The organism is Sphingopyxis indica (assembly GCF_900188185.1).
Lineage (GTDB): Bacteria > Pseudomonadota > Alphaproteobacteria > Sphingomonadales > Sphingomonadaceae > Sphingopyxis > Sphingopyxis indica.
The window spans coordinates 1-56,835 of record NZ_FZPA01000020.1 but is presented as its reverse complement, the minus strand read 5'-3'; the positions used below and the strand labels follow the sequence as shown (position 1 = coordinate 56,835).

Below are 56,835 nucleotides of genomic sequence, written 5' to 3'. Positions count from 1 at the left end.
CCCAGAAAATGCCTCGGCTTCCAAACCCCAGCCGAAGTCTTCATACCGTTGCACTTCAAATGTGAATCCACACCCGGATCAAGTCCGGGGTGACGAAAGAGAGCAGGCGAACGTCCGCGTCCCACCCCATTGCCACCACAATACAACCGCCACCGAACGCATTTGCTTCGCCTGTATTGCAAGTGTAATACGGCCGCCGGCATGACCGCGTTCGACCATCCGCTTTTCACCTCGCCGCCGCCGCCGGCCGAGGAAGTGCCCCTCGTCCCGCCGGGCGAGGGGGCGTCGGGCCCCGAGTCGCGGTGGCGGCGGCGGTTGCGATGGGCCGGGCGCGGTTTTGCGGGGCTGGCGCTGCTGTTCGTGCTGCTCGTCGCATGGCTCGCGATCACCGCGCCGCTGTCGAAATCGCTCGAGCCGATCGCGCCGCCCGAGATCACCCTGCTCGCGTCCGACGGCACGCCGATCGCGCGCACGGGGGCGATCGTCGAGAAACCGGTCGAGGTCGCGAAATTGCCGAAGCATGTCAGCGGCGCCTTCCTCGCGATCGAGGATCGCCGCTTTTACAGCCATTGGGGCATCGACCCGCGCAGCATCGGCCGCGCGCTGTGGACGAACATCACCTCGGGCCGCACCGAAGGCGGCAGCACGATCACCCAGCAGCTCGCCAAATTCACCTTCCTCTCGCCCAAGCGCACGCTGGGGCGCAAGGCGCGCGAGGCGCTGATCGCCTTCTGGCTCGAGGCGTGGCTGAGCAAGGACGAGATCCTCGAACGCTATCTGTCGAACGCCTATTTCGGCGACAACGCCTATGGCCTGCGCGCCGCCTCGCTCCATTATTTCAACCGCCAGCCCGAAAAGCTGACCCCGGCGCAGGCGGCGATGCTCGCGGGGCTGGTCAAGGCGCCCTCGCGCCTCGCGCCGACGCGCAATCCCGACCTCGCCGCAAAGCGGATGCACCTCGTCCTCGATGCGATGGCCGAAGAGGGCTATATCACGCCGGGGCAGGCGAAGACGCTGCGCGCGCCGCGGATCGACCCGCGCTCGCGCGCCGACCTGCCGACCGGCACCTATTTCGCCGACTGGGCGCTGCCCGAAGCACGCAAGCTGAGCGACGTCGGCTATGCGCGCCAGACGATCCGCACGACGCTCGATTCGCGGCTCCAGGCCGCTGCGCGCCGCGCGGTGGCGCGCGCGCCGCTCGGCAAGGCGCAGATCGCGCTCGTCGCGATGCGCCCGAACGGCGAGGTCGTCGCGATGATCGGCGGCAAGGATTATGCGGACAGCCCCTTCAACCGCGCGACGCAGGCGCGGCGCCAGCCCGGATCGACCTTCAAGCTGTTCGTCTATCTCGCCGCGCTGCGCGCCGGATGGAAACCGGACGACATGATCGACAACCGGCCGATCGAGGCGGGCAGCTACCGGCCCAAAAATTCGGGGGGCCATTATTCGCCGGCGATCACGCTCGAACGCGCCTTTGCGACGTCGAGCAACGTCGCCGCGGTGCGGCTGTTCCAACAGGTCGGTGACGACCGGGTGATCGCGATGGCGCGCGCACTCGGCGTCACCGCGCCGCTCGCGCGCGGCGATTCGAGCCTCGCGCTCGGCACGTCGAGCATGTCGCTGCTCGAACTCACCTCGGCCTATGCGGCGGTCGCCGCGGACAGCTATCCGGTCGAGCCGCGCGCCTTCGCGGCCGAGGAGCCGGGCTGGTTCGCGCGCATCTTTTCGGGGCCCGACAGCTTTTCCTCGCGCGTTCATGGCGACATGGAACGGATGCTGCGCGCCGCGGTGAACAGCGGCACCGGGCGCGCCGCGATGCTGGGCGTCCCCAATTACGGCAAGACCGGGACGAGCCAGGACAATCGCGACGCGCTGTTCGTCGGCTATGCCGGCGGGCTCGTCGTCGGGGTGTGGATCGGCAACGACGACAATAGGCCGCTGAAGGGCATTTCGGGCGGCGGGCTGCCCGCGCGCGTCTGGCGCGATTTCATGACGCAGGCGCTGGGGCAGAAGAGCGCGCCGAAGCGGCCCGAGCGCGCGGTCGACCCCGAAGGCCCCGTGCAGCCGCTCGACGTCCCTGACATCGGCGCCATTCCGGTCGGCGAGAAGACGACGGTGGGGGTGCAGGACGGGCAGGCGGTGGTGCGGACCGAGATCAACGGCACGCCGATCGACCTCCGCCTGCCGCTCGGCGACCGGCCAGCGGTGCCTCCGCCCGAAGCGGGGCCGGCGCCTGAATCCGGGCAGGCGCCGCCGCCGTAGGACTAACGTCTCTGGAATGCAGCGCCTGTGAAATTCTGTGTGTCCCCGCGAAGGCGGGGACCCATCTCCCGGACGGTGCTATTTTGAACCCTTCGGAGATGGGCTCCCGCCTTCGCGGGAGCACACATGTTGGCCTGTCGACCGGGAGCGCGGCTGCAACCGAACGCGAGTGTCTGCAATTTCCGCTGTCCTGCATCGGCCCGGCGCGGTAGCGTCCGATATATGACACCCGCCTTTCCTCATCCGGTGCCGACCATGCGATTCCACAGTGAAGTTGCGCAGATTTCGGCCATTTTCGTTCAGAGCCCGCACCCATGCTGACCGTCGAAACGCATCAGGCCGCGCCGTGGCCGAGCCGGCTCGACTGGGACGCGCGCGCGTCCGAAGCGGTCGCGGCGGCGCTGGGGCTCACCCCCTTCGCCGAACTCGTCGACGCGGCGCCGCTCGTCGAGGTGGCGGTGCGGCTGACCGACGATGCCGAGGTGCAGACGCTCAACCGCGATTTTCGCGGGCGTGACAAGCCGACCAATGTGCTGTCCTTTCCGCAGGTGCAGCCCGACCTGCTCGAAAGCCTCGACAACAGCGACGACGGCGAAATATTGCTCGGCGACATCGTGCTGGCGCGCGAGACCTGCGCGCGCGAGGCCGGGGAGAAGGGGATCAGCGTCGAAGACCATGCGACGCACCTGATCGTCCACGGCGCGCTGCACCTCGTCGGCTATGACCATATGGACGATGTCGCGGCGAGCGCGATGGAGGCGCTCGAAGCGAAAGCCCTTGCATCGCTGGGCATCGCCAATCCATATGACGATCAGGATTGAACAAGGACAAACGCGCCATCATGCCCGACGACCAGGGGTCTTCGAACCGATCGGAAGAGGACAGTAGATCCGGCCTGCTGGCCGGCCTCAAGACATTATTGTTCGGCGGCAATGGCGAGCCGAGCCTGCGCGAGCAGATCGAGGACGCGATCGACGAGGCCGAGGAGGACGGCCCCGAACGCCGCGGCAGCAGCATCGTCGGCGACCTGTCGCCGATCGAGCGCAAGATGCTGCGCAACCTGCTCCACTTCGGCGAACAGACGGTCGACGACGTCGCGGTGCCGCGCGCCGACATCGTCGCGATCGACGAAAGCGCGCGCTTCGAGGAGGTCGTCGCACTCTTCGCCGAGGCGGGGCACAGCCGTTTGCCGGTCTATCGCGAAAATCTCGACGAGGTCGTCGGGATGATCCACGTCAAGGATGTGTTCGCGGTGCTCGCCGAAGGGCGCGACCCGCCGCCGCTCATCGACCTCATTCGCCAGCCGCTCTACGTGCCGCAGTCGATGGGGGTGCTCGACCTGCTCGCCGACATGCGCGCGCAGCGCACCCACCTGGCGATCGTCATCGACGAATATTCGGGCACCGAGGGGCTGGTGACGATCGAGGATCTGGTCGAGGAGATCGTCGGCGAGATCGAGGACGAGCATGACGACGAGCCGGTGCTGCTGTTTTCGCAGGGCGAGGACGGCTGCTGGGATGCCGATGCGCGCGCCGAACTCGACGACATCGGCGAGACGATCGACCCGCGGCTCGCCGAGGTCGAGGAAGATGTCGACACTTTGGGCGGGCTCGCCGCGGTGCTGGCGAACCATGTGCCAGAGGTCGGCGAGATATTGCTCCACCCGAGCGGCTGGCGGATCGAGGTGACCGAGGCCGACGAGAAGCGCGTCCACCGGCTGCGGCTGCACCCGCCGGTCGAGGCCGACCTCGAGGCGCCGTCGACGCGCGGCGAGGATTTCTGACGGCGGGCGCCCCCCGATTGCCTTTGCCGCGCGATGCGACTAGCGGGCGGGAAATGGACATTTCCGATCTGCGCATCGCGCTGTTCAGCGGCAACTACAATATGACGGTCGACGGCGCGAACAAGGCGCTCAACCGGCTCGTCGGCTATCTGCTCAGCCAGGGGGCGGCGGTGCGCGTCTATTCGCCGACCGTGGAGAATCCCGATTTCGAGCCCACCGGCGATCTGGTCAGCGTGCCGTCGATGGCGATTCCGGGACGCAGCGAATATCGCATCCCCCTGTCCTTCTCGTCGCGCGTCCGTCAGGACATTGCGCGCTTTGCGCCGAACGTCCTTCACATTTCCAGCCCCGACCGCGTCTCGCGGCAGGCCGCGGCCTGGGCGCGGCGGCGCCATATTCCCGTCGCCTGTTCGGTCCACACGCGCTTCGAAACCTATTTTCGCTATTACAACCTGTCCTTCCTCGAGCCGGTGTGCGTCGCCTGGCTCCGCCGCCTCTACCGCCGCTGCGACGCGCTGATCGCGCCGTCGGAGAGCTTTGCGCAGGTGCTGCGCGAGCAGCGGATGAACTATGACATCGGCATCTGGACGCGCGGCGTCGAGCGCGACATTTTTCATTCGGGGCGCCGCGACATGGGCTGGCGCCGCGATCTCGGCATCGCCGACGATGTGCCGGTGATCGCCTTCCTCGGCCGGCTGGTGATGGAAAAGGGGCTCGACGTCTTCGCCGACACGATCGACGTGCTGCGCCGCCGCGGCGTCCCGCACGAGGTCGTGGTGATCGGCGAGGGGCCGGCGGGCGACTGGTTCGAATCGCGCCTGCCGCGCGCGCATTTCGTCGGATTCCAGGGCGGTGCGAATCTGGCGCGCGCGCTCGCCTCGTGCGACATGTTCTTCAACCCGTCGGTCACCGAAACCTTCGGCAATGTCACGCTCGAGGCGATGGCGTGCGGCCTGCCGGTCGTCGCGGCGCGCGCGACGGGCAGCGCGAGCATCGTCAAGCACGGCCAGACCGGCTATCTCGTCGCACCCGGCGCGATCAGCCTCTTTGCCGACGACCTCGAACATTATTGCCGCGATGCCGAGCTGCGCGCGGCGCACGGCGCGGCGGCGGAGCAGGAAAGCGGCGCTTATCAATGGGACACGATCAACCAGTCGGTCGCCGACACCTATCTGCGCCTCATTCGCCAGAAACAGCGCGTGGGCTGACGCAATGGCGGCGGACCTGTTCGGCGACGACGCGCCCGCGCAGCCCGAAGGCGCTCCCGCCGGCGCGGTGCCGCTCGCCGAGCGGCTGCGGCCGAAGAGCCTTGCCGACGTCGTCGGGCAGGAGCATCTGACCGGCCCCGAAGGCGCGATCGGCCGTATGGTCGCGGCGGGGCAACTCGCGTCGATCATCCTCTGGGGGCCGCCGGGCACCGGCAAGACGACGATCGCGCGGCTGCTCGCCGAGGCGGTGGGAATGCGCTTCGCGCCTTTGTCGGCGGTGTTTTCGGGGGTCGCCGACCTCAAGAAAGCCTTTGCCGACGCCGAAAAGATGGCCGCGGCGGGCAAGCGCACCCTGCTCTTCGTCGACGAGATCCACCGCTTCAATCGCGCCCAGCAGGACGGCTTCCTGCCCTTCGTCGAACGCGGCACGGTGGTGCTCGTCGGCGCGACCACCGAAAACCCCAGCTTCGCGCTCAACGCGGCGCTGCTCAGCCGCGCGCAGGTGCTGGTGCTGCACCGGCTCGACGAGGCGGCGCTCGTAACGCTGCTCGCGCGTGCCGAGGCCGAGGTCGGGCGCGCGCTGCCGGTCACCGGCGAAGCGCGCACCGCGCTGATCGCGAGCGCCGACGGCGACGGGCGCTTCTTGCTCAACCAGGTCGAAACGCTGTTCGCCGCGGCGATCGACGCGCCGCTCGATGCGGCCGGACTCGCGGCCTTCCTCCATCGCCGGATGCCCGTCTATGACAAGGATCGCGACGGGCACTATAATCTGATCTCGGCGCTGCACAAATCGCTGCGCGGGTCGGACCCGCAGGCCGCGCTCTATTGGCTCGCGCGGATGCTCGTCGCGGGCGAGGAGCCGCTCTATGTGCTCCGCCGCCTGACCCGCTTCGCGAGCGAGGACATCGGCCTCGCCGACCCGCAGGCGCTCGTGCAATGTCTCGCGGCGAAGGACGCCTATCAGTTCCTCGGCTCGCCCGAGGGCGAACTCGCGATCGTGCAGGCGTGCCTCTACCTCGCGACCGCGCCCAAGTCGAACGCCGCCTATGCCGCGCAGAAGGCGGCGTGGGCGGCGGCGCGCGAAACGGGCAGCCTCGCGCCGCCCGCGAACATTCTCAATGCGCCGACGAAGCTGATGAAGGATCTGGGTTATGGCGCGGGCTACAGCTATGACCATGATGCGCCCGAGGGCTTTTCGGGCGACAATTACTGGCCCGACGACATGATGCCCGCGACCTTCTATCGCCCCGTCGACCGCGGCTTCGAAGCGCGCATCGCCGAACGCCTCGCCTGGTGGGACGCGCGGCGGAAAGAGCGCGGGGAAGGGGAATGACGCCGCGCTTCGACAGCTGGGACGATGTCGTCGCTTTCGCCTGCGCGCTCCCCGATGTCGAAATGCTGCCCTTCTATGGCACGCCCTGCCCAAAGCTCAACGGCAAGGCGCTGGCGTCGCCGGGGCGCGAGGCGGGCAGTTTCGCGGTGATGTGCAGACCCGACGAAAAGCTGTTGCTCATCGAAACCGACCCCGGCACTTTCTGGCAGACGCCGCATTATGAAGGCTGGCACGCGCTGCTCGTCCGCTATGGTTCCGACGATCCCGAGCGGGTCGCCGACGTCATCCGCCGCGGCTGGTGGGACCGCGCGAAAAAGGCGCAGCGCGCCGCGTTCGGCCCGCGACCCTAGTCGACAAGGCTAGCCCGGATAGCGCTCGAAGCTCGGCATCTGGTCGAGCTTTTCCATCCAGCCGATGCGCTCGGCCGTCTGGATCTGTACCTGCGCCGGGATCAGGTCGGGATCGTCGAGCGTCGCGGTCTGGACGTCGATCTGGCCGGGGAAAATCGCCTCGTTGGTGTAAAAGAGCCCAGTGCCGCAGTCGCCGCAGAAGTGGCGCCGGCCATGCTCCGACGAGGCATAGATTTTGGGCGTGCCGCTCACCTCGAGCGCGTCGCGGCTCACGAGGCCCCAGCCGACCATCGGCGCGCCGGCGTGGCGGCGGCAGTCGCTGCAATGACAAAGGGCGTGATGTTCGACCGCGGTCGGCATCGAATAGCGAATGGCGCCGCAATGGCACTGGCCGGAGGCGCGAGGGGAAACGTCGGACATGATGGATATCCTTTCAGTGGCCTTTGGAACATATCATGAACTTATGCCGCTCGGCCAGATCAATTTGACGGCAACGGCAAATTCGGTTCTCAATGCTGCCTCGACCTCAATCCCCCAAATCAACCCCGTTCGCTTTCGCCCACGCCCGATATTGGCCGCGCGGGTCGGACGACGGGCGGGCGAGGATGGCGGGCATGTCGGTGCGCAGCGCGGCGAGGTCGAGCGAGCGGATCATCGCTTTTACGGGGGCGACGCCGGCCGGGGTGATCGACAGCCGTTCGATCCCGACGCCGAGCAGCGCCATGGCTTCGAGCGGACGCCCGCCCATTTCGCCGCACACGCCGAGCGCGACCTTGGTGCCCGACACCAGCTTCACGACGCGCGCGATGTAGCGCATCACGATCGGCGACAGCCAGTCGTAGCGCTCGGCGAGCCGCGGATGCGCGCGGTCGGCGGCGAAGAGGAATTGCGTGAGGTCGTTGGTGCCGATCGACAGGAAATCGAGGTGCGGCAGCATCAGGTCGAGCGTCTCGACCAGTCCCGGCACCTCGAGCATCGCGCCATAGCGGATCGCCGCGGGCAATTTCTTGCCGCGGCTCGCGAGCCACGCCCGCTGGCCGACGAACAGCTGGCGCGCCGCTTCATATTCCCACGGCTCGGAAACCATCGGGAACATGACGTTGAGCGTGCGCCCCGCCGCAGCCTCGATCAGCGCGCGCGCCTGCACTTTCAGCAGGCCCTCGCGTTCGAGCGCAAGGCGCAGCGCGCGCCAGCCCATCGCGGGATTTTCCTCGAGCGCCTCGTCGTCGACGGTCATATAGGGCAGCGCCTTGTCGCCGCCGATGTCGACCGTGCGAAAGATCACCGGCCGGTCGCCCGCCGCGTCGAGCACGTCGCGATAGAGCCGCTGCTGGCGCTCGCGCTGCGGCAGCGTCGCCGAGACGAGGAACTGGAATTCGGTGCGGAAGAGGCCGATGCCGCGCGCGCCGGTCAGGTCGAGCGCCGCGACGTCTTCGCGAAGGCCCGCATTGATCATCAGCTCGATCGGCACGCCGTCCTTCGTCACCGCGGGCAGGTCGCGCAGCACGGCGAGGTTGGCGCGCCGTTTTTGCGAGAGTTCGAGCTTGGCGTCGAACGCCTCCTGCACCGCCGGGGTCGGCCGGACGTGGAGCGCGCCCGCGCTCGCGTCGAGGAGCAGCAGATCGCCTTCGCGGATCGAAGTGCGCACGTCGCGGACGCGGCCGAGCACGGGCACGCCCATCGCGCGCGCGACGATGATGACGTGCGCGGTCAGCGACCCTTCCTCGAGCACCACGCCCTTCAGGCGGCGGCGGTCATATTCGAGCAGTTCGGCGGGGCCGAGGTTGCGCGCGATCAGGATCGAATCGTGGCGCAGGCCAAGCTGCGCCGCGGTGCCCATCTGCCCCGACACGATGCGGATCAGCCGGTTCGACAGATCCTCGAGATCGTGCATCCGGTCGCGCAGCAGCGGGTCGTCGATCTGGCGCATCCGCATCCGGGTGCGCTGCTGGACGCGCTCGATCGCCGCCTCGGCGGTCAGCCCGCTGTCGATCGCCTCGTTGATCCGCCGCGACCAGCCTTCGTCATAGGCGAACATCTTGTAGGTTTCGAGCACCTCTTCATGCTCGCCGCCGATGCCGAATTCGGCCTGGCTCGCCATGCGGTCGATCTGCTCGCGCATCTTGTCGAACGCGGCATAGACGCGGTGGCGCTCGGCCTCGATGTCCTCGGCCATCGTATGTTCGATGGTGACGCGCGGCTGGTGAAAGACCGCGACGCCCTCGCCCATGCCATCGACGAGCTTTTGCCCGGTCAGCCGCTGCGAGGTCTGATCGGCCTCAGCGGCGTGCGCGCGCGCCGCGGTGTCGATCAGGTCGGCGTTGGCGATGAGCTCCGACAGGACCATCGCCACCGTTTGCAGCGTCTCGATCTCGATTTCCTCATAGCGGCGCGGGTCCGAATGCTGGACGCAGAGCACCCCCACCGCCTGTTCGCGGCGGATGATCGGGACGCCGGCGAAGCTGTGGAACAGCTCCTCGCCCGTTTCGGGGCGATAGGAGAAGTCGGGGTGCGCCGCGGCTTCATCGAGGTTCAGCGTCTCGATCTGCTGCGCGATCGTGCCGACGAGGCCCTCGCCGAGCGCGAGACGGGTGACGTGAACGGCTTCCTGTTTCAGCCCGCGCGTCGCATAGAGTTCGAGCGCGCCGTCGCGCAGCAGATAGATCGAGCAGACCTCGCTGTGCAGGCATTCGCCGATGATTCCGACGACCTGGTTGAGCTTGCCCTGCGCGTTGGTGCGCGACGCCATCACCTCGTGCAGCCGGGTGAGGATGGTGCGGGCCGACTGCGCGGCGGTGGTCGGCGGAGGAGGCGCGTTGGTCATCGCCACCCTGCTAACAGAAGCCGGGGACGAGCGCTATTGCTCCCGCGCGTCCTTTGCCTCTTCTCCCGTCGCGCGGGCGGCCGGGAGGGAAAGGGCTTGCCGGATCAGCTTCCGGTCGCCGGCGGATTCACGCCTGCGGTGGTGGCCGTATCGGCCGGACCCGCCGGAGCGGCGGGCACTGCCGTCGAAGGGGCGTAGATCGCGGGGCTCGCCGCATATTGGGCGTCCCATGCCGCGACGTCGGCCTGATATTTGGCATAGGCCTCGTAGAAATCGAGGAAGGGCTGATCGAGCCTGGCGAGATTGGCGGGCGCCTGTTCGATCACTTGCGCGGTCGGCGTCGACGACACGATCTGCGCGACCTCGTTGGCGCGCGCGCAGAAGTCGCGCTGCGCGGGGGGCTGCGCGAAATAGTTGAACAGCTGGGTCGACAATTTGTCGCGCGCGGCGATGCCGTTCGTGCCATTTTCCTTGCCGAGCTGGGCGATCACCGTCTTTTCGGTCGACCGGATCGGCTTGGCGTGGTTCTTGATGATATTGTTATAGGCAGCGACGAGCGTCGGCTCTTCGGTCCCGCGGCAACCGATCGCCGCAACGTTCAGCGCGATCTTGAGCTGCCAGAAGGCACGGTCGCCGCTGACATTGCTGTTCAGCGTCTGGAAACGCCCGTCGAGCCCGCGCATCGGCAGGATCTGCGTCAGCGAAGCATAATTGGGCGGCGTCGGCCGCGGCGGGATGACGACCGCAACCGGTTCGGGCGGCGGCGGCGGCGGTGCGACCGGCTTGGGCGCGCAGGCAGCGACGCTTGCCAAGAGCCCTATGGCGACGATCTTGCGCGACAAATTCATGATGCTCTCCCCGACCGCAAATGTCATGCGGCCTCAACCCCGATTGTTCAAGGCCGCTTCGGCCTGTTGCACCAGCGATGCGACGATTTCCGCGACCGTCTCTTCGCCTGTTACCATACCGACCGATTGCCCGGCCATTAACGAACCATTTTCGACGTCGCCGTCGATCACCGCGCGGCGCAGCGCGCCCGCCCAATAATGTTCGATCTGGAGCTGCGCCTCGGCCATGTCGACATCGCCCGCGTCGAGGCTGTTCGCGACCTCGCGTTGCTTCATCGTAAAGGCTTCGGTGCCGGCGTTCTTGAGCGCGCGCACCGGGATCACCGGCAGGCGCGGGTCGATCTGGACGCTGGCGATCGCGTCGCGCGCCGAGGCGCGGATGAACGCCTTTTTGAAATTGGGATGCGCGATGCTCTCCTTCGCGCAGACGAAGCGCGTGCCGAGCTGGACGCCCGACGCGCCCATCTCCAGATAGCCGGCGATCGCCTCGCCGCGGCCGATGCCGCCGGCGACGAAGATCGGCAGTTCGGCTGCGAGCGCGGGGAGGATTTCCTGCGCGAGCACGCTCGTCGAGACGGGGCCGATGTGGCCGCCCGCTTCCATCCCCTCGATCACCAGCGCATCGACGCCCGAACGCATCAGCTTCTTCGCAAGCGCGAGCGTCGGGGCGAAGCAGATGACCTTCGCGCCCGACGCCTTGATCGCCTCGAGGCTGCCCTTCGGCGGCAGGCCGCCCGCGAGCACGACATGGCCGACGCCATGCTTCGCGCACACGTCGATCAGCTCGAACAGCTGCGGGTGCATGGTGATCAGGTTGACGCCGAAATTGCGCGTCGCGAGCGCCTTCGTCGCGGCGATCTCGGTGTCCAGAAGCTCGGGCGTCATCGCCCCGCACGCGATCACGCCAAAGCCGCCGGCGTTGCTGATCGCGCTCACGAGATGGCGTTCCGAGACCCAGCTCATCGCCCCGCACAGGATGGCGTGGTCGCTGCCGAGCAACTCGGTCCCGCGCGCCATCAGATCATGTAATTTGCTCATTGATGCGCCTTTGCCAGCACCGGGCGGCGGGCGCAATCGGGTCTCGGCAAAGCGAGAGGGGCGCGGTCAATTTTTTTGCCGCCCGTTTCATTGCGGCAACACGGTCGGCGGGTTCGATCAAGGCGCGCTTCGGATCGCGCGCACGAAAAAGGGGCCGTCCCGGCGCGGGGCGGCCCCTTTTTCGATGCAGCCCTGTCAGCGCTGCTGGTCGCGGTCGCGGTCGGGCTGATCGCGGCGGGGCTGTTCGCCCTGCTGGCGGTTCTGGCCGCCCTGCTGTTGCTGCTGGCGGTCCGGATTGCGGTCCGTCTTCCGGGGGTTCTGGCCTTGCTGATTCTGATTGGCCATTTTTCCGTCTCCTGCAAAGTGCCGCGGCCATGCCATCACGATCGCGACGCCTGGGAAACCCGCGAGAGCAGGGCGATGTTTCCGGCAATGCGGCAAGGCGTTGCGCGTGCGCGCCGGCCGTTGCCGCCGCTGCCCGACTAATCGGCCCGGTCAATCACTCAATCCATCTTATTCGGTTTTGGCGAAACGCACCCGCGCGCCTATCCTGCCCGGGCCAAAGCGAAAGGATGCGCGCCATCGACTCACGCTTTTCCATGACGGTTCCAGCCAGAGACGCCGGCATTCGCGCGCTCGTCATGCACCCGTCATCCCTGCGCGCCACGCAAATCAGCCGGATCAAGAGAGGAGAGACAGCATGAACGACCCGACCCCCATCGACCCCGAAAAGGGATGTCCGATCCACCAGCCCGGCGGCGTCCGCGCGCTGCTCGGCCGCACCAACAAGGATTGGTGGCCCGACATGCTGGCGACCGAAATCCTGACCCCCAATGGATCGTCGAATCCGATGGGCGAGGATTTCGATTATGCCAAGGCGTTCAAGTCGCTCGACTATCAGGCGCTGAAGGACGACCTCAAGGCGCTGATGACCGACAGCCAGCCCTGGTGGCCGGCCGACTATGGGCATTATGGTCCCTTCTTCATCCGCATGGCGTGGCACGCCGCGGGCACCTATCGCACCGCCGACGGCCGCGGCGGCGCCAACAGCGGGCAGCAGCGTTTCGCGCCGCTCGACAGCTGGCCCGACAATGGCAATCTCGACAAGGCGCGCCGCCTGCTTTGGCCGATCAAGCAGAAATATGGCAACAGGATCAGCTGGGCCGACCTGTTGATCCTCGCCGGCAATGTCGCGATCGAGAGCATGGGCGGACCGATCTTCGGCTTCGGCGGCGGCCGCGTCGACGTTTACGAGCCCGAGCGCGACATTTATTGGGGCAGCGAGGACAAGTGGGTCAACGAGGGCGTCCAGACGCGCATCGACCCCGCCAAGGGAATGGAGACGATCGAAGGGCCGCTCGCCGCGATCCAGATGGGCCTCATCTACGTCAATCCCGAAGGGCCGCAGGGCAACCCCCACGATGACGCGGGCATGGCGCGCGACATGAAGGAAACCTTCAAGCGCATGGCGATGAACGATGAGGAAACCGTCGCGCTCACCGCCGGCGGCCACACTTTCGGCAAGGCGCACGGCAATGGCGATGCCGCGCTGCTCGGTCCGGCGCCCGCGGGCGGCGACCTCGCCGCGCTGGGCTTCGGCTGGGTCAGCAGCCACGAGAGCGGCGGCATCGGCGAACATGCCGTCACCAGCGGCATCGAGGGCGCGTGGACCAACACGCCGCGCGAGTGGTCCGAGAATTATTTCCGCCTGCTGCTCGACTATGACTATGAACTGGTGAAGTCGCCTGCCGGTGCCTACCAGTGGCAGCCGATCGACCAGAAAGAGGAGGATATGGCTCCCGCGGCGTGGGACCCGAGCATCAAGGTTCCGACGATGATGACCACCGCCGACATGGCACTTAAGCGCGATCCCGCCTATCGCGCGATCAGCGAGCGGTTCCGCAACGACCATGAAGCGTTCAAGGACGCCTTCGCGCGCGCCTGGTTCAAGCTGACCCACCGCGACATGGGGCCGAAGGTCCGTTATCTCGGTCCCGAAGTTCCGGCCGAAGACCTGATCTGGCAGGACCCGATCCCCGCCGGCACCATGCCGTCGGACGCCGAGGTGAAGGCGGTGAAGGACAGGATCGCGAATAGCGGTCTTACGGTCAGCCAGCTGATCAAGACTGCCTGGGCGTCGGCCAGCACCTTCCGCAAGTCCGACTTCCGTGGCGGCGCCAACGGCGCGCGCGTGCGTCTCGCGCCGCAGAAGGATTGGGAAGTCAACGAACCCGCGATGCTGGCCAAGGTGCTCGATACGCTCGACGGGCTGCGCGGCAGCCTGTCGATGGCCGATGCGATTGTGCTCGGCGGCGTCGTGGGTCTGGAGAAAGCGATTCTGGATGCGGGCTTCAACGTCGCGGTGCCCTTCACCGGCGGCCGCGGCGATGCGACCCAGGAGCAGACCGACGTCGAAAGCTTCGAGGTGATGGAGCCCGAGGCCGATGCGTTCCGCAACTATCTGGGCAAGAAGAAGCTGGCGGTGAAGGTCGAGGAAATGATGCTCGATCGCGCCTCGCTGCTCGGCCTGTCGGTGCCCGAAATGACGGTGCTGATCGGCGGATTGCGCGTGCTCGGCGCCAATCATGGCGAGCGCGGGCATGGCCATTTCACCAAACGGTCGGGGCAACTCACCAACGACTTCTTCGTCAACCTGCTCGACATGACCAATGTGTGGAAGGCGGTCGAGGGATCGGACGATCAGGAATATGTCGCCACCGACCGTGCGGGCGGCAGCGAGACCTGGCGCGCGACCCGCGCCGACCTGGTCTTCGGCTCCAATTCCGAATTGCGCGCGGTCGCCGAAGTCTATGCCGAGAACGGCAATGAGGAAAAGTTCGTGCGCGACTTCGTCAAGGCGTGGACCAAGGTGATGAACGCCGACCGTTTCGACCTCGCTTGACGGAGCGGGCGCGCCGGCCGCGTAGCGGCGGCGCTCCCGCCCGGCCAGACGACGGGTCGCGACCCGCCTCCGGGGACATGGGCCCGGGGGCGGGTCTTCTTTTTGCCTGGTGTGTGTCGGCCGCTTCGGGTGGTGAGCGGACGTTCCTCCCCCTTGGGGGAGGGGGAGCGAGCGGGATAACGGAACGCGCGGGGCGCGTTGCTTCCCGCGAGGCCGAAGGGTGGTGGAGAGGCACAGGCGGTTTGCCTTTCCCTCTTTGAACGCAGCGTAAACCGAGGGTGCCCCTCCACCATGCTTCGCATGGTCCCCCTCCCCGTGCCGGGGAGGACCCTTATGACCGCCTATCGGCCGATTCCGGCCGTTCGGCAGCAAAAGCGGAATGAGGCTTATTCCGCGTCGAGCCCATAGGCGGTATGCAGCACGCGCACCGCGAGTTCGGTTTCGTCCTCGTCGATCAGCACGCTGACCTTGATCTCGCTGGTCGAGATCGCCTGGATGTTGATGCCGCGGTCGGCAAGCGCGCGGAACATCGTGCTCGCGACCCCGGCGTGGCTTTTCATGCCGACGCCGACGACGCTGATCTTTGCGACCTTGTCGTCGCTGAGGATGCGGTTGAAACCGATCTTTTCCTTTTCGGATTCGAGCAGGTCGATCGAGCGCAGCAGATCGGCGGCGGGGACGGTGAAGGTCACGTCGGTCTCGCCCTTGTCGCGCCCGACGTTCTGGATGATCATGTCGACGTTGATCCCCGCCGCGGCGAGCGGACCGAAGATGTTGGCGACGCCGCCCGGCCGGTCGGGCACGCGCGTGACGATGACCTTCGCTTCATTCTTGTCGTGGGCGATGCCGGTGATCAGCTGCCGTTCCATCTGGACTTCCTCTATTTCCTCGTCGCTGACGATCATCGTGCCCTGCTTCGGCGCCTCGTCGCCCTCGACGAAGCTCGAAAGCACCTGCACGCGCACGCCCTCTTTCATCGCGAGCCCGACCGAGCGCGTCTGGAGGACCTTGGCGCCGACGCTCGCGAGCTCGAGCATTTCCTCATAGGTGACATAGTCGAGCTTGCGCGCCCGCGCGACGATGCGCGGGTCGGTGGTATAGACGCCGTCGACGTCGGTGTAGATGTCGCAGCGGTCGGCCTTGACCGCCGCCGCAACCGCGACCGCGCTGGTGTCCGACCCGCCGCGGCCGAGCGTCGAGACGCGGCCGTCGTCCATCATACCCTGGAAGCCCGGGATCACCGCAACCTCGCCGCGCCCCATCGCCGCGAGCAGCGCGCCGGTTTCGATATCGGCGATGCGCGCGCGGGCGTGGGCTTCCTCGGTGCGGATCGGCATCTGCCAGCCCAGCCAGCTGCGCGCCGGAACGCCCATCGCCTGCAAGGTCAGGGCGAGCAGGCCCGACGTCACCTGTTCGCCGCTCGCGACCACCACGTCATATTCGGCCGGGTCGTAGCGTGGGTTCGCCTCGCGGCAGAAATTCACCAGCCGGTCGGTTTCGCCCGCCATCGCCGACACGACGACGGCGACCTCGTTACCCTGCGCGACTTCGCGCGCGACGAGCTTTGCGACGGTGCGAATCCGCTCGGTGCCCGCCATCGACGTGCCCCCGAATTTCATCACGATCCGCGCCATCTCGCCTGCCTTCTTTCCCTGGTTTCAGCGGCAACTTTTTCGGAGTTTTCCGCGAGCTTCGCGCTGTTAGGGAAGGGGGCGGGCGAAGGCAAGGCGGCGAATGATGCGCGGCGATATATTTTCTTCGCGCGGGGCAATCCAAAGCGGTGTTTCGCCCGATCGGTGGCCGCCGTCGGGCAATTATCTTGCGTCGGCGCGCGCGCGGTGCCAATTCTAGCGCATGACGACAGCCACGATCCATCCGCACGAAGCCGCACATTTCGGGGCGCTTGCCGCCGACTGGTGGGACCCGCACGGCTCGTCGGCGATGCTCCACCGGCTCAATCCGGTGCGCCTCCGATATATTCGCGAGCAGCTCGACGCGCATTGGCACGTCGATGCCCGCGAGCGCCATCCGCTCGCCGGCAAGCGCGCGCTCGACGTCGGCTGCGGTGCGGGCCTGCTCGCCGAACCGCTCGCGCGGCTGGGAGCCGCGGTGACGGGAGTCGATGCGGCGCCCGAAAATATCGCCGCTGCAAAGGATCATGCGGCGGGGCAGGGGTTGGCGATCGCCTATCATGCCGGGGAACTGTCGGCGCTGCCGCCCGCGACCTTCGACCTCGTCACCTCGATGGAGGTGGTCGAGCATGTCGCCGATCCGGCGGCCTTCATCGGTGAGCTCGCCACGCGGCTTGCGTCGGGGGGATTGATGATCCTTTCGACGCCGAACCGCACCACGCTGTCGAAGCTGCTGCTCGTCGAAGCGGCGGAGCGGATCGGCGCGGTGCCGCGCGGCACGCACGACTGGGACCGGTTCCTGAAACCCGCCGAACTCGAAACCCTGCTCGATGACGCCGGGCTCGAAGTCGTCGACCGCACCGGCCTCGCGCCCTCGCCGGCGCGCGGCTTCAAGCTCGGCGGCAGCGAGGCGCTCAACTATCTGATCGCGGCGCGGCGTAAAAAATAGGGACTGTCCCTATTTAACAAGACGTCGCCCCGCGAAGGCGGGGGCCACTGTCGGGCTATTCCGAGATGGCGGCATCGGGCCGCAGGCGACCCCCGCCTTTGCGGGGGTTGACGCTTCGGAACGCTTCGCATTCCGTGGCGCGTCAAAAATCGACATCCTCATAATATTTCGGCGGCGACACGATCTCCATCCGCTCGGCGAGCAGCGGGCGGAAGCTCGGGCGCGACTTGAGGCCCGAATACCAGCCCTTCGTCTGTTCGTGCCCGGTCCAGTCGATGCCGCCCAGATAATCGGCGACGGAGATATGCGCCGCGGCGGCCAGGTCGGCGAGGCTCATCGTCGCACCGGCAAGCCAGGTGCGGTGGTCGATCAGATAGTCGATATAGTCGAGATGGTTGTTCGCGGCCTTCATCGCCTCGCGCAGCGCGCCGCCGTCGGGGGGCTGGCGGTGGACGATGCGCTTCTGCATCCGCTCGAACAGCAGCGGCCCGGTCACTTCGAAATAGAAATCCTGATCGAACCAGGCGACGAGGCGGCGGATCTCGGCGCGGTTCGCCGCGGTGCCGTTGATCATCGCCTTGCCTTCGACGGTTTCCTCGAAATATTCGGCGATGGCGGTGCTGTCGATCAGCACCTGGCCGCGATCCTGATCGACCATGACCGGGGTGCGACCGGCGGGATTGAGGTCGATGAACTCGTCGCGCCGCTCCCACGGCGACTCGCGCAGCAATTCATAGCCGACGCCCTTTTCGCCCAGCAAAAGCCGGATCTTGCGCGAAAAGGGACATAGCGGGAATTGATAAAGCTGCCACATGCTCACCCATTAGCGGCAGCGGGGCGCGGGGTGCAACGGCTATAGTGGGGACGGTTATCGCCGCGCGGAGGCGCGCTCGCGTTCCCACTGCGCCGCCATGTCGCGCGCCATATCCTTGAGGACCGGCGCATAGGCCGCGAGCGCGGCGGCCATGCTGCCCGCCATGCGGGTGCCGGCGCGCACATCGTCGCCCAGCCGCTCGCCATAGTCGGGGTCGCTCCCCGCGATCTCGCCGAGCGTGGCGTCGGGCGGGATATAGGCAGCGTCGGATTCGGGGTCGATGCGTGCGACCGCTTCTGCGAGCGGGCCGACGGGCATCTGCATCAATGCCCCGACGAGCGCGGCGACGGTGTCGGCCATCCGGTCCTGCGCCGCCGGATCGCTGAGCGTGGCGGCGGCGTCGCCGAGCGAGCCCTCGCCCGCCGACGCGGGCAGCGGCGCAGCGAGCGCGAGCAGGGGAAGGGCGATCAGGGGCAGGCGGCACATGGCGTCATTCCTTTCGGGCGCGGACGCGGAGTTTTGGCGCGCGTCTTTTAGCCGACCGACGCTTTCGCTGCGCTGAACGCTGCGGGCGATACGGCGAACCGCATCGCTCGCGCGACAATCGGTCCTCCCCGTCGCGCAGCGATGGGGAGGTGGCAGCCCGCAGGGCTGACGGAGGGGCCGCGAGCGTAGCGAGCGCGACGCGCTCGGCCCCTCCACCGCTTCGCGGTCCCCCCTCCCCATGCCTTCGGCACGGAGAGGATCCTGCACTATTCGGCCGCGACCACCTCGGGCGCTTCGGCGTCGCTCAGCGGGTGCATCAGGCGGCCGACCATCTCCTTGGGGCAAACCTGCCAGAATTCGCCCTTGCGGCGATCCCAGTCGGACAGGATTTCCTCCGACCATTTGCTTCCCGTTGCCTGCGCATGGTCGGCGATCAATTCCTTGAGCACACCTTCCCAATGCGCGCTGGCGAGGCGCTGCCACTGGATCGATTCGCCGTTGGCGCGGCGCTCGAAAGCGCCGTCGACGTCGAGCACGAAGGCCATGCCGCCGGTCATGCCGGCGCCGAAGTTCGAGCCGACGGGCCCCAGGATCACCGCGGTGCCGCCGGTCATATATTCGCAGCCATTGGCGCCGCAGCCCTCGACGACGACATTCGCGCCCGAGTTGCGCACCGCGAAGCGCTCGCCCGCCTGACCCGCGGCGAGCAGCGTGCCCGCCGTCGCGCCATAGAGGACGGTGTTGCCGACGATGCTGTTGTGCTGGCTGACCAGCGGGCTCGACACGGTCGGCCGCACGATGATGCGGCCGCCCGACAGGCCCTTGCCGACATAGTCGTTCGCGTCGCCGAACACCTCCAATGTGATGCCCTGACAGAGGAAGGCGCCGAGCGATTGCCCCGCCGTGCCGCGCAGCCGGATCTCGACGTGGCGGTCGGCGAGGCCCTTCATGCCGAAGCGCTTCGTCACTTCGGCCGACAGGCGGGTGCCCACCGCGCGGTGCGTGTTGCGGACATTATAGGTCAGCTGCATCCGCTCGCCGCGTTCGAACAGCGGCTTCGCGTCGTTCAAAATCTGCGCGTCGAGGCTGTCGGGAACCGGATTGCGGAAATGCGGGCCCTTCGAGCGGCGCTGGTCGTCGGGCGCGTCGACCTTCGCGAGGATCGGGTTGAGGTCGAGGTCGTCGAGATGCTCGGCGCCGCGGCTGACCTGCCGCAGCAGCTCGGTGCGGCCGATCACCTCGTCGAGGCTGCGACACCCCAGCTTGGCGAGGATTTCGCGCACTTCCTCGGCGATGAAGGTCATCAGGTTGATCACCTTCTCGGGGCTGCCCGTGAACTTCGCGCGCAGCTTCTCGTCCTGCGTGCAGACGCCGACCGGGCAGGTGTTCGAATGGCACTGGCGCACCATGATGCAGCCCATCGCGACGAGGCTCAGCGTGCCGATGCCATATTCCTCGGCGCCGAGGATCGCGGCGATCACGATGTCGCGCCCGGTCTTGAGCCCGCCGTCGGTGCGCAGGCGGATACGGTGGCGGAGGCCGTTCAGCGTCAGCACCTGATTGACTTCGGACAGGCCCATTTCCCACGGCGTCCCGGCATATTTGATGCTCGTCTGGGGGCTGGCGCCGGTGCCGCCGGTGTTGCCCGAGACGAGGATCACGTCGGCATGGGCTTTCGCGACGCCCGCGGCGACGGTGCCGATGCCCGCCGAGCTGACCAGCTTCACGCAGACGCGCGCCTTGGGGTTGATCTGCTTCAGGTCATAGATGAGCTGCGCCAGATCCTCGATCGAATAGATGTCGTGGTGCGGCGGCGGGCTGATCAGCATCACGCCGGGCGTCGAATGGCGCAGGCGGGCGATGAACTCGGTGACCTTGAAGCCGGGAAGCTGACCGCCCTCGCCGGGCTTGGCGCCCTGCGCAACCTTGATCTCGATCTCGTCGCACGCGCCGAGATATTCGGCGGTGACGCCGAAGCGGCCGCTCGCGATCTGCTTGATATTGCTGTTGGCATTGTCGCCATGGGCATAGGGCCGATAGCGCGAGCTGTCCTCGCCGCCTTCGCCCGACACCGCCTTGGCGCCGATGCGGTTCATCGCGATCGCCAGCGTCTCGTGCGCCTCGGGCGACAGCGCGCCGAGCGACATGCCGGGGGTGACGAAGCGCTTGCGGATTTCGGTGATCGCCTCGACGCTGTCGAGCGGCACGCCCTGCGCCGGATAGTTGAACTCCATCAGGTCGCGCAGATAGACGGGCGGCAGGTCGGCGACCCCGCGCGCGAATTGCAGATAGGTCGAATAGCTGTCGGTCGCGACCGCGGTCTGAAGCAGGTGCATCAGCTGCGCCGAATAGGCGTGCGCCTCGCCGCCCGCGCGCTGGCGATAGAAGCCGCCGATGGGCAGCGTCGTGACGCGGCTGTCATAGGCGGCTTCATGCTTCTCGGTCGCGTTGATGAGGAGCGACTGATAGCCCTCGCCCGAAATCTTTGCCGGCATACCGGGAAAGAGGTCGTTGACCAGCGCGCGCGACAGGCCGACCGCCTCGAAATTATAACCGCCGCGATAGCTGGAGATCACCGCGATCCCCATCTTCGACATGATCTTCAAAAGCCCGTCGTCGATCGCCTTGCGGAAACGCTGGCGGCAATCGTCGAGCGACAGGGTGCCGAACAGCCCGCGCGCCTGACGGTCGGCGATCGTCGCCTCGGTCAGATAGGCGTGAACCGTCGTCGCGCCGACGCCGATCAGCACCGCAAAGCCGTGCGTGTCGAGCACTTCGGCCGAGCGGACGTTGACCGAGGCATAGCTGCGCAGCCCCTTGCGGACGAGATGCGTGTGAACCGCGGCGGCGGCGAGCACCATCGCGACGCCGACGCGGTCGGGGCCGATATTCTGGTCGGACAGGAACAGCTCGCTGCGCCCCGCGCGCACCGCATCCTCGGCCTCGCGGCGGATGCGCGCGATCGCGTCGCGCAGCGTCGAGGCGTCGCCGCCCGCCGGAAAGGTGCAGTCGATGTCGGCGACCGCATCGCCGAAATAGGCGCGCAGCCGGTCCCAATCGTCGCCGACGAGCACCGGCGAATCCATTACGAGGACGTGCTCGCTCTGCCCCTTTTCGTCGAGGATATTGGCGAGATTGGCGAAGCGCGTCTTCAGACTCATCACATGCCGTTCGCGCAAGGAGTCGATCGGCGGGTTGGTGACCTGGCTGAAGTTCTGGCGGAAAAATTGCGCGACGTGGCGCGGCTTGTCCGAAATGACGGCGAGCGGGGTGTCGTCGCCCATCGAGCCGACGGCTTCCTTCGCGTCCTCGACCATCGGGGAGAGGATGAGTTCCATATCCTCCATGGTCAGCCCCGCCGCGACCTGGCGGCGCAGCAGTTCGGCGCGGTCCCACTCGGGCAGGCTCGACTTGCCGCCCTTCGGCAGGTCGCGCATCGTGCGGAAACCCTTGACCCGCGCCGCATAATCGTGCGCGCCGGCGATCTTGTCCTTGATCGCGCGATCTTCGTAGAGCGTGCCCTCGTCGAGGTCGACCGCGATCATCTGGCCGGGGCCGAGGCGGCCCTTCTTGCGGATGCTCGCTTCGGGCAGCACCACCATGCCGCTTTCGGAGCCGACGACGAGCAGATTGTCGGCGGTCAGCGTATAGCGCAGCGGGCGCAGCGCGTTGCGGTCCATGCCCGCGACCGCCCAGCGGCCATCGGTCATCGCGAGCGCGGCGGGGCCGTCCCACGGCTCCATGACGCTGGCGAGATAGCTATACATCGCCGCATGCGCGGGCGGCACGTCGGGATCGTTCGCCCAGGCTTCGGGGACGAGGATCAGCTTCGCGGTCGGCGCGTCGCGCCCGGCGCGGCACAGCGTCTCGAACACCGCGTCGAGTGCGGCGGTGTCCGACGCGCCCGCCGGGATCACCGGCTTGATGTCCTCGCTATGCTCGCCGAAGGCAAGGCTCGCCATCTTGATCTCGTGGCTGCGCATCCAGTTCTTGTTGCCGCGGATCGTGTTGATCTCGCCATTATGCGCGAGCGTGCGGAACGGCTGCGCGAGCCACCATTGCGGGAAAGTGTTGGTCGAATAGCGCTGGTGAAAGATGGCGACCCGGCTTTCGAACAGCTTGTTCGCGAGGTCGGGATAGAAATCGGCCAGGCTCTCGGCGAGGAACAATCCCTTGTAGATGATCGAGCGGCACGACAGGCTGCAGATATAGAAATCGGCGATCTGTGCCGCGATTACCTTCTTTTCGATACGGCGGCGCACCAGATAGAGCTGCTTTTCATATTCGGCGAGCGAGGATTCGCCCGGCATCGGGCCGGCGATCATGATCTGCTCGATCTCGGGGCGCGTGCGCTGCGCCTTGTCGCCGATCACCGACACGTCGACCGGCACCTGGCGCCAGCCATAGATGGTATAGCCCGCCTCGATGATCTCGGACTCGACGATCGTGCGGCACGCTTCCTGCGCCGAAAGGTCGGTGCGCGGCAGGAAGATCATGCCGACGGCGAGGCGGTTCGGCAGCACCTTGTGCCCCGACGCCGCGATCGCATCGTCGAAGAAACGTTCGGGAAGGTCGACATGGATTCCCGCCCCGTCGCCGGTCTTGCCGTCGGCGTCGACCGCGCCGCGGTGCCAGACCGCGCGCAGCGCCTCGATCGCCGCCTCGACGACGCGGCGCGACGGCTTGCCGTCGGTCGCCGCGACCAGCCCGACGCCGCAGGCATCGGATTCGAGATCGGGACGATAGAGGCCCTCTTCGGCAAGGCGCCGATGCTCGGGGGTGGGATAATGGGTCATGTCTTCGTTCCTGACGGGTATCGCCCTATTCGGACGGATCGGTTTGGCCGAGGCGTTCGCGCGCGGCGGCGATCGCGGCATCCTCGGCTTCATAGGCGGCGGCCGATGCGTTCGCGGCCGCGGTTTCGAGTTCCTCGACGCGCTGGCGATCGGCGTCGGACCAATTGTCGCGGTCGAATGCGGGGTCGCTGGCGTCTTCGGCCGCGTCCGCCGCTGCATCGGCCGCTGCTTCGGCATCCTCGGCGGCGTCGGCCGCGGCATCGACGGCCTGGTCGTCGCTGCTCCACTCTTCGTCCGCCTCTATGGCGTCCATGGCGGTCTCGCTCCACATGTCGCGATTATCTTGCAGCGTCTTGACGTCGACCTTCATCATCTTCGCGAGCTTTTTCATCTCGGCATCGCTGAGGTCGGCGAGCGCGCGCTCCTTGGGCAGATCCTCGAAATCCTTTGAGATTTCCGGGGCGCGGTCGATGAATTTGAGCACCATCGGCGGGATCGCCTTGGCCATCGCCAGCACCACTTCGGGATCGGCCTGCGCGGCCATCCATTCTTCGGTATAGACCCGGCCGGTGGGCGTCGCGAAAAAGGCGTTGAGTTCGCCAAGCTGCTCGGCCGAGAATTTGCGCGCATAGGCCTTTGCCATGCCCTCGCGCATCGGCGGCTCGAGATCGGCGAGCGCTTCGCTGATCAGCGGCTTCACGACCCTGGTGATCTGTTCTTCGCGTTCCTTGCGGTGCGGGTCGAACAGGTCGGCGATCGCGGTCTTGGTGTCCTTGTCGAGTTCGGCGATCTTGTCGCTCTCGACCCCGGTCTTGATCGACAGCATCAGGTCGGACGAACCGTCGGCCTGATCCATGATCGTCTTGAACATCTTGCCATAGAGATTGTCCATCAGCCGCTCGAGGCTGCCCGAAGGGACGAGCGCCGCGGTCGTCTGCTCGGCGAGCGCCAGGCGCGCGGGCTCGATCGGCGGCAGGTCGTCGGTGCCGAACATCTGTTCGATCAGCGCGATGACCTCGTCCATCTCCTTCTGCATCTTCGCCTTCGCTTCGGCGATGCCGGCGTCGGCATCGAGAACGCTGTCGTCGTGCGGGTGAACGACGTCCGCATTCGGCGCCTCTTCCTGCGCGATTGCGCTGCCCAGCGGCGTCAGCGCAAAGGTGCCGGCAAGCAAGGTGGATTTCCAGGTCGACATTGGTGATTCCTTCCCTGTTGGTCAGGCCGCCTTCTTTTCGCTTTTCGCCTTCGCCTTCAACCACTTTGCCATCTGTTCGCTGACGTCGCGGCCGTCGCGGATGCCCCACACGACCAGGCTCGCGCCGCGCACGATGTCGCCCGCGGCGAAGACGCCGGGCAGGCTGGTCATCATCGTCTGATGATCGACGCGCAGCGTGCCCCAGCGCGTGACGCTGAGGTCGGGCGCGCCGAACAGGTTGGGGAGCTCTTCGGGGTCGAAGCCCAGCGCCTTGATCACCATGTCGGCGGGCACGTCGAACGTGCGGCCCGGATCGCGCTCGGGGCTGCGGCGGCCGCTCGCGTCGGGCGAGCCGAGCCGCATTCCCGCGACCGCGACTTGCTTGACGCGCTTGTCGGCGGTGAAGCTCTCAGGGGCCGACAGCCACACGAATTCGACGCCTTCCTCTTCGGCGTTGGCGACCTCGCGCTGCGATCCCGGCATATTTTCGCGGTCGCGGCGATAGAGGCACTTCACCGACTTCGCGCCCTGGCGCACCGCGGTCCGCACGCAGTCCATCGCGGTATCGCCGCCGCCGATCACGACGACATGCTTGCCCTTCGCATCGAGGCGGCCGTCGTCGAATGCCGGCACGTCGTCGCCGAACCCCTTGCGGTTCGACGCGATCAGATAGTCGAGCGCGGCGACGACGCCCTCCGCTCCATTGCCCGGCACATTGATCTCGCGCGCCTTGTAAACGCCGGTCGCGATCAGCACCGCGTCGTGCCGCTGGCGCAATTCGTCGAGCGTCGCATCCTTGCCGACCTCGAAACCGAGGTGGAACTGGATGCCGCCCGCTTCGAGCCGCTCGACGCGCCGCATCACGACATCCTTCTCGAGCTTGAAGCCCGGGATGCCATAGGTGAGCAGCCCGCCGGCGCGGTCGTGCCGGTCATAGACATGCACCTCGTGCCCCATGACGCGCAGATATTCGGCGGCGGTCAGCCCCGCGGGGCCGGCACCGATGACCGCGACCGACTGGCCCGTCGCGGGGCCGGCGACCACCGGCTCGACCCAGCCTTCGGCCCAGGCGGTGTCGGTGATATATTTTTCGACGCTGCCGATCGTCACCGCGCCATGGCCCGAAAATTCGATCACGCAATTGCCTTCGCACAGGCGATCCTGCGGGCAGATGCGGCCGCAGATCTCGGGCATCGTCGAGGTCGCGTTCGACAGCTCATAGGCCTCGCGCAGCCGCCCCTCGGCGGTCAGGCGCAGCCAGTCGGGGATATGATTGTGCAGCGGGCAATGCACCGAGCAATAGGGAACCCCGCACTGCGAACAGCGCGCCGCCTGCGCATCGGCGTCCGGCGCGGCATAGCGCTCGGCGATCTCGCGAAAGTCGCGCGCGCGCTCTTCGGGCGAGCGCTTGTCGGGGTAGGATTGGTCGCGCCCCACAAATTGGAGCATCCGTTCGGCAGCCATGATGATTCCCTTCGTTGAAGGGGCAAATGCATGGCTGGCCGGCGGCTGTCACGGACAAAATGGCAATCAGGTCAGTATATATGACCTAAATTCGGCGCCATTTTTCTCCATTCCGTATCACACGTAATTATCTTTCATATTTAATACCGAAACGGCCCTATCGCATGGCGAGCCAGATCAGCGCCGCACCGCCGACGAGGATGCGGTACCAGGCGAAGGGCGCGAAGCCATAGCGGGTCACGATGGCGAGGAACGCCTTGATTACCGCCCAGGCGACGATGAAGGACACAAAGGCGCCGACTGCGATCAGTCCGAGGTCGTTCGAGGTGATCGCGTCGCGGTGCTTGAAGAGCTGCAGCACCGTCGCGCCGGTCAAGGTCGGCAGCGCGAGGAAGAAGCTGAATTCGGCCGCGGTCTTGCGGTCGACGCCGAGCGCCATCGCGCCCATGATCGTCGCGCCCGAGCGGCTGACGCCGGGGATCATCGCGAGGCACTGGACGATGCCGACGACGATCGACTGGCGCACCGACATCGCCGCGACGCCGCCGCTTTCCTCCGGCTTCGCAAAGCGTTCGACAAGCAATATGCCGAAACCGCCGATCACCAGCGCCCAGGCGACGACGACGGCATTTTCGAGCAGTGTCTCGATATAATCGCCGAACGCGAGCCCCAGGATCACCGCGGGGAAGAAAGCGAGCAGCAGGTTGCGAACGAAGGCGATGGCTTGCCGGTCGCCGCGGAACAGGCCGACGAACATGTCCCAGAACAAGTGCCGGTAGAGGACGACGATCGCGAGGATCGCGCCCGGCTGAATCGCGATGTTGAACACCGCCCATTTCGCCGCGTCATAGCCGAGCAGCTCGGTCGCGAGGATCAAATGCCCGGTCGAGGAAACGGGAAGGAATTCGGTGAGGCCCTCGACGATGCCGAGGATGATCGCGGTCAGCCAGATCATGCGCGGCGGCTCGCGGGCATCGGGACGTGGGGAAGGGGGCTCATCGGCGGGCTCCGGGTCGTCGGGTCAAAGGAAAGGCGCCCGGCGAAAGGCCGGACGCCCTTGGAAGAATGTTTAGGCGGCTCGTGTCGCCTTTTCCAGCCGGCGCGTCCACGCTGCGCCGTGGCAAAGCCTCACTGAACCGCAGCCTGGGCGAAACGGCCGTGGCGGCGATACTGGACCAGCCATCCCTCGGCGACATCGGCGAGCGCGGTCGGCACGATGCCGAGCTGGGCGAGTCCCTCGCTGCCGCCGGCGACGACGTTCGCAACCTGCAGCATCAGCCACTGATCCCTGGTGATCGGCGCGCCGGGCAGCCAGCCGATCGCGCTAGCCAGCGCGGCGCCGACCGCGTCGGGCACTTCGACGAACAGGCGCTTGCGGCCGATCGCGGCGGCGATCCAGTGCTGGAGTGCCGCCATGGTCAGCACTTCGGGGCCGCCGAGCTCGAAGGTGCGGCCGGCTGCCGATGCGTCGAGCCCCGCAACCGCCGCATCGGCGACGTCGCCGGCATAGACGGGCTGAAATTTCGCCGCGGGCGCGATCACCGGCACCACCGGCATCATCCGGATCATGGTCGCGAAGCGGTTGATGAACTTATCCTCGCGGCCGAAGACGATCGACGGCCGCAGGATGACCGCGCCGGGAAAGGCGGCGCGCACCGCGGCTTCGCCTTCGCCCTTGCTGCGGCCATAGGCCGACGGGCTGTTCGTGTCGGCGCCGATCGCCGACAGGTGGACGAGGCGGCGGACGCCCGCATCGCGCACCGCCTCTGCGACATGTTTCGCGCCCGCGGCCTGCACCGCCTGCATATCGTCGAAGCTGCCGACGAGATTGATCACCGCATCGCTGCCGCGCACGGCGCGTGCGACGCTCGCCGGGTTGCGCACGTCGGCGGCAACGAACTGCGTCTGGCCGAGCCCGCCGAGCGGTTTCAAAAAGGTCGCCTGCCGCGGCTCGCGCTGCGCGATGCGAACGCGCGCGCCGCGCGCCAGAAGGCGCTGCACGACATAGCGGCCGATGAAGCCGCCGCCGCCCAGCACGGTGATCAATTGCCCTTCGAGGTTGCGCATAATGTCTGTCCGTAACCTGAGTCTCGTATCGCCGCCGTCCGGGCGGCCTGCGCCTCCCATGCCGCGAAGCACCGGGCGGGGCAAGGGCCAAGCCCGCCCACGCGCCCGCAAATCCGCCCGCGCGAAAGATTTTATACGCGCCGCGGCCGAGCGCGGTTGACAAGCGGCGCCCCCCGCCGCTAAGCGCCCGCTCCTACCCCGTGCCCAGATGGCGGAATTGGTAGACGCACCAGCTTCAGGTGCTGGCGATCGCAAGGTCGTGGAGGTTCGAGTCCTCTTCTGGGCACCATTTGTTCTTCTCACGTTCTCCCAAATAATCTATAAAACCCGCAGAAATCCTAGGGATTTGGCCCTTGGATCGTTCCGGATCGTCCCGCCTGTTCTCGGGGGTTCCAGACACTTTTGTGGGCCTTTTGAGGCCGTTTCGCAAAGGCCCAGATGAAAAGGCCCCCACATGCCGCTGACAGATACTCGTCTCCGCGCACTCAAGCCCAAGGATAAGCCGTACAAGGTAACCGATGAGCGCGGCCTATATGTTGAGGTCACGCCGACCGGGGGCAAACTTTGGCGATTCCGATACCGGATCGGCGGTGCGCAAAAGAAGCTCTGCATCGGCAGCTATCCCGAAATCAGCCTCAAGCAAGCGCGAGACGTGGCCTACGAGGCACGACGAACTGTTGCTTCAGGGGGCGACCCGGCTTTTGAGAAGCGGAAGCGGAAAATCCGCGCGGAGTTCCTTTCTGCACAGACGTTCGAGGCAGTCGCGCGTGAGTATATCGAACAGATGATGGTCCAGAATGGCCGTGCCGATGGCACGATCGTCAAGGCCAATTATTTCCTCGACAAGCTCGCGCCTGCCATCGGGAACAGACCCATCAACGAGATCGAGCCGTTCGAAGTCCTGGCTCCTCTCAAACGACTGGAAGCCACTGGCAAGCACGAGACTGCGAAGAAATGCCGCTCGTTCGCAGGCCGCGTGTTTCGCTATGGGGTCGCAACGACCCGTTGCAAATCCGACCCGACCAGCATGCTGAAGGGCGCTCTCGTCACGCCGAGAGCCAAGCACTATGCAGCAATCCTCGAGCCCACCGAGCTAGGCGGGCTGCTGCGGGCAATCGACGACTTCACTGGGTACATGGTGACAAAGTTTGCTTTGCAGATCGCGCCGCATGTGTTCGTACGCCCCGGCGAACTCCGCCACGCCGAATGGCATGAGATCGACCTCGTCGATGGGGTCTGGAAGATCCCTGCCGGTAAAATGAAAGCGCGCCGAGCGCATGCCGTCCCGCTTTCCAAGCAGGTTAGAGGCTATCTCACAGACCTCGCCGAGATGCTCGGCCGCGAAGGATATGTTTTCCCATCTGCGCGCAGCTCCAAGCGCCCCATGAGTGAAAACACGCTCAATGCCGCATTCCGTCGCATGGGATACTCGAAAGAAGAAGTCACCGCGCACGGACTCCGTGCGACAGCATCGACATTCCTGAACGAGTCGGGACTTTGGAATCCGGATGCAATCGAGCGTGCCCTGGCACATGGCGACAGCAATGTTGTGCGGGGCATCTACCATCGCGGCAAACATTGGGACGAGCGCGTGCGAATGGCTCAATGGTGGAGCGACTACCTCGATGAGCTCCGGACAGGAGGAAAGGTCATCATGGGAAAGTTTGCCAAGGGTTGATCGGAAGGACGAATCTTTTCTCAGCCAATGCAGGATTGAAGGCTCAGGATCAGCCCAATCAGGGACACTGACACCAGCACGGCGAACTCAATTCTGATGCCCCAGATCCGAAGCCAATTCCGCATCGTGCCGAGCCTCAGTTCGTAGAGCTTTGGCAGCTAAGCTGATCGAAGCGCTCAGCAACAGTCTTCCACGTTGCTATGCCTGCTTCGTCCCCTTCGTTGGATAGCCGCTGGAGTTGCTGCGCGATATACGCGGGTCCCTCTTTGCCATGGTTCTTTTCGACCCAGAGCGCGACGGCCCACAATTCCTGATCGCGGTTCAGCACCATGGTTCACGTCTCCCGGTCCAGGTTCGCGCCAGGCCTTCGCTGACCAGCTGATCGCCAAGCGAGCGGCCGCCGCGCGTTACAACCCGCAATTTGCGACCGTACTGATCCTCGTCTCTGCTACCGATGGTCCTCAGTTCAAAGGGCCCGCCATTCAGCAAGTCGACAAGGCGGTGCGTCGCGCGCATGCCGAGCTGGTATTCATAGTCGCAACGAGGCTCGCTGATCTCGGGAGTGTCGATGTCGGCAATCCGGATCTTCACGCCATCAAGCCAGAAAGTATCTCCATCCACGACGCATGTGCGCCGGATCGATCCGCAGATGTCGAATTGAGGGGAGCTTGCTTGCTGGAATAAAGCCTGAGGCTGCTGATCGTCGTTAGCAAGGCTGGCATCATGGACTGGCCAGTTGAGTGCCAGCATCCCTCCAGCAAATACGATCGCGAATGCTCCCAAACCCAACGCGATCTCCTTTCTCAGCTTCCGGCGCTTTTGTGCCTTCAACGCCTTGCGAAAGTCGAACGGCTCACCGGGGGTCTCACTCACTAGCGTTGTCCGTGTTCATTCCGGCACATGATTTCAGACAATAGCCGGAAATCAGGTAGTTTCGTCAATTGTACGTACCAATTGCTTGCCAACGTCCCAACACAGTCCGGACATATTGCGGCGTTTCACCATTTTTCGGAATGCCGCGTGATCGGGAGACGGCACCAGGGCCCGCATTGTAAGCAGCCAAGGCCAGGTGGACCGCGTCGAACCGGTCCAACATGTCGCGAAGGTACCTGGCGCCACCGTCGATCGATGCAAGAGGGTCATGACGGTTCCGGACGCCCAGTTCTCGCGCCGTGGCTGGCATAAGCTGAGCAAGCCCGGCAGCACCAGCTGGACTCACAGCCATCGGATTGAAGCGGGACTCAGCCCAGATAAGAGCACGAAGCAGGTTGGTCGGAAGCCCGTAACGGCGTTCAGCCTCGGCTATCGCCGCTATATACAGGCCCTCCCGGTAGGATACGTCTGCTGGCCCGGCCGGGTAGATTGCAGGAAGATATTGTCTAGCCGGCTGCTGGTCCGTCTTCGGCGGAACGATCGCGTGCTCGAACAGGGTGAAATCCTGGGCGCGGACTTGCTGAGAGGAGGTCGCGATCATCCCCAGGCAGGCGACCGCTATCGCGGTCCGACAATTGAGAGAGGTCATCTCGAGTGGTGCTCCATTGATTCGAATCACAATGGAACATAAATAGAACATATGCTTGTAGGAAACCTGTGAATGCCTGCCTTTGGGAGAGGAGAGGAACGCTGATGAGGGGGCCACTTTGCATGCTGAGGAGCTCGCATGTCCCTGTCTGTCCACACTCATCCCAACCGATCGCTTGCCGAGACCGCCCGTCGCATTTGCGAATCGCGAGGGGGCAAATGGTCCGGCACAAAGGGCATGGCCTGTTGCCCCGCGCATGATGACCGCACGCCGTCACTCGGTGTGTCACTCGGCCGACAGGCCATCCTCTTCCACTGTTTCGCGGGATGCGATCAGCAGAGCGTGCTGGCTGCTCTGGCGCGTGAAGGTTTCGAGGCACCGGCGCTTTTTTCAGGTTCTGCGATCACCAACGAACCCGAATCGACCAGCACCCGCAAACCCTCGGCGGTAGCGCTGAGGATCTGGCGCGATGCACAGCCACTGCGTGCCAGTCCGGCAAAGGCATATCTTGAAAGCCGCGGCATCCTCGCCGCATCTCCGGCGCTCCGCTTCCATCCACGAACGCCGCTTGGCCCGAAAGGACGGGCCCGCTTTCTGCCCGCCATGATCGCGGCAGTCAGCCTCGACGAGGGCCCGATCGCCATCCACCGCACGTTCCTGTCTACCGAGGCTTCAGGCAAGGCCGCTTTCGAAAAGCCGAAACGCGCGCTCGGCGCGCTCGGTGAAGCTGCTGTTCGTCTCTTCGCTCCAGTTTCCGGCAAGCTTGGCCTTGCCGAGGGGGTCGAGAGCGCGATGTCGGCCTATGCTCTCACCGGCATCCCCGTCTGGGCGACCCTGGGCAATGAGCGGTTCGGCCTCGTTAGCGTACCCGAGAGTGTCACCGAACTTCATCTCTTCGTCGATCGTGATGCTGGCGGCGAGCTGGCTGCATCGCGTGGCCTGGCCGCTTATGCCCGCGAAGGGCGGACGATCCACGTTCGCAAACCATCCTCACTCGACAGCGACTGGAACGATGAACTTACAGCATGGCTGCGCCGCAAAGCGGCGCGTTAGAGGAGAGAGGGCTTCTCGAATTCCTGATCCGGCAGAGGGCGTGTCCCGATGCCCCCATCAGGAGGACGAATTGCCATGTTTCAATCAGACCTGTTTCCCGCTGGCGAGCAGTTTTCGTCAGTGCCATTGGCTTACGCCGTCGGCGTCAGGATTGCCGAGCTTCTTGCCTCGGGGCGTCATCTAACCCGCGTCGACATTTCCGGGCTTTTCGCCGAAGTGACGGGCGTGCTGGACTGGGGAAGCGCCTGGACGATCGATGACTACAACAACGCGGTCGAGATCGGCGCACTGCTCTGGCTACGTGAAGCTTCACGCATCGATCTGGCGACAAGCGTGCACGAAGCCGAAGCGCGGTTCGACTGGCTCGAAGCAGCCTTGCCGCCCCGGCATGTGCGCAGCGAAGCACAGGTCGAATTGCAGCAGTTCTCGACCCCGCCGATGCTGGCCTGGCTCATGGCAAAGGCCGCAGCTGTCTCTTCGCATGACACGCTGCTCGAACCGTCCGCAGGCAATGGTGCCCTTGCTCTCTGGGGTTGCCTCCAGAACGCTTCGCTGCTCCTCAACGAGATCGATCCGGCAAGACGAGACAGCCTCGGCCATATCTTTCCCACGGCCACAATCACCGCGCATGACGGAGAACTGATCGCCGACATGCTTCGCGGCCCTGTTCCGTCTGCCGTGCTGATGAACCCGCCGTTCGCTCACAGCCTGGAACGCGGCAAGGACGGTGAGACCGCTATGCGTCACCTACGCGGTGCAATCCGGGCCGCTGCTGATCGGGCGAGGATCGTCGCCATTATGCCTGAAGGCTTCGACGCCTCCAACTTCGCCAAGGAACAGGACGAAGCATCGCTGCTCCTCGATGTTCGCCTGCAGCAGATGTTTCGCCGGACAGGGACGGGGATCGCTGTTCGCCTGGTTGTGTTCGACAAGACGCCGACTGCGTCCTCGCCTGCGATCACCGGAGATACTGCCGACCTCATCTCGCTCCACGAGCTTATCACTGCGCTTCCGCCACGCGTACAGACCTCCGCCAACATCCATCGCCTGCCGCTCGGCAAGCCAGTGCGCCTCGTTGGCAAGACTTCGGCCCAAAGCGCGCCGGTTCGGCCGGTGGCGCCGTTCGCCGCGACACCAGCAGCCACGGCGAATGCGATCGACCTTGCCTATTCGGTCCTCGCCTACCCCGCGCCTGTACCCGAACAGACTGGCATCTACCTGCCTTACCGGCCCAGCCGCATAGCGTTCGAAGATGCGCCGGTTCATCCCACCCCGCTCGTGGAATCGGTCGCCATGGGTTCGGTCGCGGCGCCGCAGCCGGACGTTAACCCGCGCCTTCCCGCGAACTGGCAGGCCGACGGCCTCCTGTCAGAAGCGCAGTGCGAGACACTGGTTTACGCTGCCCAGGCATTCGCGCGCGATCTTCCGGGTCAGTTCAAGATCAGCCAGGAAGGCACCTCGCTGGAACTATCCGAAGACGGGGACGCATTCCGCCAAGGCTTCTTCCTTGGCGACGGAACCGGAGCGGGTAAGGGACGGCAGATAGCAGCGGTCATCATGGACCGCTGGCTCGCAGGCGAACGCCGCCATATCTGGATCACCAAGAACGAGGCGCTGCTCGAAGATGCGCGCCGCGACTGGGAAGCGCTTGGCGGGCTGCCGCTTGATCTCCAGCCGCTCTCGCGCTGGAAGCTCGGCCACCCTGTAACGAGCTCCGAAGGCATTCTCTTCGTCACCTATCCGACGCTGCGCTCGGGCCGCGCCGAGGATACGCGCCTCGACCAGATCCTTGCCTGGGCGGGTGAGGACTACGATGGCGTAATCGCCTTCGACGAAGCCCACGCCATGTCCAATGCGCTTGGGGGCTCTTCAACCCGCGGCAAGGTCAAGGGCTCCGAACAGGGCATGGCGGGCCTCAGGCTGCAGAACCATCTCCCGCGCGCCCGCGTACTCTACGCGTCTGCCACAGGTGCTTCGGACATCGGCAATCTCGGCTATACTTCCCGCCTCGGCCTTTGGGGACCCGAGACCGCTTTTCCGACCCACGAGGCCTTCATGACCGAGATCCGCGCTGGCGGCGTGGCGGCGATGGAACTCGTCGCCCGCGACCTCAAGGCCCAGGGTCTTTACCTAGCCCGTGCGCTGTCCTTCGCCGGGGTCGAATACGAGATCCTCGAACACAGCCTGACCGAAGCGCAGATAAAAATCTATGATGCCTATGCTGATGCCTGGGCGATCATTCACCGCAACCTCGAAGCTGCGCTCGAAGCAACCCGCGTGGTCGACGAGGACAGCGGCGACACGCTCAACCGCAACGCCAAGGCTGCGGCGCTATCGATCTTCGAAGGCACCAAGCAGCGCTTCTTCGCCCAGCTCCTGCTCTCGATGAAACTGCCGAGCCTGATCCCCGCTATGGAAGCGGCGCTTGGCGAAGAGCATTCGGTTGTCGTGCAGCTGGTCTCGACCGCCGAGGCCATGCTCGACCGGCGCCTTGCCGACCTGTCCGACGAAGAACGCGAAGCGCTCGATATCGATCTGTCCCCGCGTGAATATGTCATCGACTACCTTTCGAAGAGCTTCCCGGTGCGCCTGATGCAGGTCTTCGCCGACGACGACGGCAATCTCCGCTCCGAGGCAATGAGCGACGAGGAGGGCAATCCCGTCTTCTGTCCGCGCGCCGTGGCCGCGCGCGATGCGCTGATCGAACAGCTTTGCGCGCTGCCGCCCATCGCAACAGCACTCGATGCGGTTATCGAGCATTTCGGAACCGAGGCTGTGGCCGAGGTCACGGGCCGGACCCGAAGGCTGGTATCGGGCCGCGATGGCCAGCAGCGCCTCGAACGGCGAAGCCCCAGTGCCAATGTTGCCGAAGCGCAAAGCTTTATGGAAGGGACCAAGCGCATCCTGGTCTTCTCGGATGCAGGTGGCACGGGACGTTCCTACCATGCCGACCTTGGCTGCCGAAACCAGCAGCGCCGGGTTCATTTCCTGCTCGAGCCGGGCTGGCGCGCCGACAACGCTATCCAGGGTCTTGGACGTACCAACCGCACCAACCAGGCCTCGGCCCCGCTCTTCCGGCCGGTAACCACCGACGTGAAGGGCGAACGCCGCTTCATCTCGACCATCGCGCGAAGGCTCGACGCATTAGGCGCGCTGACGCGCGGCCAGCGCCAGACCGGCGGGCAGAACCTGTTCGACCCGACCGACAATCTCGAAAGCGATTTCGCGCGCGACGCGCTCAGCCGCTGGTTCCAGCTGCTCTATGAAGGCAAGCTCGAAGCTACGAGCTTCGGTATATTCGTCGAGCGCACCGGCCTCCGGCTCGAAAACCCAGATGGCGGGCTGACCGACAATCTCCCCACGATCCAGCGCTGGCTCAATCGCATTCTCGCGCTGCCGATTGCGCTCCAGAACGCCATATTCGATGAATATCTCGGCCTCGTCGAAGCGCGGATCGAAGCCGCGCGCGAGGCCGGAACGCTCGACCAGGGACTGGAAACCGTCAGGGTCGATTGTTTCACGGTCCTGGCAGATGAACTCCTGCGCACCGATCCCGTGACCGGAGCGGAGACCCGCCTCGTCTCGCTCGAAGTGACGAGGCACCTTCGGCCTCTGCGCTTGCAGCGCCTCGTACGCATGCACGAGATTGGCAGCCTGCACGCGATACCGATGCGCAACGCGCGCTCGGGCAAGGTCGCGCTGTCGGTTCCGGCCCGGCGCCTCATCGCCGACGACGGGGAAGCGATCGAACGTCGGCGCCTGCTGCGACCGCTCAAGTCCGCGAACTGGACGCTTGAGGCACTTGGTGAGAGCCATTGGGAGGAAATCGGCGTCACTGCGTTCACCAGCGCCTGGCGGATCGAGGAAGAGGTGGCCTCCAAGTCACCGGTGACCGAGCGCGTCCATCTTGCTACCGGCCTGTTGCTACCGGTCTGGAAGCGCCTGCCCGGCGATCATGTCCGCGTCACCCGGCTCGTTGCCGAGGACGGCCAGTCGATCATCGGGCGCGAAGTGCTCGATATCGATCTCGCTGCGATTGCCGAGACCTTTGGCCTCTCCGGAGTTGCCGGACCATCAGCGGAGCAGATCGGCGAGCTCGTCATCGCCAGCGGCAAGCCGCTGAGCCTCGCAAGCCAAGATGCCTTGACCGTCAAGCGATCACTGGTCGGCGGCGAACAGCGCCTTGAACTGACCGGGTTCTCGCCCGATCGGCTCGACTGGTACAAGGGCAAAGGCTGCTTCACCGAGATCATCCGCTACCGCACGCGCCTGTTCGTCCCGGTGTCGAAAGCCTCGTCGGTCCTCCCCGCGCTTGCCGCCTGATCCCTCAGGCAGACCCGATCTCAGAATGAGAGTGGAGGGAGCCCTTTGGGCTTGTGGGCCTCGTGATCCTCACCTGCGCCTTCATTCCATCAGGAGAACACCCATGATCCAGTCGATTCCCTTGAAAAAGCTTGTCCCGAGCCCGCGCAATGTTCGCAAGTCGAGCGACGTGCTGGCCGACCTCCAACTGCGGGCAGACATTGCTGCGCGCGGCCTGCTGCAGAACCTTGTCGTGCGCAAAGGAAAGCGCGGCAAGTTCGAGGTCGAGGCCGGCGGTCGCCGTCTCGCCGCGCTGCAGGCTCTGTCCGAAGAGGGCACCGTGCCCGAAAACCACGAGGTCACCTGCCTCGTCATCGAAGGCCAGGAAAGCGAAGTGCGCGAAGCCAGTCTTGCCGAGAACTTCCAGCGCCTCGCGATGAACCCGGCCGACGAGGCGCAGGCCTTCGCCTCCATCATCGAAGCAGGAGCTACCACCGAAGACGTGGCGCGCCGCTTCGGCCTCACTGTCCGGTTCGTCGAAGGGCGCCTGCGCCTGGCAAGTCTCGCACCCTGCGTCTTCGAAGCGCTCGCCGAGGGCGCGATCACGCTCGACATGGCCAAGGCCTACGGAGCGATTTCCGATGTGGAGCGCCAGGCGCATGTCTATGCCGAGCTGCAGGACACCTGGTACCAGATCACGCCCGACACGATCCGCCGCATGGTGCTCGACGCGACGGTGCGTGGTTCCGATCCGCGTGCCGTGCTCGTCGGACGCGATGCCTACGTCGCCGCAGGCGGCCGGATCGAGCGCGAACTGTTCGACGATGATGCCAGTGAAAGCTGGATCGATATCGCCCTGCTCGAAGACCTCGCGCACAAGGCCATGGAAGAAGCCGCCGAAAGGATCGCGCTCGAATATGGCCTTGCCTGGGTGCGCCCGACGCTGGGCACCTATGTCAGTCATGACCTTGTCGAAGGTCTGAGCCGTCTGCCTTGCGAGCCTGCGCCGATAACGGAACAGGAAGCGAAGGAGCTTGGCGAACTCGAGGCTGACTACGACCGCGTCGCCGCCGTGCTCGAAGACGAGGACAGCGATGAGGACGAGGTCGCTAAGGCCGAACAGGAACTCGTGATGATAGACCGCGCCATGCGCGCGCTCAATGATCGGCCGCCGGTACTCGCCGACGAGCTGACATCCGAGGCCGGTGCCTTCCTTGTCCTCTCGCGCAATGGTGAACCGACATTGGTCCCGCAGTACTACACCGAGACCGAAGTCATCGCTGAGGAAGGTGTGCTCGAAGCAGTCGAGGCATCCGGAACGGCGAAACCCAAGGGGAGCGCGTTGTCGCAGCGACTGCTCGACGAGCTCGCAATGCAGCGCCGCGACATCCTGGCAATCCATCTCGCCAACGACCCGGCACTGGCGCTCGATTTCATGGTCTTCACGCTCGCCGATGCCGATGGGCATGACTGGCGCGCCAAGAAAGCGTCGACCCTCGTCGGCTCGGTCGCGTCCGGCCCGGTCACCGGGTTTGAGGCCAAGGATGCCCCGGCAAGTGCTGCTATGGCCGAGTTCGCAGGATCGCTCGATGAAAGCTGGCGTGCTGGCGAAAACGACGTCGAGCGGTTCGCCAGGTTCCGGGCACTGTCTGACGAGGCGCGCTCGGCCTGGCTCGGCCATGTCGTCTCGCGCACGCTGGTTGCCAGCCTTGCCTGTGACGGTGAGCGCTCGGTGCCACTGCACGAGGCGCTCGGCTCGCTCCTCGAAATCGAGACCGCGCATTGGTGGCGTCCCACGGCGGCCAACTATTTCGACCGCGTGGCCAAGGCCCGCACGCTCGAGGCACTCGATGCTGCCGGTGGTCCCGAACTGGTCAGTCGCTACGCTGCATCGAAGAAGGCCGAATTGGCGAGCGCTGCCGAGCGCATCTTCTCCGGCAACTTCATTGGCGAGTCTGAGGTCAAGGAGCGGGCGCAGGCTTGGGTTCCGCCGATCATGCGTTTCGCCGGTTCCGACGAAGGCGAATTGGCCGATCACGAAGAAAACGAGGCGGTCAACGCAGAAGAAACTGACGAGATTGCCGAGCAGGCTGCCTGACCCCTCCTGACAGGTCCAGGTGACTCGGCGGGCGGTCCGTCCCTTCGGGACGGGCCGCCTTTCGCATTCTCCCGGTGTGGCGTTCGACACGATACTCCTGAAAGTTGACATTCTTAGTGTTGACGCAGCGTATCTGCAGCCGCCAACAAATGCGACAGTCGCCGGCCCGAAGCTGCGCGTTGGAACCCGCCCTTCGTTCAGCCGCATGTCGAGGCACAGCTACCGACCGAATTTGGGACGAGGGGGTCATACGCACGCTATATGCAGAAGGCGGCACCTAGCAGAAGTGGATGTTCCGCATCGGCCCAATCGTGTCGTAGATCGACAGAAACTGGTACGACCGAAGACCATCTGCTCCTAGCCGTCAAAATCCGCATTGATCGACTACCGCGGACGCATGCGACGACGCTGCCGTGCGAGATCGACGGATCGCACCGGGTCCGCATCGATCCCCTCATCGCCGATCCCGACCTTCGTGAAGTCGATACCTTCGCGCTCGCAGACCATATGGAGCGTCTGAAATAAGGCCTGATTCATCCGCGGGCCGGCGATGACTCGTTGGATTGGGGCCGCGAGCTCGTAATAGGATTGGTTGCTAAGGACACGTATTTCCTCTTCGTAGGCCCACTCCTGATATTTCGAGAACAGGATTCGACGCGCAGCTTCGTCTTCGTCGCGAACCTCATCCATATCGAGAAACGCGAATACGCCGCGATATTCTACCTCGCAGATATCCGGATCATTGTCGGGTAGTTCGACTTCGATCGCCAAGCCGTCGAAGCCACCGGCATAGTGTGACCAAAGAAGGTGTGATTGGAAGTCGCGGGATAATGAACAGACTTTGTAGCGCGACTTTGCGGTTCCAATGCCTTTGACGATCTGCTGCGCTCGTGGGTCTTCGCCGCGCGTGGAATAGGCAAACATTCCCTCCATTGGATCATTGAGAGCTTTCCAGTCTGCGCAATAGAGCCGACGATTGAGAAGTATATCCAGTGCAAGTTCGATATTAGTCGATGCCCGAAACTTATACGCGCGCATTTTCGCTCCCCTTTGACGACCGCTCTGGCGTACATATCAGTTCGCCATCCATTTCCACTATCCGCCGGGCTAAGAGCCGTGCGGCATCTTCAGGCTCATTCAAGGGTAAAGCCGGCGATTTCCGCGTGAGCCAAGCAACGTCCTGGCGGTCGCCGCCACGCGCCAGCCTTGGCTAACATGATCAGCTAATGTCTGGGGGTGCGGATGACGATAAGAGTTGGGCGCACCATAGGACGCGATCGCGCGCCAAGGGGCGATTGCGCCCGGGGGTGCCATAGCGGAACGACCGCCATGATGCGGTATGGTGAGGCCGCCAATCCCATGCAGCATATGGCCCTGGATGAAGTCGTAGCTGGTATCGCCGGTCAGCAAGACAGCTCGCCCGTCCTTCTCGTAGCGTAACTGATAGCCAGAGCCGTTGCGATCGCTCGAATCGGTTGAAGTGCCCCGTTCCAGGCTGAACCCGCCTCCGCTCGCAGGGCCGTCGATGAAAGTCAGGCGATTGCCAAGATCTGCCTGAAACCGCGCGGTGTTAGGACCGACCGGCTGATCGGGCGCGTACCAGTCGAGCTTACGATAGGGCTGGTGTCGTCGCCCAAGATCGAAATGATCAAAATCCCAGTGTGACAGGATGACGAACCCGCCCGGCACTGACGGATGGGAAATAGATTTGGGCAACGAGCCCTTGTTGAACCAGATCGGCGCGCCGACGTCGAAGAAACCGATTGCCTTGCCATTACGCTTGATCAGTGCGGCCGACGCTTGCCCGACATCAAGAATGATGATCTCGATGTTACCGTCAATTCCCAGGCGACCCATCGCCCGGTCGGCGCTAACCCGCGGCTGCTTTTGCGTGGGCAAGCTGGTGGTGCGCATAAGGCTCATGACAAGCTTGTCGTCGCCCGCCTGCATTATCGCGCCCGAACTGTTCAGCCGCCGCATTGCTGCGATCGAACGCGACGGCCCGGCGGCGTAATTATTGTCGGCGCGCAATTCCCAAGCCCGCGGAATCTCGCCGCTGTCGTCGAGACGGAAAGAGAGCCACTCACCCTTCGTAATTTCGCCCAGCCCGAACTGTTCCTCCCAGCGCCTAGGTGTCGACATCGCGCGGATCAATGCTAAGGCGCCGCGATTCTCTATCACTTGGGCGCCATCGCGATCGAACAGGTCAGCGCGCACGGCGTCGATCAATAGAAAAGAACGAGTACGCGCATTGTTGGGGTCGGCATCGACCACCTCCTCGACCACACCATAATAATCGGTCGGTTCTCGCGTCTCAAACCGCTTCCTGATCGGCACCTTCAACTTCCCCCCGTTCGCCCTGTCCGGCAAATTTCTGTCACACTCATGAGTACTCTCGTCACCCTACAGTGTTGCAATACGGCAGGGACACGCCACAAACACATGATCTAACTCACTGTATGGAATTGAAAAGCGGTGATCGATGCTGGTTCTAGTTGAGGGCAACAAGGAAAAGAGTGAAGCGCAGAAAGCGATGGAGGCGTCGGTGACTGGGCATCTTCACCGTATCGGTAAGCGCAACATCGGCTTCCCGAGCGGGAACGTGGACGAGATCATGTACGCCAACGGCGACGGCTCCCTCTGGGCCGCTTTCTCAAACGCCGCCGATGCTAAGGTGCCGCGACGGTGGAACGCCTTCGGCGTTTTCGACAACAAGCGCTACTCGCAAATGATTTCCGTGGAGATCAACGTCCCAACCACCTCGAACTGCGCGTCGGTCGCTGGCTTCTTCGCGCGATCCTTCGACGGGCGCCACCTATCTTATGCACGACGGGAGCGTCGGTGGCGGGAAGAAAGGGGTGGGAAGAGGGGCCTTCATGAGTTGGTCCGACCGTGAGTTCGTCGACGTCGAACGAACCAATGGAGGGCTACGGTCCGGCATCGTCATTGGTCGTGTCAACGATACCGATCTTGCCGGACGCATCTGGAATTTCGTCTGCAACGTACGTGAATTCAAGGACGCGGTGAATCGCGGAGGCCTCGACAACGAAGCAGTGCGCCAGAAGATCGCCGAGTGGGACGAGTTTAGGGAAGAGGCCTCGGGCCGTCGCAAGGGCCGTCGGCGCGCTGAGATCGATTACGTTTCCTACCATGGCGATGTCGTAAAGGCACTTCGCGACTATCGAGAGGGGAAGGCTTGCAAGGGCGAGCGCGTAGTCAACAGCCTGCTCGTCGACCTGATGGTGAAGGTAGACGACACAATGACTGAGATCTACGAGGTGAAGACTGACTGCGGGCGGCAGTCCCTTTACACGGCGATTGGACAGCTGATGGCCCACTCTGTCGGCATGGGCACCGGGATCGTACGGACCTTGGTCATGCCGGAGGGCGACCTGCCGCATGGGCTGGCACCCTGCTTTGCGGAGCTGGGGATCGCGCTACGCCGCTTTCGGCTGACGGCTGCGCCGAACAGGAAGGTCGTTCTGCTTTAGGGGCAAGACCGCCTGATAGCTGTCGTTCGAGGCGCTTTTGTGCCTCCCTAGAAGCGGCCATTCGTTCATTGGCTCCCCGAGCCGTGGCTTGATTCGGATGTCCGGAAAGGGCGCCTCTTGTCGACGCTTTATCTCGGTAGTCTCCCGTTCTTCGCCTAGTTACAAAGCACATTGGCGAGCTTACGATATGATCGGCCGAGAATGCGTTTGAGCGACGGGTATGAGCAAGAAATTCAAGGGGAAGATCTGCGTCTATTGCGGCGTCGAAGGGATATCTGAGACTGCCGACCACGTGATCGCGCGCGAATTCATGCCGGTCGCACATCGCGATAGCATTCCCAAGGTCGCGGCCTGCGGACCGTGCAACAATGCCAAGTCGCAACTCGAGCATTATCTGGTCGCAGTGCTGCCATTCGGGAGTCGTCACCCGACCGCGTCCGTGATGCTCGATACCGAGGTGCCGCGTCGACTGGCCGGGAATCGTCGGCTACATCGCGATCTCGCCGCCGGTCACCAAGAGGCCTGGCTGACCGAGAATGGTATCACGCAACGCACGATCACGCTCCCGTTCCACGGCGAGAAGCTGGACGCCTTGTTCGCGCTGATGACCCGCGGTCTTGCTGCCCACCATTTCGGGGTGGTGATCCCGAAAGACTATTTCATCGGAGCGGGTACCCTAGCCAGTGTCGCCGAGCCGCTCATGACGTCGCTCCTAACGATGAATGCTCGGGCCAAAGTGACACGATCGCTCGGTGACGGGCTGATCAACTACGACGGCGCCCAGGCCACCGACGATCCTCATCTGACCGTCTGGCGATACCGCGTTTATGGCGGTGTGACGCTATCAGATGCAGACAGTCCCGCCGAAATGCCGGACACGATCTGGGCCAGTTCTTCCCGATTGCGGTCTCAGTCCGTCTTCAGCCTGTAATCGAGGCTTTACCCAGCGCCGTTCACCGGCAGCCATCGCAATCATCCTCGTTGTGCATGCTGTCGATGGACGGGATAGCAACGGCGTGGATATTAGCCAGATGCGCGTGAAGTGCCCCAACTTGTCGAATGAAGCGATCGTCTCCGACGATCCTGAACTGGCGGCCGCGATCAGCAGCGCGCTTGCACGCCGCGATACCTATCTGCCAGTCATCGACGGGCCACGCCTTACCCGCCCTGATCACGCACCGGATGTTATCCGGCGCATCGCGACGATCAGCCGTGCCGGCGCGAAATCGACACTTCTCGCCGGTCTTTCGGTGGCGGCACGTGAATCGCTGATCGCAAGGCTGCCGGACAATCACGCCAGAGTGATCGGCTTCGACGATGTGGCGGCGCTGTCGGTTGATCCGAAGCGCGTGGAACGTGACCGGCTCGTCTGGGGCCGGGATCGCATCGGCCTCGGCCTGCTTACAGCGCTCTACGCTGGTCGCCTGATCGAATTTACAGACGAAGTGTCTCCCCGTCACGCGGTGCCCTCAAAGTCGGGCCATCTGGTGATCTGTGAGGCGCATGAACCGGTCTCCGAGGTCATCGCGGCAAACTACGCATATTCCCTGAATGCCGGGCTGCACATCTTTGAGGAGACAGACGAGGTTGAAGGGAAGGCGTTGCTGGAAGCGCTCTACAGCATCGATGCCCCGGGTGTGAACGCGGCGGCGGAGCGCGCGCGCCTTTCAGCGAGGATGCGTGAGTTGGTCGGAGCGGTGGACTTGCCCGCGAATGGCTCGCTTACATTCATCGTGCGGCAGCTACCGATAGGCATCGCCTTTCCCGAATTGCCGGGAACGCATCTGTTCACCTATCCCGATCTCGGCCGCGCAATCGTAAATGGGCTGGCAGCGGAGCAGCAGGGCACGCGCGGCACTAATATAGCGGTTTTGGTCAATCCCCAGAAGGTTGCGGCACCTGAGATCGAGGCGGCGGCAAAGCTCCTTCCCGAGCGCAAGATCTTCGTCCGTGGCTATGAAGGTGGCGGCGCGAACGTCCGGGCCGTCAGCGAAATGGTCGATCTGTTTCCCTATGACCTGCTCCTCTTCGCGACGCATTGCGGCGATGCGTCGGGCTATCGCTGGACCTACGAATATCTCGACAGCGAGGGCATCAATCGCAGGCTGATAGTCGATGTGGCGATCGGCGTCGGACACACCGACGACGACGACATACTGCGGGTCATGCAGTACAACCGCTTCCACTCGCTGGACGGGGTCGATTGGAACGACCCGGTTGCGAAGGCTGACCTCTACGTCGGGAGCGCCATCCGCGACTGGTCAGAGCTAGTCCGAGACAAAGATTTCGAGCCCATTCATACCGAGCCACTCGACCGGGTGCTGGGATCGGCGGTGCTGGCGATGGCGGACAACAATTATCTGCCAATGCCGAGAGCGCTCGCCTGCGAAGGATCACCGATCATCTTCAACAACGCTTGTGTCTCGTGGCATGAGCTTGCCGGCCGGTTCATGTTCACCGACGCGCGCGCCTATATCGGCACACTCTATCCGGTAAGCGACATTGAGGCCGAAGCGGTCGCAGTCTCGATACTCGGCAAGCATTTTGGAAAAGCGCTGCCACATGCACTGTGGTCGGCGCAGAACGGCGTTTATGGTGAGGGGAGCGACCGGCGGCCCTATATCGTGTCCGGCGTCTATCCCCAGCGACTGCGCTCGACACGAGAGGATGTGCCGCGTCGAATTATCTCAAAACTTTGGAACGGGCTGCGTTACTGGAAAAAGCGCGCGGGGGAAGTCGGCGAGGATGAACCGAACCGGAAAAAAGATTTCGACGAGATCGCCAACTATTACGCGCGCGAATTTCCCTCTTTCCGGGACCGCTGGTTCGCTCGTCCGGCAAAGCCCGGAAACTAGGCTTCCGTCGCCCGCGATTGCGCCTTGGTCAGCTTCAGCCCGATTCGTCGCCCTCCGCGACGGCTACGCCTTTCCGGATGGTTTGGGTCTCGGCTTAAGGCAAGCAAGCTACGTCCGCCTCCAATATCTCTTTGTGCTACTGATGCCCGATGACTGTCTCGAAGCGCCATCATTACACGCCACGCTACTATCTACGTCGATTCGAGAATGCGGACGGCGCGCTATGGCGGCTCGATCATGAGACGGGCGTCGTCACATCGGGTAATAATGAGCGCTTCGGCTTCAAGAACCGCTGGAACACGCTGCGGAATCCGCCGACTGGCTACGCCTCGGACTGGGCCGAAAAGCAGATTGCGGTGATCGATGGCTTCGCCTCGAAAATCATCGCCGAAATCTTGGATGGGCGCTTCCCGGCGGATATCAGCAAGCTCGCGGTGGCGATCTCGTTCATGCACCATAATCAGCCACGGCTGCGCCGCGAACTCGAAGCGGTTCATGCCGACAAGGTCGGTCACTGGAGCGAAGATCATTGGCTCGTCGTCCGATTGAAGACGGCGCTCGACAACTGGCGAACCTATGTCCCGCTCTGTTACGCCGTAAACGTCATTCCGCCCGAGCGCGACCAGAGGTTTCTCACCTCAAGCAATCCGCTGATCGACTTCAACAATAAGCCGACGATGCTGCTGCCACTGTCGAGCCGGCATTGCCTGTTCCTGTCGAACGATCCGGCCCATGCCAATTTTTGCCCGCAGTTCACCACATGTGACGTCGAGATGGTCGCAGGCATCAACCGGATGACGCGCAAGAACGCTTGGCAGTATCTTTATTCCTGTTCATCGAGCTTCTCCGAATAAACATCCTTCGCGCCGAGATCGAACCCGGCAGGCGCGGCCTTGAGGTAGACGTCGCGCGGCTGATCTTCGCCGAACAGCTTGTTCTCGCGTTTCTTCTTCCACGCCTCGATCCGGCGCTCAATGCCTCGATCGAGCGAAGAGCCGAACCGATCGAGCAGGCTGCCTTCCGCCGGCTCGGCGGCCCAAAGCAGAATACGCGCATCGACGATCTTGCCCAGCAGCGTGCCGTAGCGCCAGAAATCGATCCGGCCCTCAGTTTCACTTAGGCGTCGATACCAGTGGCGGGACCAGCTGTTGCGCTGATAGGCGAAGCGCGCTGCTTCGGCCGCGCGTCCGACCATGCCGCCATGATTGCTGAATTCATCGAGCATCGCCTGAGCCGCCTCGCTTTGATCCGCAAAGCCAAGGATCATCAGCGCGCGCGCCGTCGCGACCGGATGGCCCGTGGCGATCTCGCCAGCGGCAAAATCCTCTAGGAAACTTTGGTATCCGGCGTGGCAGGCAGCAAGGACCTCAAGCGCGAGGTCATGGTCACTCGCACTGCCGCGCAACCGCTCGCGCCGCAGCGCGTAGATCGCCGGGGTGTCTGCGCTATGCCACACATCCCAGGTCATCAGCGGGATCGACCCGATGGTGCGTGTGATGCGCACATAGGCTTCGCGACCAGCGCAGAGCCGGAACAGCGTCGCACTGAAATCGGAGTCGGACTCAGACAGTGCGCGTGCGATACGCGAGGTGAGATTGGCGACACGAGGAAGGCTTGACGACGGCAGCTCGAGAATCTGTTGCGCCATAGCCTGGAGCACCGGGCCATCGCATTCAGCGATGGCACTGACGGCGCGCGCGCCAATGTCGCGCAGAATGAGTTCGGCGCCCCTGCGGTTGAGCGCCATCTCGAAGGCGCGGAAGCGATCCCAGCCTGCCTTCTGGCGTAACGCGAAGGCCTCATCGCTCTCGTTCATGCGCGCGAAGCGCTGGTCAATTGACAGGTCCTCGTCATCATCCTCAAGCGAAAAACGCGCGATGGCATCGGCCTCGGCGATGCCGCTCTGAGAGATACGCGGTGGCCGAAATGGAAGCTCTACTTCGAGAACATGAGCGATGGCCTGCTGCAGGAGGAGCGCGAGCGGGCGCCCCACTGCAGCATTGCCGAGCCGGCGGGCGGCATCGCTGTAGCGCTCGGGCGCGATCCGGGCGACGGCCTCGGCACCGGTGAGATACTGGCGCTCGGCGGCGGCCAGGATCATCGACGATCCATGCCAGCGCTCGTAGAAATCTTCGCGGGGATCGAGCGATGCGGCGCTCCAGCCGCTTTCGACAAAGGCGGTGAGCTGCGCGTCGTCGGGATGCTCAGCGGAAATTTGGAGCGCCAAGCCACGCACCGAGGGTCTAAGATGATCGGTCAGCGCACGGATTCGATCGAGCGTCACGGGACTGAGCGGTGAGCCGGAGCTGCGCACGAATGCGAGTGCCATCAGCAGCCGGTGTTCCTCTTTCGATGCGATCGCCCGATCGACGAGACGGTCGACAGACGCTTCGCTTGCCGGACGGTAAACCTGATCAAGCTGGAGCAGCGGCGGCCCATGTTCGGGAAGATTGAGCAGGATCTCGACCTGCGCTTCGCCGTCAAGGTGGGCGAAGGCGGCGACGAGCAGGTATTGCGACACGACCCAATCCTTGTCCCTTGCCCCACTCGGCTCCTCGGGATGGGAGAGTTCGCCGGCACGCCGCGCCATCGCCGCCACAACGTCAGGTTCGATCAAGACATTGGCGCTGCCAAGCCATTGGATGGCGAGCGTCGCGACAGCGCTTGGCCGCGTCAGCAGATCGCGCGCTAGCGCGCGATGGAGTGCGACCGCCGGCTTCGGTGCGAACCGCGCGAGGCCTGGCCCCGCTTCGCGGATGAAATGCTCATTCTCCCCAGTCCAGCGGTTAATCATGAGACCCTTCGGATCGAGCCCCTCCACGCGCTCGGCTGTTTCGGCGATATTATCGGGACGCTCGGACGCGGGATCGCACGGATCGGTCGCGCAATAGCGCTCGACAAGCCGCCATCCCTCGAAGTGCTGCCATTCAGGCGTAAGGGCCTGGGCGATCACTTCTGCCCGGGCGCCGTCATCGGCATCGCCGGTCGCGCGCAGGATCGACACCAACGCCCATTGCCCCGTGCGCGAGGCTTCATCACGCGCGAAACAGGCGCTGGCGGCAAGCAACGCGTCGCGAGTTTCGAACCAGTCGATGGGGTTGTGCTGGACCACAGAGGCGAAATCCTTCCACGGCACGCGATAGCCGCCATTGATCGACCGCGCGAACCCCCAGCACATCAGCCCTTCTGCAAAACGCGCAAGCGGCATGCCAGCGAGGAGCGCAAAGGCATCCTCGCTCAGGGTCACCCCATTCACTTGGTCGTCGCGAACCAGCTTCGCGTCGACGATCGCCTGTTCGCACGGCGTCAACGCGCTGAGCCGCTCGGCGATCTTTTGCTCGTTCTTCGCGATTCCCTCGGCGCGCTTCGCGGCATCGCTTTCACCCGGCATCAACCCGTGCTTAGGATTGAGCGAATAGAGCCGCAGCCACTGATCGATACGCTCTGCGATGACCGGCCAGGCCACAACATCACTGCGTGCGCGGCGCAACGCGTGAATCAGCCAGTCGCGATGCTGCGCATGGGGTTCGGTGAGAGCGAGCGCGAACAAGGCATCCAGCGCCGCACCAGGCATGTTGCGCACGATCCCGCAATAGGCCGGAAAGCTGTCCTCATCGGCATTCTGCTGGGTGGCATGGCGCGCCAGCAGGGCAGCACCGATCACCGGGTCAATGTCGCTGTCGATGCTGGCCAGCAGCGCAGCGGCGAATAGCACATCGGTCACGAGGTCGAGGGCGGCGACCGGCTCGATGATCTCGGCAAGTCGTTCGGCAACTGGCCGGCCGTTCCGCCAAGCTGTCCGCAATTCGCGGATGGTAGCAAGCGCTAAGGCATAGATGAGGCCCTCGTCGGTCAGCGTATAGAGGTCGGGCTGGCCCTGTACAGCGGTGAAGAAACGCTCCTCGACCACGGGCAGCAGGTCGCGCGGCAGATCGTAGCGCGGTGCTACTGCAAACTCATAGCTGTCGAAGATAAGCTGGTCTTGCGGCGCTTGGCGCTCGATCCGCTCGCGAATGATGCGGGCATGCTCACCGAGCAGCCGGGCAAACTGCCATGGCGTCTCGCCCTGCGCAGCCTCACTCTGCTGCGTTCGGACATGCTCGAACAACAGCCGCTCGATGCTGATCTCCTCGGCGGAGTGGATTTGCCCGCGATCGAGCAGATCGAACGCGATGCCCAGAATGCGCGGGTTGCGTAGCGACCGGCGGACCCGGCGCGCGATCTGGCCCGGCTGAATGCCATGGACAACGAGCGCGCGATCGAGCTCGACATCGCTGAGATTGTCGAGGGTGATAGTGCGCCGCGGCACCGAGAAACGGTCGTCGAGGCGCCGGAAGTATTTAGCACGACTGGTCGCGACGACGCGCCCGCCGATTGTCGCAGCATAGCTGGCGAGGCTGGAGAGCCAAGGCGCCCAATCTGTACGGGCGCGCTCGTTGAGCCCGTCCACCACCAGCACGAACTGCGGCGTGGCAAATGCCCGGCCCCGCCAGCGTTCGAGCCGCTGTGTCCAGCGGTCGAGCCGCTGGCTGGTCACGATGCCACCGGATTGCTCGATGAGGCAGCGCGCGATCAACTCTGGCGGTTGCATCGCCATCGCGGCGACCGCTTCGGCCGCTGTGAGGAAAATCAGGAACGGCGCGTCCTTTTGGCCGCGCCAGGATTGCGCGACCAGCCAGGATTTGCCGCATCCTTGTTCGCCGGCCACCACTACGATCTCGCGGGCGGGCGAGGCCAGTAGTAGGGCGTCAAGATCAGCCCGCCGTGCGCGCTCAATCGGCGCAAGGGCATGCGGTGCTCCCGGGGCGAGCGGCTGGCCGAAGCGATGGCGTGCGTCGTCTACCCGCGTGAACAGCCCTTCGAAGATGGTGCGATTGGCGGCCCGTGCCGCCGCCAAGCCAAGCAACGGTTCGCTGAGTTGGGTGCGCAGTTCGGCGGCGTTCGCCGGGAACGAAGGCAGCGTCGCCAGCGTCCTAAGCGCGGCGTCCAGCGTTGTACTGTCCATCCCTGTCTGACTGTACCGCGCGACAAAGTCGGAGCAGACGTCCGGTGCCATCGCGCAGAGCAGCGCCAACGGCGGGAGCGCGGTATTGGCGGGCCAGTCGAGCACCAACAGGCTGGTGTCGACTTTAGCGAAGGCGGCACGCAGCGTGGTCACGATCTGGCTCGATGCGCCGATGGTCGCTGCGAGAATCCAAAGGTCAGGCGGGTCGTCGCTGGCGACGATCTCCGTCGCCTTGTATGTGACCGCCGACTTGGCGAGTTTCGAGCGATAGAGCTTGGCCTCGAAGCTGATCGCGCCATCTCGCTGATCCCCTCGGCCATCCTGCCCGTCCTGGGTTCCTGAAATGGCCAGCCGGAAGGTCATGCCCGTCGCCGCGCCGAGCAGTGCCGCGGCGAGGCCTTCAAAACCTTCGTCGCCGCTGTTCTTGAGGGTTAGCAAAGCGGCCTGAAGCTGGGTCAGCGCTTGTTCCGGTGTCGGTTCCGACCGCGTGGTGTTATCGGTCGTGGTCGACTGCTGCCTCTTCACGATCTCATCTCCCCCGTGTGCTCAGATATCGTGTTCAAGACGTTCGGCTACATAACGTTCGACATCGCCAAGATTGAGCAAGGTGTACACGCCTTGTGCTCCTGCTTCTTCGAGCCGTTTAGGCAAATGATGCAGATCGCCGGGATCGAAGATGATGTGATCACCATAGGGCGGCCAAATAAGGAGGAAGCGTTCTACAGGCGCATCGTCATGCGCCATCCTGCTCCAGATCGCATGCTGCGACACGATGCCGTTGGCGCTCGCAAAGGTGAACCCGGCGTCCATAAGCAGCTTGGCGATCCGCATCAGGCACAGGTCGGCGAAGCCAAACGACATCCACCCGCTACGCGGCATCGGATCGTCGTGAGTATCCGCGCCCGCCCGATGGAAGCCGGGCAACATCCCGACCCGGCCAAGCAAGCCGCGTTTCAGGTAGGAGCGGAAGCCTTCATACCCGACATCAACGATTTGGGCGGCGCGAGCGGATGAGACACGGGGCAGATCTTTAAGCACGATTGGCCTCTTTGGTTCTGATAACACCAATACTTCCGGAAGGGTTTGGTGTCAACGGAACCAAAAAAACTGTCCGTGGCCGTGCCGAGAGTCCGCGCACTCCATGCCCCGGAAAGGAACTCAGCCGATGGGGTTGGCCAAGATCGCCTGACCCGGTGCGAACTCGCGCGTCGGCGGCTCGATGAAGAACGCCATCGGCACTCCCGGCAGATGATGCTCCGAGCTAGACATCAGCAGCAGGCGATTGACGGTGTTGTCCTGAATTCCGCCGGCCGGGAAGGCGCAGCGGACGCGGCCGCTGCTCCCATCAAGTCCTCGGCTAGCAATCGCAGCTTGAGCCTTTTTGTGGTCTCGCGCGAAGCGGGCAGCGACGGCCGCCTCCCAATTGGGTTTCGGCCCGCGCGCCGCGATCCGGCTCAGGTAGGTGAACACTTGTCCAATCAATCTCGGATAACCATCGAGCCCGCCATCGAAACCAAGCCGAGCTACATCGAGCGTGTCATCAGGGAAATGGAAGGTCGCGCGCTCAATCTCCCGCGCCAGTCCGCCAAGATGCCCGACCACTGGTCCGTAGCGCGGTCGCAACGCGCTTTGCAGCTCGCGCCAGCGAAACCGGCTATCGGTGATAATCGCCGCGCCGGTCGCCTGCGCCAGGTACATCGCCATTTCGAAGTTGGGCGAGAGCTTGAACAGCTGAAGTTGCCCACCTTGCTTCCCCCCGCCAAAGATGTCTTCAGCAAGCGCGACGAGCGGGTCGGCTTCCTTGAGATGCTCGATGCCCTTCAGCATATCGGCAATGCCCGTATCCGTGATGTCGGGAAAATCGTCCCTCAACTGCGCGATCAGCCCGTCATCCGGCCACATGAGGAAGTGGCGTTTGAAGTCGCGGCGGAACAGGGCATCTACGCGCGGCTCGTCCTTGGAGTCGAAGGTCATGCCGGCTGCGCGCTCCTGCGCCATGCGCATCATCTGGTCGCGTAGATGGAGGTCGAAATTGCACGGGTCCGGGATCAGGTTGACGAGTCCTAGATCGACCAGCGGCATGATGTTGAGAAAAAGGACGACCGCCTTCAGGAATTCGAGATGATAGCTGCGCGGGTTATCGACCGGCTTGTATTTGCCAGCAACGGCGCCGTTATGCGTGAAGGGGTGCTCCACGATCAGCTCGCCGAAATAGAGCGGCGCGGCGAAGGCGAACTCGATGAGCGTTTCAGGATGGATTGAACCGGTGAATACCGCACGAGGTCGCCCGTCGGGCTTGGGAAGTAATTTAAGAAGATCGGTCTCGAGCGGCCACAGCGCTTCATAGAGATGATAGACCTTGCTGATCTGCTCGTCGGTCAGTTCGCGGCGGACGGTCGTCCAGTCTCTGCCGGGGTCGAGTCTCAAGATGTTGATGATGCCGCGGTGGAGGCTGAGATTGCGCTCGCGAATCGAGCTCTCATCCCAGCTGGGGCGCAAGGCTGCCGGCCGGGGTTTGCAGCATGTGCGATAGGCGTCGCCCGACCCACAGCCACAGGCGTCACCGGGCTTAGGCGGCTTGGAACGCGCGGGCTTGAGCAGGAATTCGCGGGGCTTTTCGGTACGCCCGAACGCATCCTGAAAATGCACGTGCCCATCCTCGAATTTGGCGTAGATTTCCCCGCCAAATTCATAAAGCTGGTCCCTTGGGAGCAAGGTCTCGCGCAACTCGGCCCAAGGTTCGGTAACCGAGCCTTCGGGATGCAGCAATTCATCGCGTCCGGCAGCGATATAACGGCGCGCACGGCATTTGAGCACCAGGTTGATCTGTGCAACCTGATGATCATTGAGCTTACGCGTACGCACGAACGCGACCGTGCTGACCATTGAGTTTCGATAGTTGCGCGCGAATGTCCGTTTCTCGAGCGCCGGGCCTTCAGGCGCCTGGGCATATTCAAGATTGGTCAGGATCAGGCAAAAGTCGCGGCTCAGCGGAAACAGGGTCTGCGATGCCTTGAGCGCGATTCCGGGATCGCCAGGGTAAGCACAGAGCTCAGAATTGGGTGGCAGAGCATGGTTGTAGATGGTGACCGGCGCATCGCTGATAATGAACTTGGTGCCTGCCTCCTCCGCCGAGACGATCTCCCGGACGCCCTCAGTCCAAATGGTGCAGTGGAGATTGCGCAAACCCTGCATCTCAATCATCAGTTCGTTTTGGCTCAAAGTGGGATATTGCGCGCGCAGCCAGTCGAGACCTTTGGGCGTGCGCAGCCGCTGGACATCGATGAATTCGAACAGGTTCTGGAAGTGGTCGTGCCATGCCGACTCATCCGTGCCGAGAAAGGCCTTCACCGCCTTCGACCCGCGGTCGTCGATCGCGCCAAATAGCTTGCGCTCAATCTCGTCGTTGACCAGCGTTCCGAAGAAGGTCGAGTAGAGGTCGGTCTGGAAGAAGCAACGCTTTGGCGGAGAACGGAATAACGCTTTACCGATGATTTCGCGGCCGTCCTCAAGACGGCGACGTTCAGGTGCCATGTCGAGATACGCGAGCGTGCTCTCGCCGGGCTCGAAGAATAGTCGCTGATACCATTGCGGTACGTAGTGATTGTCGCGCGTCAGGGACATCCACCTAAGCTAGCATGCGCGATAACAGCGCGCAGCCACCTTCCGGACCGGCCGCTATCCCAATTTGCACCCCCATAACCTGCCGTTCCGGATCGTCGAACATTGCGGACAGATCGAGCCGACTGATACTATGGCCGCTTTGGAGGCGATCGTCGGCAACTCTTTGCTGACTGGCGCGATAGCGCATAGCCGTTCTCCTTAACGAGAGGGGAGGGAGCTTTGCTCTTCTGAACCGGGACAAGTTCGTTCCGGCGATCAGGAGACCTTCCATGACCAAATCCCGCCGCACTGCTTCAGCTTCGCCAGCCCAGCGCATCACCGCCGCCATCATCGAAAAGCTCGAGCAAGGCACAAAGCCCTGGGCCAAGCCGTGGCGCGGCGTGCCGGTTTCGCGGCCCTTGCGCTCCTGCGGAACGCCCTATCGCGGCATGAATACCTTTTGGTTGTGGATGGTGGCCGATGGCTGTGGCTACGCCTCGCCTTACTGGATGACCTATCGCCAGTGTCAGGCGCTCGGCGGACAGGTCCGCAAGGGTGAGAAATCGACCATCGCGATTTTCTACAAGAGCTACACCAAGGAAGTCGAGAACGCCCAAGGCGACGCTGACACCGAGAACCGGCGCGTGCTCAAGGCCTATGCCGTGTTCAACGCGGATCAGTGCGACGGCCTTCCCGAGTTTTATCATCCCAAGCCACTTATCGCCGCGCTGGAGCCCGAAGGACGCGAAGACCGGCTCGATGCCTTCTTTGCCCATATCGGCGCCGAGCTGCGCCATCATGGTGCCCAGGCCTATTACGAGCCGCTGCGCGACCGGGTCACCATGCCGCCAGCCGAACTCTTCGAAGCCTATGACCATTACTATGCGACGCTCGCTCACGAGCTGTCGCACTGGACGGGTCATTCTTCGCGGCTCGATCGTGATCTCAAGAACCGCTTCGGCAGCGAGGCCTATGCCGCCGAGGAACTGATCGCCGAACTGTCCTCGGCCATCCTTGGAGCCGAACTGAGTCTTCCGGTCACCCACCTCGACCATCACGCCAGCTACATAGCGTCCTGGCTCAAGATCCTCAAATCGGACGAGTGCGCGATCCTGACGGCTGCGGCCAAGGCCGAAGAAGCGGCCAGTCTGCTGCTCGAACTGGGTGGTCAGCAATCCAGCGAATGCGAGGCCGACGTCGATCTCGCTGATGCAGCCTGAGGAGCAGTGAGATGGGACGTTCCGTCAGCTATCCGACCGGCTCCATAGTGGCCTTCCGCCTGCTCGATGACGGCGAAGAGGACGACGCCGACTGGGTTTACGAGTGCCTCTTCGACGAGATCATCGATACTGCGAAGGCGGTCTTTCCTTCCTTCGAATGCGTGGATGGATGGCGAGGACGAGAGGACCGTATTCTCCTGCGCAACGCCTTCGCCGATTGCGGCATATCGACCTGGCGCGGGCTCGCCGCGATCTGGCTCGCCGAACGCGACGATGCGCGGTACTGGGAGGCCGACTTCTACAACCCACGAACGGCGAGGGCACGGCACTGGCTCCGCCAGGTGTCGGGACGGTTCATCGACCTGTTCGTTGAGCTGCGCCTTGTCGGGCGGTTCTCGAACGGCGAAGCGATCTTCGAGCGCTCCCGATCCGCTTGTGCCACCGGGGCCTGATCCTGCCTGGTCCCAGTCCGCCGGGAGAGGCCCTTGGGCCGGTCGGGGCGCGCCGCAACCTGCGGCCCGTCGGCCCGTGTTGCCCGCGCCAGCCTAGGGCCGCAGGTTTCCCGCTACGCGGTGCGTCACGCCCCTTGACCCGGCCCTGATCGGGCTCCGGCGGACAGGGCTGAGGCAATGGTGCCTCCTCTCCTTGTCCCCGCGATCAGGAGACACCCCATGTACGACAGCTTCATCGACCAGTTGAGCGGCCTCGACCTTTCAGGCCTCAGCATCAGGCCAGCCCCCTTCAACGAGACCGACTTTCCCTGCGAGGATGCGATCGACCAGACGCTTGGTGCCATATGGTCCGACCTCTTCGCGATATTTTCCGACACTGCCCTGGAAGCCGATGCCGAGGATATTGCCTGGGGTATGGTCAACCTCTTTCACCGCGCAGCTAGCCGCAAGTCGGCTCAGCTTGATCGGGCCGGCGACGAGATCCGTGTCCTCCTCGCAACGGCCGATGGCTCCGAAGTGCATTCGAGCAATCTCGAAGAGCAGGTCGAGCGCGCGCAGGCTGCCGAAGCCAGCATGCTGGCCTTGGAGCAGATGCGTGAGGCGGCGGCAGCACTATACCGCGACGAGACCGGTTCCTCGTGGAAGCCCGTTTCCGGGTCGCGCGCGAGCCATTCGCGCAATCTCACTTCGGCCGTAATCGATGCCCGCGATTTCCTTCGCGCACGCGCCGAGAACCGGCGCCATGCCCTGATCCCGGAAGGAACTCCGGTCGTTTTCGCCGGCGGTCGCCAGAGCTTCGAGAGCGCCGAGGATGCGCGTGTCTACGCCGACAATATCTGGGCGACGCTCGACAAGGTTCGCGATGTGGTTCCCGATCTCTTCCTGGTCCATGGCGGCGACGGCAAGGGAGCCGATCGCCTGGCCGCGAGTTGGGCTGAACGCCGCGAAGTGCAGCAACTGACCTACTCGCTTGATCGTCGGCTTGGTGCTCGCGCTGGGTTCAAGCGCAACGAGCAAATGCTTTCGCTCAATCCGCGTTATGTCGTCGCCTTTCCGGGCAATGGCGTCACCGAACGACTGGTGATCGATGCCAAGGCACGCCGGATCACCGTGGTCGATCGTCGCGGCCTCTTGGGCACTTCTCCTGGGTCCTGAGGGGCCCTTCATCATCTTCATCTGAATTGCCTGGATGTGCATTCGGCACCGACCCGACTATGGACCGGTCATGCAACTTGACGATCTGCTGCAGCGCTACTTTGCCACCACCGACCTCTCCGGGGTTTCTCCCGACACCTTTGCAGCCGGCATTGAGCATTGCCGGGTCGATCTCGGCCTTGAGGAGGACCGGGGCAAGCGCTTTGCACTGTGGTCGTTCCTGCACATGTTCGGGTCCGCCCCCGACCTCGACCTCGCGTTCGAGAACGAGGAAGACCGGGAAGCAGCTCGCAACTTCATGGATCTCATGGCGGCATCGGAAGGCGATGGGGTAAGCTGATTGCAGCGGGATCATCTTAGAGCCTGATCCGAAATTAAGTTGAGTGGTGTCAGCGGGTTAGCTTGACGCGCGCCCAAGTCGTTGATTCAGCGGTTTTGCAACGAACCAAAG

At 64.3% G+C, this 56,835-nt stretch carries 43 protein-coding genes and 1 tRNA gene; 22 read left to right on the top strand and 22 right to left on the bottom strand.

Going from position 1 to position 56,835, the window contains the following annotated elements:
• Positions 1-201: 201 nt before the first annotated feature.
• The 6 genes from CHB69_RS18395 to CHB69_RS18370 all read left to right on the top strand — a co-directional run bounded on the left by CHB69_RS18395 (position 202) and on the right by CHB69_RS18370 (position 6,936).
• Positions 202-2,262 (top strand): transglycosylase domain-containing protein, encoded by a 2,061-nt coding sequence (locus tag CHB69_RS18395; protein ID WP_089217380.1) that lies wholly within the window; start codon positions 202-204, stop codon positions 2,260-2,262.
• 314 nt (positions 2,263-2,576) lie between these two features.
• Positions 2,577-3,083 (top strand): rRNA maturation RNase YbeY, encoded by a 507-nt coding sequence (gene ybeY / locus CHB69_RS18390; protein WP_089217379.1) that lies wholly within the window; start codon positions 2,577-2,579, stop codon positions 3,081-3,083.
• A 20-nt stretch (positions 3,084-3,103) separates the two neighbouring features.
• Positions 3,104-4,045 carry a hemolysin family protein gene (locus tag CHB69_RS18385; protein WP_089217383.1) on the top strand — a complete coding sequence of 314 codons (942 nt, stop codon included), beginning with the start codon at positions 3,104-3,106 and terminating at the stop codon, positions 4,043-4,045.
• Between the two features lie 53 nt (positions 4,046-4,098).
• A complete protein-coding gene (locus CHB69_RS18380) occupies positions 4,099-5,253 on the top strand; it encodes a glycosyltransferase family 4 protein (RefSeq protein WP_089217378.1) in 1,155 nt (384 codons plus the stop codon).
• A gap of 4 nt (positions 5,254-5,257) precedes the next feature.
• A complete protein-coding gene (locus tag CHB69_RS18375) occupies positions 5,258-6,586 on the top strand; it encodes a replication-associated recombination protein A (protein WP_089217377.1) in 1,329 nt (442 codons plus the stop codon).
• Complete coding sequence (locus CHB69_RS18370) at positions 6,583-6,936, top strand: hypothetical protein (RefSeq protein WP_089217376.1); 354 nt, start codon at positions 6,583-6,585, stop codon at positions 6,934-6,936. Before CHB69_RS18375 ends, CHB69_RS18370 begins: the two co-directional genes overlap by 4 nt.
• Positions 6,937-6,945: 9 nt before the next feature.
• Here CHB69_RS18370 and CHB69_RS18365 read toward each other — a convergent pair whose 3' ends face one another.
• The 5 genes from CHB69_RS18365 to CHB69_RS20420 form a co-directional block, all read right to left on the bottom strand.
• Positions 6,946-7,356 (bottom strand): GFA family protein, encoded by a 411-nt coding sequence (locus CHB69_RS18365; RefSeq protein WP_089217375.1) that lies wholly within the window; start codon positions 7,354-7,356, stop codon positions 6,946-6,948.
• Between the two features lie 106 nt (positions 7,357-7,462).
• Positions 7,463-9,760 carry a phosphoenolpyruvate--protein phosphotransferase gene (gene ptsP, locus CHB69_RS18360; RefSeq protein WP_089217374.1) on the bottom strand — a complete coding sequence of 766 codons (2,298 nt, stop codon included), beginning with the start codon at positions 9,758-9,760 and terminating at the stop codon, positions 7,463-7,465.
• A 104-nt stretch (positions 9,761-9,864) separates the two neighbouring features.
• Positions 9,865-10,608 (bottom strand): hypothetical protein, encoded by a 744-nt coding sequence (locus CHB69_RS18355; RefSeq protein ID WP_245836950.1) that lies wholly within the window; start codon positions 10,606-10,608, stop codon positions 9,865-9,867.
• Positions 10,609-10,641: 33 nt separating this feature from the next.
• Complete coding sequence (locus CHB69_RS18350; RefSeq protein ID WP_089217372.1) at positions 10,642-11,646, bottom strand: NAD(P)H-dependent flavin oxidoreductase; 1,005 nt, start codon at positions 11,644-11,646, stop codon at positions 10,642-10,644.
• Between the two features lie 195 nt (positions 11,647-11,841).
• On the bottom strand, positions 11,842-11,991 hold the full coding sequence (locus tag CHB69_RS20420; protein WP_212541949.1) for a hypothetical protein: 150 nt from the start codon (positions 11,989-11,991) through the stop codon (positions 11,842-11,844).
• Positions 11,992-12,346: 355 nt separating this feature from the next.
• On the opposite strand from CHB69_RS20420, the gene katG reads away from it, so the two are divergent.
• Positions 12,347-14,548, top strand: a complete 2,202-nt coding sequence (gene katG, locus CHB69_RS18340; protein ID WP_089217370.1) for a catalase/peroxidase HPI — start codon at positions 12,347-12,349, stop codon at positions 14,546-14,548.
• Between the two features lie 386 nt (positions 14,549-14,934).
• Here katG and CHB69_RS18335 read toward each other — a convergent pair whose 3' ends face one another.
• Positions 14,935-16,182 carry an aspartate kinase gene (locus tag CHB69_RS18335; protein WP_089217369.1) on the bottom strand — a complete coding sequence of 416 codons (1,248 nt, stop codon included), beginning with the start codon at positions 16,180-16,182 and terminating at the stop codon, positions 14,935-14,937.
• Positions 16,183-16,402: 220 nt separating this feature from the next.
• Here CHB69_RS18335 and ubiG point away from each other — a divergent pair, with 220 nt between their 5' ends.
• A complete protein-coding gene (gene ubiG / locus CHB69_RS18330) occupies positions 16,403-17,128 on the top strand; it encodes a bifunctional 2-polyprenyl-6-hydroxyphenol methylase/3-demethylubiquinol 3-O-methyltransferase UbiG (RefSeq protein ID WP_089217368.1) in 726 nt (241 codons plus the stop codon).
• Positions 17,129-17,270: 142 nt separating this feature from the next.
• On the opposite strand, the gene CHB69_RS18325 is transcribed toward ubiG, so the two are convergent.
• The 7 genes from CHB69_RS18325 to CHB69_RS18295 form a co-directional block, all read right to left on the bottom strand.
• Positions 17,271-17,942, bottom strand: coding sequence for a glutathione S-transferase family protein (locus CHB69_RS18325; RefSeq protein ID WP_089217367.1), 672 nt, complete (start codon positions 17,940-17,942; stop codon positions 17,271-17,273).
• 54 nt (positions 17,943-17,996) lie between these two features.
• Entirely contained in the window at positions 17,997-18,428 is a 432-nt protein-coding gene (locus CHB69_RS18320; RefSeq protein ID WP_089217366.1) for a hypothetical protein, read from the bottom strand.
• Between the two features lie 266 nt (positions 18,429-18,694).
• Positions 18,695-23,224 (bottom strand): glutamate synthase large subunit, encoded by a 4,530-nt coding sequence (gene gltB / locus CHB69_RS18315; protein WP_089217382.1) that lies wholly within the window; start codon positions 23,222-23,224, stop codon positions 18,695-18,697.
• Positions 23,225-23,249: 25 nt separating this feature from the next.
• A complete protein-coding gene (locus CHB69_RS18310) occupies positions 23,250-24,419 on the bottom strand; it encodes a DUF2059 domain-containing protein (protein WP_089217365.1) in 1,170 nt (389 codons plus the stop codon).
• Positions 24,420-24,440: 21 nt separating this feature from the next.
• Positions 24,441-25,883, bottom strand: coding sequence for an NAD(P)-dependent oxidoreductase (locus CHB69_RS18305; protein ID WP_089217364.1), 1,443 nt, complete (start codon positions 25,881-25,883; stop codon positions 24,441-24,443).
• A gap of 157 nt (positions 25,884-26,040) precedes the next feature.
• On the bottom strand, positions 26,041-26,838 hold the full coding sequence (locus CHB69_RS18300) for an undecaprenyl-diphosphate phosphatase (protein WP_089217363.1): 798 nt from the start codon (positions 26,836-26,838) through the stop codon (positions 26,041-26,043).
• 173 nt (positions 26,839-27,011) lie between these two features.
• Entirely contained in the window at positions 27,012-27,950 is a 939-nt protein-coding gene (locus CHB69_RS18295) for a complex I NDUFA9 subunit family protein (RefSeq protein ID WP_089217362.1), read from the bottom strand.
• Positions 27,951-28,152: 202 nt separating this feature from the next.
• Here CHB69_RS18295 and CHB69_RS18290 point away from each other — a divergent pair.
• Both CHB69_RS18290 and CHB69_RS18285 read left to right on the top strand, forming a co-directional pair.
• A tRNA-Leu gene (locus CHB69_RS18290) sits at positions 28,153-28,239 on the top strand.
• 165 nt (positions 28,240-28,404) lie between these two features.
• Positions 28,405-29,628 (top strand): tyrosine-type recombinase/integrase, encoded by a 1,224-nt coding sequence (locus CHB69_RS18285; RefSeq protein WP_089217361.1) that lies wholly within the window; start codon positions 28,405-28,407, stop codon positions 29,626-29,628.
• Positions 29,629-29,764: 136 nt separating this feature from the next.
• Here the strand turns inward: CHB69_RS18285 and CHB69_RS18280 are convergent, their stop codons facing one another.
• The 3 genes from CHB69_RS18280 to CHB69_RS18270 all read right to left on the bottom strand — a co-directional run bounded on the left by CHB69_RS18280 (position 29,765) and on the right by CHB69_RS18270 (position 31,150).
• The gene (locus CHB69_RS18280; protein ID WP_089217360.1) at positions 29,765-29,959 is read right to left on the bottom strand and encodes a DUF6961 family protein; all 195 of its coding nucleotides are present in this window, start codon (positions 29,957-29,959) and stop codon (positions 29,765-29,767) included.
• Positions 29,950-30,501: a thermonuclease family protein gene (locus CHB69_RS20605; RefSeq protein WP_245836949.1), complete on the bottom strand. Its 552-nt coding sequence runs from the start codon at positions 30,499-30,501 to the stop codon at positions 29,950-29,952. Before CHB69_RS20605 ends, CHB69_RS18280 begins: the two co-directional genes overlap by 10 nt.
• 64 nt (positions 30,502-30,565) lie before the next feature.
• Entirely contained in the window at positions 30,566-31,150 is a 585-nt protein-coding gene (locus CHB69_RS18270; protein ID WP_089217359.1) for a lytic transglycosylase domain-containing protein, read from the bottom strand.
• Positions 31,151-31,288: 138 nt separating this feature from the next.
• Here CHB69_RS18270 and CHB69_RS18265 point away from each other — a divergent pair, with 138 nt between their 5' ends.
• The 3 genes from CHB69_RS18265 to CHB69_RS18255 all read left to right on the top strand — a co-directional run bounded on the left by CHB69_RS18265 (position 31,289) and on the right by CHB69_RS18255 (position 38,603).
• The gene (locus CHB69_RS18265; protein WP_141134058.1) at positions 31,289-32,203 is read left to right on the top strand and encodes a DUF7146 domain-containing protein; all 915 of its coding nucleotides are present in this window, start codon (positions 31,289-31,291) and stop codon (positions 32,201-32,203) included.
• Between the two features lie 75 nt (positions 32,204-32,278).
• On the top strand, positions 32,279-36,526 hold the full coding sequence (locus CHB69_RS18260; protein ID WP_089217357.1) for a strawberry notch family protein: 4,248 nt from the start codon (positions 32,279-32,281) through the stop codon (positions 36,524-36,526).
• 103 nt (positions 36,527-36,629) lie between these two features.
• Positions 36,630-38,603 (top strand): ParB/RepB/Spo0J family partition protein, encoded by a 1,974-nt coding sequence (locus CHB69_RS18255; protein WP_089217356.1) that lies wholly within the window; start codon positions 36,630-36,632, stop codon positions 38,601-38,603.
• A gap of 384 nt (positions 38,604-38,987) precedes the next feature.
• Here the strand turns inward: CHB69_RS18255 and CHB69_RS18250 are convergent, their stop codons facing one another.
• Positions 38,988-39,641 carry a DUF2971 domain-containing protein gene (locus CHB69_RS18250; RefSeq protein ID WP_089217355.1) on the bottom strand — a complete coding sequence of 218 codons (654 nt, stop codon included), beginning with the start codon at positions 39,639-39,641 and terminating at the stop codon, positions 38,988-38,990.
• A 99-nt stretch (positions 39,642-39,740) separates the two neighbouring features.
• On the bottom strand, positions 39,741-40,946 hold the full coding sequence (locus CHB69_RS18245) for a ComEC/Rec2 family competence protein (RefSeq protein ID WP_089217354.1): 1,206 nt from the start codon (positions 40,944-40,946) through the stop codon (positions 39,741-39,743).
• A 139-nt stretch (positions 40,947-41,085) separates the two neighbouring features.
• On the opposite strand from CHB69_RS18245, the gene CHB69_RS18240 reads away from it, so the two are divergent.
• The 5 genes from CHB69_RS18240 (at position 41,086) to CHB69_RS18220 (ending at position 45,803) form a co-directional block, all read left to right on the top strand.
• On the top strand, positions 41,086-41,499 hold the full coding sequence (locus tag CHB69_RS18240; protein WP_089217353.1) for a hypothetical protein: 414 nt from the start codon (positions 41,086-41,088) through the stop codon (positions 41,497-41,499).
• Complete coding sequence (locus tag CHB69_RS18235) at positions 41,480-42,094, top strand: hypothetical protein (RefSeq protein ID WP_141134057.1); 615 nt, start codon at positions 41,480-41,482, stop codon at positions 42,092-42,094. The genes CHB69_RS18240 and CHB69_RS18235 overlap by 20 nt, the downstream gene beginning before the upstream one ends.
• A 220-nt stretch (positions 42,095-42,314) precedes the next feature.
• Positions 42,315-43,025, top strand: a complete 711-nt coding sequence (locus CHB69_RS18230; protein ID WP_089217351.1) for an HNH endonuclease — start codon at positions 42,315-42,317, stop codon at positions 43,023-43,025.
• A gap of 85 nt (positions 43,026-43,110) precedes the next feature.
• The gene (locus tag CHB69_RS18225) at positions 43,111-44,949 is read left to right on the top strand and encodes a hypothetical protein (protein ID WP_141134056.1); all 1,839 of its coding nucleotides are present in this window, start codon (positions 43,111-43,113) and stop codon (positions 44,947-44,949) included.
• A 149-nt stretch (positions 44,950-45,098) separates the two neighbouring features.
• Positions 45,099-45,803: a DUF4238 domain-containing protein gene (locus CHB69_RS18220; RefSeq protein WP_089217349.1), complete on the top strand. Its 705-nt coding sequence runs from the start codon at positions 45,099-45,101 to the stop codon at positions 45,801-45,803.
• On the opposite strand, the gene CHB69_RS18215 is transcribed toward CHB69_RS18220, so the two are convergent.
• From CHB69_RS18215 to CHB69_RS19905, 4 genes are all read right to left on the bottom strand, one after another.
• Positions 45,773-50,479: a hypothetical protein gene (locus tag CHB69_RS18215; RefSeq protein WP_089217348.1), complete on the bottom strand. Its 4,707-nt coding sequence runs from the start codon at positions 50,477-50,479 to the stop codon at positions 45,773-45,775. The genes CHB69_RS18220 and CHB69_RS18215 overlap by 31 nt on opposite strands.
• Before the next feature lie 21 nt (positions 50,480-50,500).
• On the bottom strand, positions 50,501-50,992 hold the full coding sequence (locus CHB69_RS18210; protein WP_141134055.1) for a hypothetical protein: 492 nt from the start codon (positions 50,990-50,992) through the stop codon (positions 50,501-50,503).
• A 120-nt stretch (positions 50,993-51,112) separates the two neighbouring features.
• Positions 51,113-53,578, bottom strand: a complete 2,466-nt coding sequence (locus CHB69_RS18205; protein ID WP_089217346.1) for a DUF4238 domain-containing protein — start codon at positions 53,576-53,578, stop codon at positions 51,113-51,115.
• A 4-nt stretch (positions 53,579-53,582) separates the two neighbouring features.
• Positions 53,583-53,765, bottom strand: a complete 183-nt coding sequence (locus CHB69_RS19905) for a hypothetical protein (protein WP_141134054.1) — start codon at positions 53,763-53,765, stop codon at positions 53,583-53,585.
• A gap of 82 nt (positions 53,766-53,847) precedes the next feature.
• Here CHB69_RS19905 and CHB69_RS18200 point away from each other — a divergent pair, with 82 nt between their 5' ends.
• The 4 genes from CHB69_RS18200 (at position 53,848) to CHB69_RS18185 (ending at position 56,724) form a co-directional block, all read left to right on the top strand.
• Positions 53,848-54,777, top strand: coding sequence for an ArdC family protein (locus CHB69_RS18200; protein ID WP_089217345.1), 930 nt, complete (start codon positions 53,848-53,850; stop codon positions 54,775-54,777).
• 11 nt (positions 54,778-54,788) lie between these two features.
• Positions 54,789-55,229 (top strand): hypothetical protein, encoded by a 441-nt coding sequence (locus tag CHB69_RS18195; protein WP_089217344.1) that lies wholly within the window; start codon positions 54,789-54,791, stop codon positions 55,227-55,229.
• Positions 55,230-55,448: 219 nt separating this feature from the next.
• Positions 55,449-56,384 carry a DUF2493 domain-containing protein gene (locus tag CHB69_RS18190; protein ID WP_089217343.1) on the top strand — a complete coding sequence of 312 codons (936 nt, stop codon included), beginning with the start codon at positions 55,449-55,451 and terminating at the stop codon, positions 56,382-56,384.
• 70 nt (positions 56,385-56,454) lie between these two features.
• Positions 56,455-56,724 carry a hypothetical protein gene (locus CHB69_RS18185; RefSeq protein WP_089217342.1) on the top strand — a complete coding sequence of 90 codons (270 nt, stop codon included), beginning with the start codon at positions 56,455-56,457 and terminating at the stop codon, positions 56,722-56,724.
• The last annotated feature ends 111 nt before the right edge of the window (positions 56,725-56,835 follow it).

Excerpts from the sequence above, each read along its gene's own strand:
- CHB69_RS18395 (WP_089217380.1), top strand. The coding sequence starts at position 202 with ATGACCGCGTTCGACCATCCGCTTTTCACCTCGCCGCCGCCGCCGGCC.
- ybeY (WP_089217379.1), top strand. The coding sequence starts at position 2,577 with ATGCTGACCGTCGAAACGCATCAGGCCGCGCCGTGGCCGAGCCGGCTC.
- CHB69_RS18385 (WP_089217383.1), top strand. The coding sequence starts at position 3,104 with ATGCCCGACGACCAGGGGTCTTCGAACCGATCGGAAGAGGACAGTAGA.
- CHB69_RS18380 (WP_089217378.1), top strand. The coding sequence starts at position 4,099 with ATGGACATTTCCGATCTGCGCATCGCGCTGTTCAGCGGCAACTACAAT.
- CHB69_RS18375 (WP_089217377.1), top strand. The coding sequence starts at position 5,258 with ATGGCGGCGGACCTGTTCGGCGACGACGCGCCCGCGCAGCCCGAAGGC.
- CHB69_RS18370 (WP_089217376.1), top strand. The coding sequence starts at position 6,583 with ATGACGCCGCGCTTCGACAGCTGGGACGATGTCGTCGCTTTCGCCTGC.
- CHB69_RS18365 (WP_089217375.1), bottom strand. The coding sequence starts at position 7,356 with ATGTCCGACGTTTCCCCTCGCGCCTCCGGCCAGTGCCATTGCGGCGCC.
- ptsP (WP_089217374.1), bottom strand. The coding sequence starts at position 9,760 with ATGACCAACGCGCCTCCTCCGCCGACCACCGCCGCGCAGTCGGCCCGC.
- CHB69_RS18355 (WP_245836950.1), bottom strand. The coding sequence starts at position 10,608 with ATGAATTTGTCGCGCAAGATCGTCGCCATAGGGCTCTTGGCAAGCGTC.
- CHB69_RS18350 (WP_089217372.1), bottom strand. The coding sequence starts at position 11,646 with ATGAGCAAATTACATGATCTGATGGCGCGCGGGACCGAGTTGCTCGGC.
- CHB69_RS20420 (WP_212541949.1), bottom strand. The coding sequence starts at position 11,991 with ATGGCCAATCAGAATCAGCAAGGCCAGAACCCCCGGAAGACGGACCGC.
- katG (WP_089217370.1), top strand. The coding sequence starts at position 12,347 with ATGAACGACCCGACCCCCATCGACCCCGAAAAGGGATGTCCGATCCAC.
- CHB69_RS18335 (WP_089217369.1), bottom strand. The coding sequence starts at position 16,182 with ATGGCGCGGATCGTGATGAAATTCGGGGGCACGTCGATGGCGGGCACC.
- ubiG (WP_089217368.1), top strand. The coding sequence starts at position 16,403 with ATGACGACAGCCACGATCCATCCGCACGAAGCCGCACATTTCGGGGCG.
- CHB69_RS18325 (WP_089217367.1), bottom strand. The coding sequence starts at position 17,942 with ATGTGGCAGCTTTATCAATTCCCGCTATGTCCCTTTTCGCGCAAGATC.
- CHB69_RS18320 (WP_089217366.1), bottom strand. The coding sequence starts at position 18,428 with ATGTGCCGCCTGCCCCTGATCGCCCTTCCCCTGCTCGCGCTCGCTGCG.
- gltB (WP_089217382.1), bottom strand. The coding sequence starts at position 23,224 with ATGACCCATTATCCCACCCCCGAGCATCGGCGCCTTGCCGAAGAGGGC.
- CHB69_RS18310 (WP_089217365.1), bottom strand. The coding sequence starts at position 24,419 with ATGTCGACCTGGAAATCCACCTTGCTTGCCGGCACCTTTGCGCTGACG.
- CHB69_RS18305 (WP_089217364.1), bottom strand. The coding sequence starts at position 25,883 with ATGGCTGCCGAACGGATGCTCCAATTTGTGGGGCGCGACCAATCCTAC.
- CHB69_RS18300 (WP_089217363.1), bottom strand. The coding sequence starts at position 26,838 with ATGATCTGGCTGACCGCGATCATCCTCGGCATCGTCGAGGGCCTCACC.
- CHB69_RS18295 (WP_089217362.1), bottom strand. The coding sequence starts at position 27,950 with ATGCGCAACCTCGAAGGGCAATTGATCACCGTGCTGGGCGGCGGCGGC.
- CHB69_RS18285 (WP_089217361.1), top strand. The coding sequence starts at position 28,405 with ATGCCGCTGACAGATACTCGTCTCCGCGCACTCAAGCCCAAGGATAAG.
- CHB69_RS18280 (WP_089217360.1), bottom strand. The coding sequence starts at position 29,959 with ATGGTGCTGAACCGCGATCAGGAATTGTGGGCCGTCGCGCTCTGGGTC.
- CHB69_RS18270 (WP_089217359.1), bottom strand. The coding sequence starts at position 31,150 with ATGACCTCTCTCAATTGTCGGACCGCGATAGCGGTCGCCTGCCTGGGG.
- CHB69_RS18265 (WP_141134058.1), top strand. The coding sequence starts at position 31,289 with ATGTCCCTGTCTGTCCACACTCATCCCAACCGATCGCTTGCCGAGACC.
- CHB69_RS18260 (WP_089217357.1), top strand. The coding sequence starts at position 32,279 with ATGTTTCAATCAGACCTGTTTCCCGCTGGCGAGCAGTTTTCGTCAGTG.
- CHB69_RS18255 (WP_089217356.1), top strand. The coding sequence starts at position 36,630 with ATGATCCAGTCGATTCCCTTGAAAAAGCTTGTCCCGAGCCCGCGCAAT.
- CHB69_RS18250 (WP_089217355.1), bottom strand. The coding sequence starts at position 39,641 with ATGCGCGCGTATAAGTTTCGGGCATCGACTAATATCGAACTTGCACTG.
- CHB69_RS18240 (WP_089217353.1), top strand. The coding sequence starts at position 41,086 with ATGCTGGTTCTAGTTGAGGGCAACAAGGAAAAGAGTGAAGCGCAGAAA.
- CHB69_RS18235 (WP_141134057.1), top strand. The coding sequence starts at position 41,480 with ATGAGTTGGTCCGACCGTGAGTTCGTCGACGTCGAACGAACCAATGGA.
- CHB69_RS18230 (WP_089217351.1), top strand. The coding sequence starts at position 42,315 with ATGAGCAAGAAATTCAAGGGGAAGATCTGCGTCTATTGCGGCGTCGAA.
- CHB69_RS18220 (WP_089217349.1), top strand. The coding sequence starts at position 45,099 with ATGACTGTCTCGAAGCGCCATCATTACACGCCACGCTACTATCTACGT.
- CHB69_RS18205 (WP_089217346.1), bottom strand. The coding sequence starts at position 53,578 with ATGTCCCTGACGCGCGACAATCACTACGTACCGCAATGGTATCAGCGA.
- CHB69_RS19905 (WP_141134054.1), bottom strand. The coding sequence starts at position 53,765 with ATGCGCTATCGCGCCAGTCAGCAAAGAGTTGCCGACGATCGCCTCCAA.
- CHB69_RS18200 (WP_089217345.1), top strand. The coding sequence starts at position 53,848 with ATGACCAAATCCCGCCGCACTGCTTCAGCTTCGCCAGCCCAGCGCATC.
- CHB69_RS18195 (WP_089217344.1), top strand. The coding sequence starts at position 54,789 with ATGGGACGTTCCGTCAGCTATCCGACCGGCTCCATAGTGGCCTTCCGC.
- CHB69_RS18190 (WP_089217343.1), top strand. The coding sequence starts at position 55,449 with ATGTACGACAGCTTCATCGACCAGTTGAGCGGCCTCGACCTTTCAGGC.
- CHB69_RS18185 (WP_089217342.1), top strand. The coding sequence starts at position 56,455 with ATGCAACTTGACGATCTGCTGCAGCGCTACTTTGCCACCACCGACCTC.